Here is a 57,671-nt window from a genome sequence, read left to right as displayed (position 1 = left end):
CTATTGCTCCCTTTGCCGAACGGCAATCCGTGAAGATGGATGCAAAAAAGAGGGTCGCCCGGAAAGGGGCACAGCTGATTTCATCAGGGCAGGTGGTGATCGTTGACGGCGGCACGACAACTTCGGAGCTGATTACGTTTTTCCCTCCAGACCTGCGCATCACGGTGGTTACGCACAGCCCTAGCATCGCCCTGGGGCTCGTGGATCATCCGTCCATCGAGGTGATTCTGATCGGCGGTCGCTTGTATAAGCACTCCATTGTTGCGGTTGGCGCTGCAGCGATCGAAGGCATCGAAAATATTCATGCAGATCTTTTCTTTATGGGCGTGACCGGGATCCATCCTGAGGCGGGGCTGACAACCGGCGATTTCGAAGAAGCGTGCATCAAACGTGCATTTTCCGGCAGAGCTGCGGAGACGGTCGTCCTGGCTTCTCCGGAAAAGGTCAACACAGCGTCTTCGTTTGTGATTGGCGATGTGTCATCGGTGAACACCATCGTCGTTGAAGACAATACCGATCGGGACTGGATCCGCGCGGTATCGGAAAAGGGGGTATCCGTCGTGTTGACCTCAGAGAGTGACACTCTGTGATAGCCAGCCTGTGCTCACAGGCTGGCTGGCGGACTGCCTTAAGCCTCAGGAATATTCTCAAGTGCGGTATAAACCTTCAGGCCATATTTGCGGGCGACCTCAATGTCCATATCGGCACCTTTAGACGCACCGGCAATACGATAAATGGCATCACATTTAGCTATGAGCCGGTGAGCAACGGGGTACAGCATCGCTTCACTGATTTCATCACCAACCGCTTTCGATCCTACGGCTTTTGCCAACGGCAAAGCCATCCATTCGCCAATGACCGGGATGTGACCCCGCTGGTAAACGGCTAGTGCTGCGCTTTCGAGACGCGCCAGATTCTCATCAATGCGTGCCTGAACGCCTTCGGTTCCGCTGCGATAGGGGCCAGCAATTAAAATCAGCTGTTGTGTCATAGGTACCTCTGTCAGTGTTATTGCATGAAGTTGCACGTTTACTGCCGATACCATACGGGATTGTGGCCGCGTTATGAAATACTTTCGCGCATTATCGTGCAAAAAGATGCATTACAGATCATTTAATCGCTTCTGACAGAAGGGCTGAGCTACTGACTTTCCGGCGCATGGCACACCGCCTCAATATTGTGGCCATCGGGCGAGATGACAAACGCGGCATAGTAATTTTCACCGTATGACCTCAGCCCCGGCCCGCCGTTATCACGCCCACCGGCGCGCAGGGCGGCATGATAAAACGCATCGACCTGCTGGCGCGTGTTGGCCACAAACGCCAGATGCAAAAGGGCAGGTTTTTCTTTTGTCTGAAAAAGACAGAGCGAAACATCGCCTGAACTCATTTCGACACCGTAGTCTGGCGTGCCTTCATCGATGAGTTCTACACCAAGCGGCTTAAGCGCATGGAGGAAGAAGGTTTTACTTTTTTCATAATCACTGACGCCGAATTTCACATGATCGAACATGGTTCCTTCCTTTATGAGATGGAGAAATAACCAGTATAGAAGGAGAGGGGGGCGACCATACGAAAGAACGTGTCAATGTGACAGTCATCAATTTATGCAGTCTTTTCCGATGCCGAAGCGGACAAATGGCATATTTAAAACGTCAGGATTTGAGCTGGAAAAATAGACCAGTCCGGTTCTGTTGTCCCTTGGGTTGTATTTTTTCAGCATTTCAAGCTCAATGCCGGTGCTCATAAATGTTTTTCCGTTTTTATCAAACAGGAAGAAACACATCTTATTTTCTTTGCCCGGCTCAATACTTTTACCCGACGCGTTATCAAGCGTAACCTTGTAGCTAACCATATATTTTGCTTCGCCCGTTGTACTGTCCCATTGGCTTCCCTGAGACTCTTTTTGAGCGAAAATGGTTATCCCGTTGAGCTTGTCGTCATGGCTCTCTTTCTGAGCGGCCAGAGCCGTCCCGGCGGCGGACACCGCTAACGCAAGACTAATTCCTTTAGTCAGGAGACTTCGCATTTTTCTTCCTCTTTATTTTTACATTGATCTACTATAGCTATAACGCCTTACGTTTCCGTCCAACGAACGTCCAGCGCAGGTAGTCGTAAAGCCAGTTAAACAGCATCGTATAGGGCAGGAAAAACAGCACCAGACCAATCTCAACAAAAAATGCCTCAGCCACGGTCAGGTTCAGCATAACCATTGCCACAGGGATTAAGGAGATGATAAGTCCCGTTTCAAAACCAACAGCATGGATTGCGCGAACGAGAAATGTCCGTTGAAACTGATGTTTTTTCTGCAGGGAATCAAAGAGCTTATTAAAAATAAAATTCCAGACCGTTGCGGTAAGTGCAGATATCACGGACAACGAGCCTGACTGAAGTACCGACACGTTCATCAGCCAGGCGAGTGACAGCGCGATGATAACGTTGGCCGTCACTTCAAAAATGACAGCATGGAAAACTCTCTCTTTAATACTTTTATTTAATTCGATTTCCATTTGCTTACGACAGCGTTTTTCAAAAGCTGAAGTATATCAGACATTTTTCAACCCTTTCTAAACGTGCAGGTTATGTTAAATACAGCCCAGGCCCGCTAGTGTAGAACGCACGGCCTCGGTAAGAGGGGTCTGCGGTTCATGACCTAAAAAGGCGATCAGTTTTGAATTATCCATCTCTATTGAGTTCATCCCGCCGCGCCAGCAGAGCCGCAACGGTATCGGCGACATCCGGCAGATAAGCCCACTTATTGATGAGTTATTCACCCATACGCTTGTCGGTTTCGATAATTTAACGCCCTTTATTTTACAGGCACTTAAACAATACCCACAGCCAGGCCCAACGTGCCCATAAGAATCCATAAGAAGCCAGATTTCTTCTGAACCCACGCTGGTGCGCATAATGTATATTATGTTAAATACGATATGGACATCAGAGAATAAGCCATAAACCGTTCAGTCAAAACCCTCATAGTTGCCTTCCCTCTCACACCAATGCAGTGACCCAAAGGTCACTGCATTGGTTACTGAGGAAGTTATCTTTTATTCAGATATTTATTGAAGAATGCCGTGATGTTATCGAACGGGATCTTATCCATACGATCATATAAATCGACATGCGTGGCATCTTTAACAACCAGAAGCTCTTTTGGCTGATTTGCCGCTTCATAAGCCGTTCTGAAGAGGTAAAGCGAATGCGCTTTTTCGCCATGAATGAACAGGATTGGACGCGGAGAAATTTCCTTAATGTAAGTCATCAGCGGGAAATTCATGAAGGACATCGGAGTTGGTTATGGACATCGAAACTCAATGAAGGTGTATACAGACTACCATCCCGTCATCAACATGCTCCATCAAATGACCAATTTCGTTGATGAGATGTCTGGCACCATGCTCCGTTAACAATACTAGTTACGCTTGTTATGGCGTTTGGTGCCGGTGCGGCAGTGCCTTTTACCGCTGGCGGGTCCGGTGTGATTGCCGCGATTAGCCTGTCCGGTACGCTGGCAACTGGCGCACAATGCATGATTGGCGCGGGCCGTCTGCTGGCTATCCATAACGATCATGGTTCCGATGTTGCCTGGCTCGACAGCCAGGACTGGTATGTAGCTACCACGACGGTTCTGGATGTCATTTCGCTGGCTGCGGCAGGAACGGCGCTGCGAGGTACTTTAGAAACGTACAAGCTGATGAAAGCGGCATCCTCAAGTAAAGTTACCGCCTGGTTCCAAAGCCTGAGCCGTGCTGAGCGTAAGCGCATCACGGAAGAGATCATTAAAGCGCAGAATCCAGGTATTTCCAGCGCCGGCGTGAAGGCAGCGATCCGCGCAGGCGTCTACCCGAAACGTTTCCCCAGTGAATCATTACAAAAATCACTGCAACGTGAGCTGATGAGTGCCGTGAACAACGCATCGGCCTTTGTGGGCAGTTCACTCACGGGGACGATCCGCAATCCTCAAAACACCGTCCAGTCCGGGCGCTATGTAGTCGGTCTGTTGCAGTCATTTTCGCCTAACTAAACGCTGAGTATTCAAATGGTTAAAGTTTTTTTCCGCCGCCTGCAACACTGTAACGAGGTGGCTACCAGCATAAGCAATGCCTCCCCGACACAGCTGCAACAGCTAAAGACTCAGTTGGCTGTAGAAATGGGTAAACCTGTGGGTCTACACACCATGGGGATTCCGGCGGCGATCAGTACCCTCGGGGTGATTGTCAGTTTCGCTATTCCTCAGCTGTGGCTGGGGTATGGTGTACTCGCCGGACTCAACCAGCCGGCGGAACACGTATTCGTCTGGGTTGTCCTGATCGCCCTTCTGTTCGCTGGCCTTAACGGCGTGACGATGTTTATGATTGGCAAAGGCAGCATGCGCGCCGTGAGGTTACACCTTACGCTGGCGGTGATAAGCCTGGTATTAACGGCAGCCTATCTGCTGGTCGCGCTGAGCGGTAGCGCAGCTCCGGGCGTCAGTCTGACCGCGGCGCTAGTGAGTATCGGCATGCTACTGCTTAGCGGCAGCTGTATCCTTTCAACCGCCTTCTATAAGATGCTGCTGTTTACTCTGCATAATCGTGCCTGGCGCAAGCTTCTCAACCAGACGCGTGCTAAAACAGCGCGCTAAGGGTTCATCCCGTAAAAAACCCGCCAGCGATGGCGGGTTTTTTTATGGCTTTTTATGCCTGCGCAGCCAGATTAACTTGTACGCCGCAGGAATAATAAACAGCGATAACAGCGGTGCAGTGATCATCCCGCCAATCATCGGTGCCGCTATCCGGCTCATGACCTCTGACCCTGCCCCCGTTCCCCAAAGAATGGGCAGCAGACCGGCAATGATCACCGCGACAGTCATGGCCTTTGGCCGCACGCGCAGCACGGCGCCATGGTAAAGGGCGTCATCAAGCCCCTGTTCGGTGAACGTGTCCCGATGGGACAACGCCGGCTGAGCCTCAACGGCATGACGCAAATACATCAGCATGACTACGCCAAATTCTGCCGCCACCCCGGCCAGGGCGATAAAGCCGGTGCCGGTTGCCACAGACATATGGAAGCCCTGCCAGTAGAGGAACCATATTCCCCCGACCAGGGCGAACGGCAGGCTCATCAGGATCAGCAGCGCTTCATCCACGCGGCGGAACGCCAGATACAGCAGAATGAAGATAATCATCACCGTCATCGGCACCATCAGCTTCAGTTTCTTGTTGGCGTGCTCGAGGAGCTCAAACTGCCCGGAGAATGACACGCTGGTACCCGGCCTCAGCTTTACGTTCTGACTGATGGCCGTCTTAATGTCGTTCACCACCGACACCATATCCCTGCCGCGGGCATCAATATAAATCCAGCTCGCAGGCCTGGCATTCTCCGTTTTCAGCATCGTGGGGCCGGAAACCACGTTGATATCTGCCACATCGCCCAGCGTGATCTGCTGTTTCATCGGCGTCAGGATCGGCATCTGCTTCAACGCGTTCGGGCTGTTCCGGTAGTCCTGCGGATAGCGGATATTAATCGGGTACCGGGCGACGCCTTCCACCGTTTCCCCCACCGTCGCCCCGCCGATGGCCGAGGAGACGAACAGCTGCACATCGCCCACCGTCATCCCGTAGCGCGAGGCTTTTTCCCGGTTGATATCGACATCAATGTAGCGCCCGCCCTCCAGACGTTCAGCCAGGGCAGACACCACGCCCGGCACCGTTTTGGCTACCGCCTCGATGCTCTGCGCCGTGGCGTCGATATCCGACAGAACGGTACCCGACACCTTGATACCAATCGGGCTTTTGATCCCAGTTGAAAGCATATCGATGCGGTTACGAATCGGCGGAACCCAGAGGTTCGCCAGGCCGGGCAACCGAACGGTCTTGTCGAGTTCGTCAATAATCTTGTCAATCGTCATGCCGGGACGCCACTGATCCTCAGGTTTGAGCTGAATCGTGGTTTCCACCATTTCGAGCGGCGCGGAATCCGTTGCGGTCTCAGCCTTACCCGTTTTACCAAAAACGGAGGCCACTTCTGGCACGGTTTTGATTAACTTGTCCGTGGTCTGCAACAGTGCGGCCGCTTCTGCCGGAGAGACGCCCGGCAACGTTGACGGCATATACAGCAGATCGCCTTCGTTGATCTTCGGTAAAAACTCGCCGCCCACCTGGCTGAGAGGCCAGATCACCGTGAAGATGGACAAGGCCGCAACCAGCAGGGTTGTTTTTGGCCAGCGGAGCACCTTAATCAGTAGCGGATGGTAGGCTTTAATCAGCAGCCTGTTCAGTGGGTTACTGGTCTCAGCGGGAATCTTACCCCGGATCCAGAACCCCATCAGGATGGGGATAACGATTATAGCCAGCGCAGCCGCCCCCGCCATGGAGTACGTTTTGGTGAAGGCCAGCGGACCAAACAGCCGCCCTTCCTGCCCCTCAAGAGTAAAGATGGGAATGAAGGACAGGGTGATAATCAGCAGGCTGATAAACAGCGCGGGGCCAACCTCGACAGAGGCGTTGGTAATCACCTTCCAGCGCGTGGCGTTATCAATCTGTTCTCCCGGATGCTGGAGATCCCACTCTTCCAGCCGTTTGTGCGCGTTTTCAATCATGACGATGGCGGCATCCACCATCGCCCCGACGGCAATGGCAATGCCTCCCAGCGACATAATGTTGGCGTTCAGCCCCTGGAAATGCATGACGATAAAGGCAATACACAGGCCAAGCGGCAGAGAGATAATCGCGACCAGCGCAGAGCGGACGTGCCACAGGAACAGTGCGCAGACGATGGCCACCACGATAAACTCTTCGAGCAGCTTGGAACTCAGGTTGTAGATTGCCCGATCGATGAGCTGGCTGCGATCGTAGGTGGTCACAATCTCAACGCCTTCCGGCAGGCTGGCCTTCAGCGTCTCCAGCTTATCTTTCACCGCCGTGATGACTTCACGCGCATTTTTACCCGAACGCAGGATCACCACGCCACCCGCAACTTCCCCCTGCCCGTTTAATTCGGCAATGCCGCGGCGCATTTCCGGACCCGTTTGTACGCGGGCAACATCGCGAAGGTAAATCGGTACCCCGTTCTCGCCGGTTTTCAGGACGATGTTATTGAAATCGTCCATCGTCTGCAGATAGCCGCTGGCCCGGACCATATACTCCGCTTCCGCCATTTCAACTGACGATCCCCCCGCCTCCTGGTTAGACGACTCAAGGGCCTGCTTAACCTCCGGCAGGCTAATGCCGTACTGAGCCAGTTTTAACGGATTGACCTGGATCTGATACTGCTTCACCACGCCGCCGACGGAGGCCACTTCGGCCACGTTAGGAATCGTTTTCAGTTCAAATTTCAGGAACCAGTCCTGCAACGAGCGCAACTCTGCGAGATCGTGTTTTCCGCTGCGATCCACCAGCGCATACTCAAATATCCAGCCCACGCCGGTGGCATCAGGACCGATTTCTGAGCTCACGCCGGCAGGCAGCTTGCCCTGAACCTGGTTCAGATACTCCAGCACGCGCGAACGGGCCCAGTACAAATCGGTGCCGTCTTCAAAAATGACGTACACGTACGAATCGCCAAACTGCGAAAAACCGCGCACGGTCTTTGCGCCGGGAACCGACAGCATGGTGGTAGTCAGTGGATAGGTGACCTGGTTTTCAACAATCTGCGGGGCCTGGCCGGGATAGCTGGTTTTGATAATCACCTGAACGTCAGAGAGGTCGGGCAAGGCATCGACTGGCGTGTTAATAATCGTCCATGTGCCCCAGACGCTGAGGAACAGCGCCCCCATCATGACCAGGAAACGGTTGGCGACCGACCGCCGGATAATCCATTCAATCATCATCGTCTCCTTAATGGCCAGAATGCACGTCGTCAGCGGCTTCAGCGTGACGCATGCGCTCCAGCGCGCCGGTAATATTGGCCTCCGAGTCAATCAGGAACAGACCGCTGACCACTACCGACTCCCCTTCTTCCAGTCCGCTACCAATGCCGGACTGCTGCTGAGATTCATGCAGAACGTGGATCCTTTTCGGTACAAATTTCCCGTCCGCATCGACGGTAATCACGCGCTGTTCTTTACCGGTATCGATAACGGCCTGGGAAGGGATCAGCAGCATTTCCTGACTTTGAGTATTCAGCTTCAGGTACGCGTTCATGCCCGGTTTCAGCAGCTCATCCCTGTTAGAGACCTGCAGGCGCACCTGCAGCGTACGGGTGGTTGGATCCACGCTCGGCAGAAGACTCCATTTATCAACCGGGAATGATTTATCCGGATAAGCCGGTATCGAAACCGCAAACTGCGAGGTCTCTTTCAGCAGATAAGCAATGGATTCAGGCACTGCCGCGCCGATCCAGACCGGATCCATCCCCTGAATTTGCGCCACCACCTTATCTTTGGAAATATTCATGCCGGTACGCAGATCAAAGGCCGTGATCGCTCCGTCGATCGGCGCCCTGATGGTAAACCGGGTCTGAATAGTGCGGGTCGCACGCAGCCTCTGAATATCCTCATCCGGCATACCCGCCAGCCGAAGCCGTTCCAGAACCCCTTTGATTTGCGTCGGCGTTCCGCCGGTGCCGGATAACAGCAGAAACTCGCTCTGCGCCTCTACCCAGTCAGGAATGGTTATATCAACGAGCGGCGTGCCTTTCTTCACCTTATCGCCCGTCGTCAGCGGGTACACTTTTTCCACAAAGCCTTCCGCGCGCGCCTGCACAATGACAAACTGATAGTCGTTATAGCTGACGTTGGCCGGGATCGTCTGGGCATAATTCAGCGTTCCGCGCGTCACCTTTTGCGTTTTTAATCCCAGGTTCTGAACCTGCGTCGGGTCAATACGGATACCGGCACTGCTTTTATTGGCGTTTTCATCCGCATATTTCGGTACCAGATCCATATCCATAAACGGCGATTTGACGGGCTTATCGAATTTAACGTCGGGCTTCATCGGGTCATACCAGAAAAGCACCTTTCTTTCAGAGGCGCTATTTTCTGTTTTTTCAGATGAATGAAGCGCCTGCCATGCCGTCACCGATATCAGCCCTCCCGCAATAAGGCTGCTGACTATCACGGCGGCATATTTTATTTTTACTGAGGCCATGCCGCGTCTCGCTATTTAATGCTCTTGAGTAAAGAGAGATTGCCCTGCTGAACAAACGAGAAATTCACGTGGTTACCGATTTTTAAGGCATTAATACTCTCGTCAGCCTGAATAAAGGTAAAACGCATGGTCATCGCGGGCCAGCCAATTTCCGGGATCGCTTCATGGGAAATCGTGACTTTTTTATTCGTGAGATCAATGTCTTTCACGATGCCGGTTCCCGTGATGACCTGCTCTGAGGTCCCTTCGCTGGCAGCACTCATCATCTCGTGCTGATGAACTTCAGCCTGGAGGCCGGCAGAAAACACAATGGAGATTGCACCAAATACAACGGCCTTAAGTGAATTGCGCATGGTTATTTTCCTGTTTAATTAAATAAGATTATTCGACCCAACCGCCGCCGAGCGCGGTGAAGAGATTAATTTCATTAACCTGCCGGGCATAAATAAGGTCGAGAATATTTTGCTGGGTAGAGAAAAGAGAACGCTCCGCGTCAAGCACTTCGATATAGCTGACCGCGCCGCTGGAATATAACCCTCTGGCACGTTGAAGCGTGATGCGGAGCGAATCCAGATACCGCTGTTGTGCAGCAAGCTGCTGGTTAATGCTGTCCCGCAGCGCGAGCGCGTCGGCAACCTGTTTAAAGGCGGACTGAATTTTTTGTTCGTAATTAACCACCGACTGCTGCTGGCGAATTTCGGCCAGCTTCAGGTTGGCCTTATTTCTGCCCGCATTAAAAATAGGAATTTCTATTTTAGGAATAAAATTCCACATCCCGCTCCCGGACGTAAAGAGGCTGGACAACTCCGTGCTGCCGGTTGAAAGCCCGCTGGTCAGGGAAATAGACGGGAAAAAGGCGGCGCGCGCCGCACCGATATTCGCATCGGCCGCTTTAAGCTGATACTCCGCCTCCATAATATCCGGGCGTTGCAGCAGTATCGAGGAGGATAGATTAGGCGGCAGTTTGACCGGCGCAACGTCGCTGGCGTTCATGCCGCCGTCGCCCGGCAGCGCGCGATACGTGCCGAGGACCAGCTGCAGGGCATTATTGGCCTGAGCCAGCTCCCCCTCTCTTTTGGCAATCTCTGCCTGCGTGCTTTCGATCTGTCCCCGGGCCTGTTCCAGCGCCAGGACGTTCGTACTGCCCGTCACCAGCTGCTGCTCAACGAACGCATAAGACTGCCGGTAATTTTTCAGTGTATCCTGCGCGATACGCAGCTGTTTATACGCCAGCTGCTGGTTGAAGTAGCTCTGGGAAACGTTAGAGACGAGCAGGATATGCACCGCGCGACGGGCCTCTTCGCTCGCGAAAAAGTTTTGTCGGTCGGCCTCGCTCATGTTCTTCAGCTTGCCGAAGAAATCGAATTCATAGCTAAGCGTAAGGCCCGCGTCGTACTGCTGCGCGGTGGGTTTGTCACTTTTCAGCCCGCCGCTGTACGTGATGCCCGAGGAGGCATTCAGCTGAGGGTAGCGATCCGCATCCGTCACGTTGAACTGCGCCCGGGCCTCTTCGACCTTCAGGGCGGCCATTTTCAGATCGCGATTGTTCTTCAGGGCCTCCGTAATCAGCCCGGCAACCTGAGGGTCGACGAAAAAGTTGCGCCAGCCGGTGTCCTGATACCCTGCCGCCGCGGGCGTCAGGCCGTTACGGGAGAGCGAAAACTGCCGGGGGACAGGTGCCTCCGGCCGCTGGTACTCCGGGGCCAGCGAGACGCAGCCTGCCAGAATAAATACCGTACTGATGCTTAGTCGTTTTAACAGGAACATAACGGTTCAAATAAAGTCCAGAGTAGTTTTAGGGCTACTCTACGCAACGCATTCTGTTTGACGGGTGACAGGATAATGACAATGTTGTCATTTTTAGCGTAAGTCATTGTTAACGGCGGTACGCTCACTAGAATGTCATCAGCAGCCAGTCAGGGGAGCACGATGAAAATACTGATCGTCGAAGACGAAATGAAAACCGGTGAGTACCTGAGTAAGGGGCTGACTGAAGCAGGATTTGTGGTGGACCACGCGGATAATGGCCTGAACGGCTACCATCTCGCCATGACCGCTGAATACGATCTGCTGATTCTGGATATCATGCTGCCCGATGTGAACGGCTGGGACATTGTCCGCATGCTCCGCTCTGCGGGAAAAGGAATGCCCATCCTGTTACTCACGGCTCTCGGCACGATTGAACACCGGGTTAAAGGGCTTGAGCTGGGCGCGGATGACTATCTGATTAAGCCATTCGCTTTTGCCGAGCTGCTCGCCCGGGTGAGGACGCTGTTGAGACGCGGAAATACGGTGATCGCGGAAAGCCAGCTTCAGGTGGCGGACCTGACGGTTGACCTCGTGTCGAGAAAGGTAAGCCGGGCCGGAAGCCGCATCTCGTTAACCAGCAAAGAGTTCAGCCTGCTGGAGTTTTTCCTGCGGCATCAGGGAGAGGTGCTTCCCCGCGCCCTGATTGCCTCCCAGGTGTGGGACATGAATTTTGACAGCGACACAAACGCGATTGACGTGGCGGTAAAGCGGCTTCGCGCGAAAATCGATAACGATTTTGAACCGAAGCTAATCCAGACGGTGCGCGGCGTGGGCTATATGCTGGAGGTGCCGGATGCGCGTTAAGCTTCCCGGGCGCCCTTTTTCGCTTGCCCTGCGGCTGACCTTTTTTATCAGTCTCTCCACGATACTGGCCTTTTTCGCCTTTACCTGGTTTATGCTGCATTCCGTTGAAAAGCACTTCGCCGAGCAGGATGTCAGCGACCTGCAGCAAATCAGCACCGCGATGCACCGCATCCTGCAGTCTCCGGTCGATCCTGACCAAAAGAAAATCAGCAAGATCAAAGAGTCGATCGCCAGCTATCGCAACGTAGCCGTCCTGCTCCTGGATCCGCAGGGCAATACCCTGTTCAGCTCGGCGCAAGGGGCAACACTGCGCCCTGCGATGAACGCGGCGGACTTCAGCGAACACCGCCGCGCGCAGGATGTGTTTCTCTGGACGGTTGAAGACTCTGCCGCAAACATGCACGCCGGGTCCGACATGAAAATGGAAACGTACCGGATTATCGCCTCTTCAGGCACGGCGACGCTGCAGGGCAAAACGCAGGGCTACGTGATGCTGATCGGGCTCTCCATCAATTTTCATCTGCACTACCTTGAGGCGCTGAAAAAGAATCTTCTGGCGATTGCCGCGGCGATCAGCCTGCTGATTATTCTTGTCATTCGCATCGCGGTTCGTCAGGGACATTTGCCCCTGCGTAACGTCAGCAACGCCATTAAAAATATCACTTCAGAAAACCTCGACGCGCGGCTGGAGCCGTCCCGCGTGCCCGTTGAGCTGGAACAGCTGGTCATCTCCTTCAACCATATGATCGAAAAGATTGAAGATGTCTTTACCCGTCAGGCGAATTTTTCCGCCGATATCGCGCATGAAATCAGAACCCCCATCACCAACCTGGTGACGCAAACGGAAATCGCGCTGAGCCAGAACCGCTCGCAGAAAGAGCTGGAAGACGTTCTGTACTCCAGCCTTGAAGAGTTCAACCGGATGACCCGGATGGTCAGCGACATGCTTTTCCTGGCGCAGGCGGATAATAACCAGCTCGTCCCTGACCGGGTGGTGTTTGATTTAAGTGCGGAGGTCATGAAAGTCTTCGATTTCTTCGAAGCCTGGGCGGAAGAACGCAACGTTACGCTGAAATTTAACGGGATGCCCTGCCTGATAGAAGGCGATCCGCAGATGTTCCGAAGAGCAGTAAATAATCTGCTCTCCAATGCCCTGCGCTATACGCCAGCCGGGAAAGCGGTGACGGTCTCCATCAGAGAACAGGATAGCGACGTTGAACTGATGATAGAAAATCCCGGTAAGCCGATCCCGCAAGAGCACCTGCCAAAGCTGTTTGACCGTTTCTATCGCGTCGATCCGTCAAGGCAGCGCAAAGGCGAAGGCAGCGGGATCGGGCTTGCCATCGTGAAGTCCATCGTCTCGGCGCACCAGGGAAAAGTCCGCGTGGAATCGGATGCGGCATCGACGCGCTTCATCCTCATCGTGCCGGGAAAAGTGGCCTGAGCGTCAGCGCACGGCCCGACACACTTCCAGTACCTTTTCCCTGAGCCAGCGATGCCCCGGGTCCCTTTCCATGCGCGGATGCCACATCTGTGACACCGTAATGGTCCGGGTTTTAAACGGCAGTTCAAAGACGTGTACGCGCTCGTTCATCGGCTGATTGAGCAGGTACAGCGCCGGCACCATGGCAATCAGATCGGACGCCAGCGCCACGGATAGCGCCGTTGGAAATCCGGGCACCACGCTGGCGACCTTGCGCTTCATCCCCCGTTCCGCCAGCGCGTCATCGACAAACCCGTGTAGCGATCCGTCCGGCGAGGCCACCACGTGGCCCCACGCGACATAATCGTCAAGGCTGACGTCAGGCCGTAATGACAGCGGATGTCCCTTACGCACCGCGCCAACAAACCGATCCTGAAAGAGCCGTTGCAGCCGTATTTCCGGCCCCATATTGCTCTGCACGCCGATCTCCAGGTCGACCAGCCCTTCGCGCAAATAGCGCGACGTTTTTTCAGGTTTTGGCGAGAAGCGGATGCACACCCCGGGCGCAACGCTCGCCACCGCCGCAATCAGCAGTGGCCCAAACGCCACCACAAAACCGTCGTTGGCTCTGATGGTGAACAGCCGCTCGAGACTTTCAACCTTCAGCGCGTCGGTGGAGGGCTGTAGCACTGCCCTCGCCTCATGCACGGCAGTTCTGGCGCGGTCCCGCGTGGCTTCGGCCCAGGGCGTCAGCACCATATGACGACCGGCCCGCACCAGGATAGGATCGCCGGTCACCTCCCGCAGCCTGCTCAGGGTGCGGCTCATGGCGGAAGTGCTGAGGTTCAAACGTCGCGCCGCGCCCGCCACGCTGGCTTCGGCCAGCAGAACGTCGAGCGCAACCAGAAGGTTAAAGTCAGGATCGGACACGGTGACTCCTAAGAGAAGGCGTTATATGCAACGGTTAAGTGCAGCTGATGCGTCTTCCGCCCTGTATACCGCATGCTTATAGTTTCGTCATCACTATTCTTATGCGGAGTAACGACGATGACGCTATTTTCAAACCTGCCCGGCGATGAAGGCTTACCCGGTCATGAACGCGCCCGGGTCATGGCCGCCGTCATGACCACCACGCTGATGGGCGTCTTTGACGGCACCATGATCAACATCGCGCTGCCCTCCATGGCAAGGGCGATGCAGGTACCCGCGAACGTTGCGGTCTGGTTCGCCAACGGTTACCTGCTTTCAGCGGCAATGACGTTAGCCATCTTCGCGGCGCTGGCGGCGCGCGTGGGCTATCGCCCGGTGTTTCTTGCCGGGCTTGCCACCTTTACGCTCACCTCGCTCGGCTGCGCGCTGGCGGCCACGCCAGAAATGCTGATCGGCATGCGTATTTTACAAGGCATCGGCGGCGCGGCCACGCTGAGTATCGCCCCGGCGATCCTGCGCTCCGTTTTTCCGGGTCGACTGCTTGGCCGCATTCTGGGGCTGCACGCCCTGCTTATCGCCTCCAGCACGGCGATTGCCCCCGTGCTGGGCGGAACCATACTGGACGCGCTGAGCTGGCAGTGGCTGTTCGCCATTAACATTGTTCCGGGCAGCGTCGCCCTGCTGCTGGCGTGGCGGGCCTTGCCGCGGGAAACGGCCGTTGACCGCTCGCCCTTTGACGCGCCGGGCGCCGTGCTCTCCGCCGTGCTGTTAGGTTCAGCAATCATGCTGGCCGACAGCCTTCAGCACGTGACGCAAAACATCAACCAGACGGCCACAGGCTGGGGGCTGCTCGCGCTGGTCAGCGCCCTCGCCTTTATCTGGCGGATTCGGCGCGCGCGAAGCCCCATCCTGCCGCCCGTCATGTTTAAAAACGGACGCTTTACCCTCGCCGCCCTGACCTCGCTGGCCTCGTTTGTCAGTCAGGGCATCACCTTTGTCGCGCTGCCGTTTCTGTTTCAGAGCGTGTATGGCTACAGCCCGGTGGTCTCTGCGCTGCTGTTCACCCCGTGGCCGATTGGCATCGTGCTGATCGCGCCGCACGCGGGACGCTGGGCAGATACGATTTCCGCGCCGCTGATCTCGACAATCGGGCTGATGATTTTTGTCGGTGGGCTGGTCCTGCTAGCGACGTTGCCGGAAAATCCTTCCGCATGGGATATCAGCCTGCGCAGTCTGGTTTGCGGGATTGGGTTTGGCTGCTTCCAGAGCCCCAATAACCGGGAGATGCTCTCTAACGTGGCGCGGGAGTATGCCAGCTATGCCTCCGGCGTGTTGTCTATTGTGAGGACATTCGGCCAGTGTCTCGGCGCCGCCGTGGTGGGCGTACTGCTTGCGACGGCCGGATCAGACCATGACCGGGCCGTGCATTTTGCGCTGTGGATAGCCGTGATAGCCTCAACGGGATCGGTGTTGTTTAGCGTGAGTCGTCTGCGCCCTGCGGTTCGGGCATCAGCGTAAACTGTTGCAGCGCCTTCCGGCGCTGCTCGTTTATAACGCCTACGCTGTAAGGCGTTCATTCCACGCATCAGTGTATTGAATATTTCCGTCCAGGATTTTCCATGTGATTTTTGCGTATCGCAAAGATACATTTTCCAGGTGACCAGTACCGGGACAATCTCTTGTATCATGCATAACTGGAGTTATTGAAATGACTTTCACACCTTCCATAAGAATATTGAAGTATTCCACTTCCTGGCCAGCATCATTGATGTGATAGAACTTTAATTCAGCACTTTGAAGCGTTTGACCTGTAGCCACTGCTTTGTATAGATAGGGTGAAGATGAATCAATTGCTTTTGTTAAACTGAAAGCTGAGTGTTGCCTTGTACCTGTAAGTTTACCTGTTGCCTCATCTGTTGGAATGCTCAGGTTATGGATCAGATCTCTAAGCTCTATGCTTCCTTCACGGTCTGCAACATCAGAACCGCCACGGATCATTGCTCCACCATCGTCTTTCAAAAAGAGGTGTACTGGTACAGCCATTTCAAAACTCCTTATGCTAATTAATCTCTTATTCCATTTGCTATGAGGTTAATTACAGGCATGATCGCTACACCATCTGCATAGAACAGATCCGAATTAGTGAATGAATAAACCTTACCTGTGATTTTTATATTTACCGTGTTCCCATAAGCAGAAGCTGTAACATTGCTTGTATTGGCTTCAAGGAACGGCGATCGATCTTTAAGGGCCTTCATAATGTTCCCGCTTTTGTCTTTATCTAAATAGAAGCGGTAAATATCCGACACCGTAGCTCCTCCGTCATCATACTTTGTTATGTACAGTGTGACGGTATCAGATAGTTTCTGTTTGCTGACAAAGCTATCGTGAGGAGGTGCATTAAAATAATATTGATATGTCAGAAACCCGCAAACAACGATCAATAAAATCGTTGTGAGTAAACAATGAAGCCGTTTAATAACCGTGTTTCTTTGCATATTCAATCCCTTGACTTATCCAAAACTGATCGTGAGGATCATCCCCATATGGCGGTTTTTGATACCAGTGCCCCCATTTCTTTTTGGAGGTTTTAGCTCTTTCCTGCGCCCATCCTGCCCCCATCAATAACGTTTCTGATGGTATCCCGGCAGCATAGCCAGCCGAACCATAATTGAAGTTACCAAAGTTCGCTAACTCAGGGTGTCCCTGCTTGTAATCCCAAGGCCCCTTATTTCTTACTTTTTGATAAAACCAAAGATAGGTTGTAGGAATAGCCATATTTCTACTCATACCATGCGCTCTTGCAATCCTCATGTTTGCTAATGCAAGCGCGATTCCTTCTTTTGGTAACAAAGGTATAACAGCCATATTAACCATTCTTTTCACATGGATATATGACCACGTATCGTACACTTTTGCGATAGTAAAAAAGATATCTGTTTCGAGACAAATGACGGAAAAATAACCGATTAAGATATTAATCGCATTAAAAATCAAAGAAATTTAGGCTGCGCCCTGCGGTTCGGGCGTCAGCCTGATTCGCCCGGCGGCGCTACGCTTGCACGGGCCTACAAGGAAGCTTTGCACAATGCAGGCCGGGTAAGCGCAGCGCCACCCGGCAAGAAAGACGGCGCGTTCGTTTACTCCAGCGCCAGCAGCACAAAGCTCGCCAGCCAGTGTCCGCCGCTGTAGTGGCTGCCGACCACATGCTCAACGCTTGCCGTCAGGTGTTTCGCCACCGCCTCGCGCAGCGGCTGCTGTGCCGGATGGTTTGCGGGAAGCGCTTTAGCAATGTGCTTCATGCACCAGGCCCGGCTGAGGTTTAACCCGTCGAGATGGGCAATTTTCGGGTCGGTACGGTCGCTCACTTCCGCCGGGTTCATCAGTGCCGCAATGGTGTCCACCTCCGGGAGAAATGCGTCAAACCAGGCCGGGAAGTCCTCCAACACTTTGCTCATCAGCAGCGCTTCCGTCAGCGCGCCGGAAATGTAGTCATCACCGCCGGGTTCGTAGTGGGCAGGATAGCGCGTGTCGGCGAGATAAAACCGCTCCGCCGCCGTGACAATCGCCTGCGCAAGCGCGCTATCTTCTACTGCTCGGGCGTAGTCCAGCCCCAGCGCGAGGGCAAACGCCGTGTTGTAGTGCGTCCCGACGCGGATCGGATAGGTGAGCTTGCTGAGGTAATCCACCAGGCGGTTACGAATATCCTGGGTTAACGGCTCAAGCGTCCGGTACCAGCCTGCGGCCTGCGGCAGCGACGACTGCTTTAGCTCCTGGGCCAGCGCCAGCAGCCAGCCGTAGCCATACGGGCGCTCAAACGAGGCGCGGAACGGCGCGGTGAAATAGGCCAGCTCCTTAGCCACGTTCTCTTCCGTCAGGTGCTCGTCGAAAAGCGCGACGATCGCGTCCCGGCTCGGCAGCTCCGGGTAGAGGCGCACGCAGCGCAGCAGCAGCCAGTAGCCGTGAACCGCCGAGTGCCAGTCAAAACAGCCGTAGAAAATGGGGTGTAGTTCGCGCGGCGGCAGAACGTCGCCATCATCATTAAGCAGGTGCATGATGTGGTTCGGATATTCCTGGCGCAAATAGGTCAAAGGCATGCGGGCAAACGCGTCAGCCTGATGTTGCGTTAATTCCATAACAGCTCCTTAGCGAAACACGAGGAAATACATGAGGAACACGTTCACCACCAGCAGGGTTAACGCGGTCGGGATCTGGATCTTGATCACCTGGTATTTGTCTTTCAGCTCCAGCAGCGCGGCGGGAACGATGTTGAAGTTCGCGGCCATCGGCGTCATCAGCGTGCCGCAGTAGCCCGCGTACATGCCAATCGCCAGCAGCGGCGCCGGGTTGCCGTGATGCACGTTGATCAGAAACGGCAAGGCGATCCCCGCGCTCAGCACCGGGAAGGCCGCAAACGCATTCCCCATGATCATGGTAAACAGCGCCATCCCCACGCAGTAAATCACCACCAGCATAAAGCGGTTATCCGGGTTAACGAACAGGCTCACCACCTTCTGCACCGAGTCACCGGTATTGGCCGCCACGAACACGCCGCCGAGCATGGCCAGCATCTGCGGCAGGATCACCGCCCAGCCGATGGTATCGACAAGACGGCGAGACTGACGAATGGCGTGCAGCGGCGTGCCTTTGGTCAGCCACCATCCGGTGAGGATCGCCGCGAGGCAGGCCACGCACAGCGCCGCCAGGGTAAGCTGTTTCTGATCGAGCAGGAACACGCCGCCAACCGACACGCCCTTCAGGAACAGCGTCCCGATAACCGTCACCACCGGGATCATCAGCGCGGGCAAAAATAGCCAGTTTTTAAGGCGGTTTGACGACGCGAGACGTTCGTCTTCGGTGGACATTTTATAGTGCCCTTTTCCGACCAGACCAAAACCCGCCAGCAGCGCGATAGCGATGACGCCCCCGCCGATTATCCGGTACGCCAGCGATTTCCCCAGCTCCTGCACCATCAGGTCGCCGAACAGGAAGATCCCGCCGAATAAGAACCAGAACAGCGCGGTGGTAAAACGCTTCGGATTGGCGCGATCGCGCAGGGTCATCACAACCAGCAGCATCACGACGAAGCCGATCAGGTAGTACACGCGGTTTATGGTGATAAGCGTCATCATTGCGCGGCCTCCCGCGTGCTCTGCTCCGCGCGCCAGGCCATGACGTCGCGACGGATGCTGGCATCCAGGCGCAGAAGGCGCGTCATATGAATAACTAATGCCGCAATGGCGGTTGGGATGGCCCACAGGCCGATATGCAGCGGTTCGATGCCCGCAATACCGTTCTCTTTCAGGAACGCGTCGATCAGCAGCACCGCGCCAAAGGCAATAAAGATATCTTCCCCAAAGAAGACCGCGATGTTGTCACACGCGGCGGCATGGGCTTTGATTTTGTCGCGGATGTGCTGCGGCAGCTCGCCGTATTCGTTCAGCGCCGCCCCTTCGGCCATCGGCGCCAGCAGCGGACGCACCGTCTGGGCATGACCGCCCAGCGACATCAGCCCCAGCGCGGCGGTGCCTTCACGGGCGACAAAATAGAGCATCAGAATACGCGCCGAGGTCGCGCTGGCGATCTTCGCCACCCAGGCCTGGGCGCGCTCCTTGAGCCCGTAATATTCCAGCAGACCAATCACGGGCAGAATCAGAATGAAGGTCGCCAGGGATCGGCTATTCACGAACTTTTCGCCAAAGGTCTCCAGCAGCATCCCGAAATCCATCCCGACCAGCAGACCCGTCGCCAGCCCCGCCACCACGACCACCAGCAGCGGGTTGAAGCGCAGTGCAAAACCAATAACCACGATCGGTATCCCGATCAGCGGCAACAGCGTAGTACCGTCCATAACGTTTACCCTATCCAAAGTGAGCGTTGCGCGCCGACGGCTATTTTTTTATTTTGCGGCGAGCGATGTTGTGTTTTTCGACAGGTTTCGGAAAACCTGCGCTAAAAAGCTATATCTGAACCTCAAAAACATGTAAACAAATTATCAATAAAATGTTCTTATTTTATCGATGAGTTTACATTTCTGGCTAAGGAACGTTATGACCTCGGAAAAGAGTGCTACCCCCCCTCACGACGATATCAACGACGGCCGAATCGTCTCGTCCCGCCACCTGGTGTCCGAGCGCTGCGCGGAACTGTCAGAGCTGGAGTACGCGCTGATCATGACCAGCAACGCGTTCAATAAATGGATGGTGCGCTGCATGACCGCAGCCGGCGAGCCCGATATGGGCGCATTTGACGTCTCGCTGCTGCATCACGTAAACCACCGCGACCGCAAGAAAAAGCTGGCCGATATCTGTTTCGTTCTTAACGTGGAAGATACCCACGTGGTGACCTACGCCCTGAAAAAGCTGGTCAAAGCGGGCTACGTGACGAGCGAGAAAGCGGGCAAAGAGCTCTTTTTCTCGACTACCGAGGAAGGGAAAGCGTTGTGTATGAAGTACCGGGACGTGCGGGAGGCGTGTCTGATCGCAATCCACGCGGAGAGCGGCATTGCCGGGAAGTCGATTGGCGAAACCGCGCAGCTGTTACGCACGATCTCCTCCCTGTATGACACCGCCGCCCGCGCGGCGGCATCACTCTAGAGCTAAGGACGTCTGAAGAGAGTAATACTGCGTCCGGCCAGTTCGTACTCTACGGTTTCGGTGAACGCTGTCCCGGTGGCAGCGTCCTCTGCCGTAGACAGCTCCAGCACCCATCCCCCTTCGCCAAACTGCGGGATCTGGAACGGCACGGTCCCTTCAAACGGGTTGAACAGCATCAGCACGTCGTGCCAGATGCCGTCCTCCTGCCTGAGATCCGGCCTGCTGATGGAGACGCCGAGCGTCGAGCCTTCATCCCACTGCTCGGCCTGCTGCGGGCCGCCGCCGGCATTGAACCAGCGGATCTCCAGCCCGTCGCGCCAGCTTTCACGGCGCAGCAGCGGCTGTTGCGCGCGAAGGGCAATGAGCCGTCGGGTAAACTCGCGCAGCGCAGCGTCGTTTTCGGTTATTCCGTTCCAGTCGATCCACGAGATCTCGCTGTCCTGACAGTAGCCGTTGTTGTTGCCCTTCTGCGTGCGGCCAAACTCGTCCCCCGCCAGCAGCATCGGTGTGCCGTGCGAAAACAGCAGCGTGGTCAGGAAATTACGTTTCTGCCGTTCGCGGGTGGCAATAATATCCGGGTTCTCCGTCGGCCCTTCTTCGCCATAGTTGTACGAGCGATTATCGTTATGCCCGTCGTTATTGTCCTCGCCGTTGTCGGCGTTGTGCTTCTCGTTGTACGACACCAGGTCATTCAGCGTAAAGCCGTCGTGAGCGGTGATGAAGTTGACGCTGGCCCACGGGCGACGCCCGCGCAGGTCGTACAGATCCCCGGATCCCAGCAGCCGTGCGGCAAAGTCGTTGGAGACGTTATCGCCCTTCCAGTACTCGCGGACGGTATCGCGGTATTTGTCGTTCCACTCACCCCAGCCGGGCGGGAAACCGCCGACCTGATACCCGCCGGGACCGATGTCCCAGGGTTCACCAATCAGCTTAAGTCTTGATAACACCGGATCCTGAGTCATGGCGTCGAAGAAACCGCCGCGCGGGTCAAACCCTTCCGGCTCTCGGCCCAGTATCGTCCCCAGGTCGAAACGAAAACCGTCAATATGCATCGATTCCGCCCAGTAGCGCAGCGAATCCATCACCATCTGCAGCACGCGCGGGTGCGAGGTGTTGACCGTATTTCCCGTCCCGGTGTCGTTGATATAGTACCGGTGCTGGTCCGGCAAGGTGCGGTAATAGCTGTAGTTATCAATCCCCTTAAACGAGAGCGTGGGGCCAAGCTCGTTCCCTTCCGCCGTGTGGTTGTACACCACGTCCAGAATCACCTCGATGCCCGCATCGTGATACGCGCGTACCATGTCGCGGAAGCCCTGGATCCCCGCCGGGCCGTAGTAGCGCGACGCCGGAGCAAAAAAGCCGAGCGTGTTATAGCCCCAGAAGTTCTTCAGGCCGCGGTCAAGCAGGTGCTGGTCGTCCGGGAACCAGTGAACCGGCAGCAGCTCCACCGAGGTGATGCCAAGACTCTTGATGTAGTCGACCGAGGCTTTGTGTCCCATCCCCTCAAACGTGCCGCGCAGCTCCTGCGGGATGGCCGGGTTCATCTGGGTAAAGCCCTTCACGTGGCTCTCATAGACGACGGCATGCGGCCAGGGCACGTTTGGCCGGCTGTTGTCCTGCCAGTCAAAGGCGTTCGGGTCGATGACCTTGCACTTCGGCGTGAACGGCGCGCTGTCGCGCGTATCAAAACTTAAATCTAATTCGTCATGCCCCAGCTCATAGCCGAAATGGGCGTCGTTCCAGTCGATATCACCCACCAGTTCGCGGGCGTAGGGGTCGATAAGCAGCTTGTGCGGGTTAAAGCGGTGACCGTTTTCCGGATCGTAAGGGCCGTAGACGCGATAGCCGTACAGCGCGCCGGGCTTCAGGTCCGGCACATAGCCGTGCCAGACCTCATGGGTATATTCCGGCAGCTCCAGCCGGGCGATTTCGTTTTTCCCGGACGGATCAAACAGACAGAGCTCCACCCGCTCGGCGTGAGCGGAGAACAGCGCGAAGTTGACGCCCTTCCCGTCATAATTCGCCCCCAACTGCTGGCCATGACCGGCCCGAATTTCAAACGTAGTATCCTTTGCCATTTTCGTTCTCCACGATTATTCGCAGGTAAGCAGAACCAGTACACATCCCTTTTCTGACGTTAAATCCAGCGTCTCTTGCAGAATGCGGCTCTCACCGCTGAACAGATCCCGATAGCGTTTCCCCGTCAGCTCCTCGGGTATCGCCACCGTGGTATTGACCCACAGCTGATGATTATCAGTGACATCAAAAACCAGACGCGGCACGGCGACAATCAGCGCCTCCTCGTCCTTAACGCGGGCATAGACAATCAGGTTCTCCTCGCGCTCGCCGGAGACCTTAAGCGGCAGCCAGTCGCCGTAGCGGAATAGCGCGTCGTAATGCGGACGCAGCCGCAGCAGCGTGGCGGTGACGAACTGCTTAACGCGCCCGTCTCGCCAGCAGGCCGGGTTATCAAACACTGTGGCATCCGCCGCGCTGAGGTTGTGCACCAGCGCGTTGAAGTCCGGCTCCCGTCGGTTATCCGGGTCAACGAGGCTAAAGTTAAGCGCCTCGCTGCCCTGATAGATATCCGGCACGCCGGGAGCCGTCAGCTTGATTACCGTCTGGCTGAGGCTGTTCATCAACCCGGCGCGGATAAAGGGCTGCATCGCCTCGCTAAAATCCTGCAGGAACAGCGCGTTGTCCGGCGAAAGCAGATGCCGCGCGTAGCTCAGCACCACGCTCTCATAGCTCTCGTTGCTGTCGATCCAGTCGGTGCGCTGTTTTGCCTCGCGCAGCGCTTTCTCGAGGAAGCCGATGAATCGCGCGTCGAGTGCGTTAAGCCCTTCGGCGTCGTCCGGTGACTGCGTGGCGGGCCAGACGCCCGCCAGCGCCTGATAGATCATCCAGGTATCGGCAGCGTTCGGCGCGGTACCGTCATTGAGAAAACGCACCTGAGTCTGGTTCATCTGTCGCCAGCGGGCCAGATTTTCCCCCCAGCGTTCCGGCGCTTCCGTCAGGGTGTAGAGACGCGCCCGGGCGTCTTCCCCGCGCTTGGTATCGTGCGTGGAGGTGCCCAGCAGCGCGTCGGGCTGACGGGCCAGACGAATGCGCATCTCCTGGTGGAAGCGGGATAATGAAAACGCGCGCGGCGTCGGGTCGGCGCCCACTTCATTGAGCGCCAGCTCGAGGTTGTGGCGAAAGAACAGCGTGTCTTCAACGGACTTCGCCATCAGCGGCCCGGTAAGCTGCTGGAAGCGGGTTCTGAACAGCGCGGCGGACTCGCGGCAATCTTCCGGCAGGTCGCCGGTAAGAATGCGCACAATCAGGCTCAGCGCCGCTTCAGACGTCTCCACGCCGGCGACCACGCGGTTAAGCAGCGCCACGTCCGACGGGGTTAATCCCTCCCGGGTGCCGTAGGTGCGGTAGACCGGAAAGGCGATAAGCAGCTCGCGCAGCGCGTGGCGGATCTCCTCGCGCGGTAGCGCAACCTCATTGCGGCGGGCCAGATCGTCAGCAAGGTTAAGCAGCGTGGTGAATTCACCCTCAAAATTGCGATCGGTCATCAGGCCCTTGGCATCGCGCAGTTCCGCGTGGCGATCGACCGTTATCCCCAGCGTTTCGTCGTGGATGGTCTCCAGGCGCGACAGGTTATCGTCGTCGACCAGCACTTCCGCCAGCGAGGCGATAAACTCGTAGCCGGTGGTGCCGGATACCGGCCAGTCTGCGGGGAGCTGTTCTCCCTTCGCGAGAATTTTTTCAACCGTGATGTAGCAGTCGGGCCCGGTTTTCTCCCGCAGGCGCTGCAGATACCCCAGCGGATCGGCCAGGCCGTCGACGTGGTCGATTCGCAGGCCGTCCACCACGCCAGCGTGAACCAGCTCCAGGATCAGCCGGTGCGTATCGTCGAAGACCGCGTCGTCTTCAACCCGGACGCCCACCAGACCGGTGATCTCAAAGAAGCGCCGCCACGAGAGCTGCTTCGGCGCTTCCCGCCAGGACATCAGCCGCCAGCTTTGCGCTTCATGTAGCTCAGCGATGCTCTTATCCTCGCTGTATGTGCCCGGGTTGAGCGGATACGCCGTGTCGTAATAGACCAGAGAGGCCTTTCTAGTGACAGTGTCACGCCTCAGGGTGATGTCCCCCTTCTCCAGCTCCGCCTCAAAGGTGTCACCGAGGAACGGCAGCGTTAGCGGGCGCGATCCGTCGATATCGAAATAGCGGAAATAGCGGCTCTGCTGGCTGTATTCAATCACGTCCCGCCACCAGGCATTTTCCAGCGAGGTGGACATATGGTTCGGGACAATATCCAGAATCAGCCCCATGCCGGCCTGCTTAAGCGCCGCCGCCATGCGGTCGAAACCGTCTCGTCCGCCGATCGCGGGGTCAATTTCATTCGGGTTGGTCACGTCATAGCCGTGAGTGGAACCCGCTGTGGCGGTAAATACGGGCGATGCGTAGAGATGGCTGATGCCGAGATCTTTCAGGTAAGGCACCAGCGCCGCAACGCGGTCGAAGGTCATGCCATTACGGAACTGAATACGGTACGTGGCGGAAGGGATCATAACGATGCTTCTCCATCAGCAAAGCGAACGACAATACCGTTCGGCGGTAAAACGTCAGTGACTTCCGGCCAGGCAAAGCGCGTCTCACCCGCGAGATCGGGCAGCGCGACGGGCTTACTACCGATATTCAGCGCCAGAGAGAGCGTCCCCGACGGGAAATGCCAGCTCACCGCCACCATGCCGGGCGCGGTCTTGATTACTTTGCCCTCAACGGCGCCGCCATGACGCAGAAGCGGAACGATATGGCGATGACGCAGCGTCAGCAGGTGGCGCGTGAAGCGCAGCCACGTTTTGCCTTCGTCGGTGGCAATCTTATTCCAGTCGAGTTTTGAACGGATGAAGGTGTTCACGTCGTTCGGATCCGGGACGGTTTCATCGTGCCCGGCATGGCCCGTAAACTCTTTCGCGCGCCCTTCCCGCACCGCCTTTGCCAGATCGCCGTGAAAATCGGTGAAAAACAGGAACGGGTGCGTTTCCCCAAATTCCTCTCCCATAAACAGCAGCGGGATATGGGGGGAAAGCAGCAGCGCGGCAAGCAGCACCCGCGTCTTGTCGACACCGGCCAGGGTGATAAGACGCTCGCCCTGGGCGCGATTCCCGGTCTGATCGTGGTTCTGAATAAAATCGACGAAGAACTGCGGCGGCTGCGTCTGGCACTCCACCCCGCGGGATTCGCCGGTTTGCAGCGAAATCTCGCCCTGGTAGACAAAGCCTTCCGCCAGCGCCCGGGCGAACTTTTTCTCCGGCTCAAAGGCAAAATCCTGGTAGTACGCATGCGTCTCGCCGGTGGCAAACACGTGGGCGGCGTTGTGGAAGTCATCATTCCACTCGGCGGTGAACAGCGGCGTGTTGCCCTGTTCATCGCGCGGATGCAGGAAAATCACGTTGCGGCTGTCTTCCGTGGTCAGGTGAACGTGACGGTGCGGGATCGCCTCGCGGATTTTTGCGGCAATCTCCTCCAGAATGTGCGTCTCCGAGGTGTCTTTAATCTGGTCGATGGCATCGAAGCGCAGGCCGTCCAGACGGTACTCCGTCAGCCAGTAGAGCGGCGCATCGGTAATGTACTGCCTTACCGGCTCGCGTTCGTAAGCGATGCCGTTGCCCCACGGCGTCATCCGCTGTGCATCAAAAAACGCGGGCGACAGCAGGGGCAGATAGTTCCCCTCCGGGCCGAAGTGGTTGAGCACAATATCCAGCACCACGGAGAGTCCCAGCCCGTGCGCGGCGTCGATAAACGCGTGGAAATCCTCCGGCGTACCGTAGGCAGAGTGCGGGGCGTACAGCAGCACGCCGTCGTACCCCCAGCCGCGGGTTCCGCCAAACTGAGAGACGGGCATCACTTCAAGCTGGGTAATACCGAGCTCTGCCAGATACGGCAGCTTGTCGATGGCGGCCCGGAAGGTGCCCTCCGGGGTAAACGTGCCGATGTGCAGCTCGTAGATAACCGTGTCTTCCCACGGCCGCCCTGCCCAGTCCCGGTTGACCGGCTGATAGCGTTGGGGATCGATAACGATGGAGGGGCCGTTAACGTCGCCTCTTTGCGCGCGCGAGGCGGGGTCGGGCACCGTCATGCCGTCCTGCAGAACAAATTGATATTCTGCACCGTGCGTGACGCCGGATACGTCTGCCTGAAACCAGCCGTCGCCAGCTGCCGTCATCGGCACGTCGGCGGCGGCCAGACGTAGCGTTAGTTCTTTCTGTCCTTCTGCCCAGACGCGAAAACGTACAACGTCATCGGAAATAAACTCAGCACCCCACTGCTTTTGAAATGTCCTGAATTCCATTCATTGTCCTCGAATGACCCACATTTTACGCGGAACGAAGTACAAGCTTAGTTCAGGATTAAAAGTGTGTTAGGCCAGCGGATTTAACCGCTTCGTCTATTCTTTATGAAATAACTCACTACCGGGAAGACTATGCAGATTCGAAAAGGACTCAATACCGACCTCGCTCGCCTTGAATGCTGTGACTTTTCTTTCACCATTAGCCACATTGCGCGAGAGCCCTTTATCCACTGCGATTTGCATATCGAAGCCGTCGCTGAGCCCTGGATTAAAACCTACGAGCTCGATATCCAAACCCTTGAAAACCACTGCGTTAATCCGGACGCCATATTTCTTATTGCCGAAACGGATGACGGTGAAATTGCCGGATTTATTACCGCGTCAATCGGCTGGAATAAGTTTATCTCGGTGGATTACATTGCCGTGGAGCGCACGAAACGCAGAACCGGCGCCGCGCAAAAATTAATGGCCGCCGCGCACGTCTGGGCCCGCAGCGTAAACGCGCCGGGATTACGGCTTGAAACACAAAATGTGAACGTCTCTGCCTGTCTGTTTTACCGCAACTACGGGTTTACCCTGGGCGGATACGATCGTTATCTCTACAACGCCTTACCGGAAAAGGACGAAGTCGCCCTGTTCTGGTATTACATGCTGGTCTAACGGCGCGGCCTTCATATTTCTGTCATTGAATTTCATTACGCTTTCGGGATTTTAACCACGGTGTTGAGGAAAGAAGTGTGAATTCAATGGCTAAGGCATTACTGCTGGCATTACCTGTTTTGAGTGCAACGGCAGCGGCGACGGCCGCCGGGGGCGAGCTGTGTGAACCCAAAGCGTACGAAATGGCGCTGCGCTATCAGCAGAAATCGGCAGAGATCGTGGCTCTTCAGCTGCAGACGTATCGGTTTGCCACCGAGCGTTTCAACGAGAAGTTAAAAGAGCTGAAAACGCCTGAAAATTACGCCGTGGTAATGGACCTGGATGAAACGGTGCTGGATAACACCCCTCTGCTGGTGCGCGACACCGAGCAGTGTCACGACTATACAAAATGGGACACCTGGAGCGACTGGGAAAAACAGGGAAAACCCGGCTTAATTCCGGGCGCGAAGGCGTTTCTTGACCATGTGAATCAAAGCAAGGTCCGTATCTATTATGTTTCGGACCGTATGCAGGAAAATAAAGCCGATACGCTCAGGACGTTAAAAGCCCTGGGACTTCCGCAGGTGTCCGATGAAAGCGTGCTTCTGGACACGGTCAGCAAGGAAGAGCGTCGCCAGAGCATCCTCAAAAAGCAGCAGATCGTAATGCTGTTTGGCGACAGCCTGCCGGATTTCGCCGTGCAGTTTAAAAATAAAAAGCCGAGCGAGCAGCAGCGTGAGCTGGTTGAAGCCAGCGCGGAACACTTCGGAAACGACTGGATTGTGCTGCCTAATGCCGCTTATGGCTCCTGGTCCAAAGCCACGCCGGACAGCTGGAACGCGCCGCTGAAAAAATAACGTGTTACGAGCCGGGAAAGGCAGCATCGCCACCCGGCTTCTGCGCTGTGCTATCCACCGCGTTTATAGGTCCTATCATTTCTGGGCAGGTTCTTATAATTTTACGAAGAAGTAAGATGAGCGCTTTCAAAGGAGACTCGTATGCTTACCGTGAAAAAACTTGCTCTTTCTACGCTGATTTCCAGTTCATTGCTTTTCTACCCTGCGCTGCATGCCTCGGCAGAGACGCCCCAGCACGTCGTTAAACAACCGGCAGGCGGATACAGCGTTCAGGTCGGCGACGTTCTGGTCACCTCGTTTACGGACGGGACCGTCGCGCAGGATCTGCACAAGCTGCTGCGCCGGACAACGCCGCAAAAAATCGATGCGCTGCTCGCGAAAAATTTCCAGACCAACCCGCCTGAGGTATCCATCAACGCGTTCCTGATTGCGATGCCCGGACATAAAATTCTGGTGGATACGGGCTCAGGCCAGCTCTTTGGCCCCGGCAACGGCGGACGTCTGATTGAGAGCCTCGCCACCCAGGGGATTAAACCTGAGGACATTACTGAAGTCCTGCTGACCCACGCCCACTCCGATCACGCGGGCGGCCTGGTGAAAGACGGCAAGGTGGTGTTCAGCAACGCGCGCGTTTTCGTTGGCAAACCGGACGTCGACTTTTTCTTTAACGACGAGAATCAGAAAAAAACCGGCTACGGCAAGAACTATTTTGACGTCGCGCAGAAGACCTTAAAACCCTATCTTGACGCCGGTAAAGTGGTGCCGTTTAGCGGCACATCTGAGATTCTCCCGGGGCTGACCGGCACGGTTCATCCCGGCCATACGCCGGGTTCAGCCTTCTACACGCTGACGAGCAACGGCGAGAAGATCACCTTTGTCGGCGACATCATTCATGCCGCGGCGGTTCAGTTCCCGCAGCCTGACGTGACCATTACCCACGATGAAGATCAGAACAAAGCGGCAAGCGTGCGCGAACACGCGTTTGCGGACTTTGTGAAAAATAAAGACCTGGTTGCCGCGCCCCATCTGCCGTTCCCGGGTATCGGGTATGTCACCAAAGGCGAAAACGGCGGCTATGCCTGGGTCCCTGTGACCTATACCAACCGGGACGCCGGCAGCGCGAAATAAAATGACGCCCGTCTCTGACATGGACATCGACCTGATCCTGACCCTGGACGCCCTGCTTCTGGACAGGAATATCACCCATGCGGCCGCGCGGCTGGGCATCAGCCAGCCCGCGCTGTCCGCCCGTCTCGCGCGTCTGCGAACGCTGTTTGGCGAACCGCTGTTTATTCCCTCCCCACATGGACGTGGGGTGCTACCCACGCCGCGAGCGGAAGCGCTTAAGCCGCAGGTGGAGAGCGTGCTGCGCGGCATCAGCGCGCTATTTGCCCCCACCACGTTTGATGCGCAGACCAGTACCCGGACCTTTGTTATCGCCCTGCACGAAAACCCGGCGCTGATGCTGGGCACCGGGCTGCTTAACCAGGTGGGTACCGAAGCTCCAGGTATTCGCCTGCGCTTCGCCCTGCCACAGATGTCCGAACTGCCGCAGCAGCTTGAAAACGGTGATGTGGATATCTACATCGGCGTGAGCGCGGGTGCTCATGACGGCTGGGTGAGACGCAAACTGCTCGACGATACGTTTGCCACCGCCCAGCGTAAAGGCCATCCGCGCGGGACCGGAGCGTTAGACCTGGAAAGCTACTGCGCGCTTTCTCATCTGGTGGTGTCATCGGCGGGAGATCCGTTTACCGGCTTTGTCGATCAAACCCTGGCCGGGCTGGGCTACCAGCGGCACGTCGCGATGTCCACGCAGAGCTACGCCGTGGCGCCTGCGCTTGTTGCCGGTACCGACCTGGCGTGCACCCTGCCGGAACGGATGCTGAAACAGTTTGCCGGCACGCTGGATCTCTTTGCGCCGCCGCTGCCGCTCCAGCCGATTACCATCTACATGTACTGGCACCCGAAAAACAGCCAGGATCCGGCGAATGCCTGGCTGCGCGAGCAGCTGCTGCAGGCCGCCGGGCGTCAGGTATGATCGAGGGTAATCAGGAATTTTTTAAGCACTTCTGAGCGAATAATCCGGTGGCAAACCAGCGTCAGCTCGCTTTCCCGGAGCCGGTCGAGGATGTCCACGTACACCACATTCTCGACGCTCACCGCCTTTGCCGAGGCGGGCAGCAGCGCCAGCCCAAACCCCGCCGAGACCAGGCTTATCACCGTGGGCACGTCGGTCGCGTTTTGCACCACGTCCGGCTGAAAGCCCGCCCCGCTGCAGGCGTCATAAAAGTACTGTTCCAGCCCCATTCCCTCCGGGTCGCGCAGGGAGATCCATTTTTCGTCCTTCACTGACGAAAGCGTCAGCGCGGAAGATCCCGCCAGCGGATGCTGACGATACAGCGCAAGCACCGTTTTCTCTGACGTGAACGGGCGGCTTTGCAGATCGTCAGGCAGCGACGGCAGCGGCGCTCGGATAATGGCCACATCAAGCTGGTTGCTCTGCACGGCCGCGTAGAGCGTCTGCACGTTTCCCGTCACCAGCGACATGGTAATGGCCGGCCAGCGCGTATGCATCTGGCGCAGCGCGGCGGGCAGCCTGCCGTCGAACATCGCGCTCGACACGCACCCCAGGTTTAATACCCCCTGCTCGCCCCTTGCCGTTTGCCTGGCGTCGAGAACCGCCTGCTCGGTCAGGGAAATGGCGAGCCTGGCTTTCACCAGAAACGCTTCACCCGCGGGCGTCAGGGTTAAGCGGCGGTTCGCCCGGCTAAAGAGCGTGACGCCTAAACGTTCTTCCAGCGCCTTTATCTGCTGGCTCAGGGCCGGTTGCGCCATGTTCAGACGCTCAGCGGCCCGGTGCATGTGGAGCTCTTCGGCCACCACGATGAAATGGCGCATCTGACGAAACTGCACGGAACGCTTCCTTTTTTGATATGAATTTAATTATCAATTTAGCAGTAATGATGCAATTGATGCTATTGGTCATTGCCATAAAAATGGAGGTATTCAAACGAGGGAGGAAAATATGGAAAACCCGATCAACGATCTCCGCAGCGCCATCGCCCTGCTTCAGCGCCACGAAGGGCAGTATCTTGAAACCGATTATCCGGTCGATCCCAACGCGGAGCTGGCGGGAGTCTACCGCCATATCGGCGCGGGCGGCACGGTAAAACGTCCAACCCGTACGGGCCCGGCCATGATGTTCAACAGCGTGAAGGGCTATCCGGGCTCCCGCATCCTGGTGGGCATGCACGCCAGCCGCGAGCGTGCCGCGCTCCTTCTGGGCTGCGAGCCCTCTGAACTTGCAAAACACGTCGGCCAGGCGGTGAAAAAGCCGGTTGCGCCGGTTGTCGTTCCGGCCTCGCAGGCGCCCTGCCAGGAACAGGTTTTCTACGCAGACGACCCTGACTTCGACCTGCGCAAGCTTCTTCCGGCCCCCACAAACACGCCGATTGATGCGGGCCCGTTCTTCTGTCTGGGGCTGGTGCTGGCGAGCGATCCGGAAGACAGCTCGCTGACGGATGTCACCATCCACCGCCTCTGCGTTCAGGAGCGCGACGAGCTTTCCATGTTCCTTGCCGCCGGTCGGCATATCGAAGTCTTCCGCAAAAAGGCGGAAGAGGCCGGAAAACCGCTGCCGGTGACGATCAATATGGGGCTCGATCCTGCCATCTATATCGGCGCGTGCTTTGAGGCGCCCACCACGCCGTTTGGCTACAACGAGCTGGGCGTCGCCGGGGCGCTGCGCCAGCAGCCGGTCGAACTGGTGCAGGGCGTGGCGGTAAAAGAGAAAGCGATCGCGCGGGCGGAAATCATCATCGAGGGCGAACTGCTGCCGGGCGTGCGCGTAAGAGAAGATCAGCATACCAACACCGGCCACGCGATGCCGGAGTTCCCGGGCTACTGCGGCGAGGCGAACCCGTCCCTTCCCGTGATCAAAGTGAAAGCCGTGACCATGCGAAACCACGCGATCCTGCAAACGCTGGTGGGACCGGGAGAAGAGCATACCACCCTGGCCGGTTTGCCGACGGAGGCCAGCATCCGCAATGCCGTTGAAGAGGCGATTCCGGGCTTCCTGCAAAACGTCTATGCGCATACCGCGGGCGGCGGTAAGTTCCTCGGGATCCTGCAGGTGAAAAAACGCCAGCCGTCAGACGAAGGCCGTCAGGGACAGGCGGCGCTCATTGCCTTAGCCACCTATTCGGAGCTGAAGAACATCATTCTTGTCGACGAAGACGTGGATATTTTCGACAGCGACGACATCCTGTGGGCGATGACCACCCGCATGCAGGGCGATGTCAGCATCACCAATATTCCGGGGATCCGCGGCCACCAGCTGGATCCGTCCCAGTCGCCGGATTACAGCACCTCAATTCGCGCAAACGGCATCTCCTGCAAGACCATCTTCGACTGCACGGTGCCGTGGGCGCTGAAGGACCGCTTCGAGCGCGCGCCGTTTATGGAAGTGGATCCGCGTCCGTGGGCGCCGGAGCTGTTCGCTGATAAGAAATAGGGAAATTTCGGGCGTATGGCCCGCAGGTCATACGCTTATTTTCTTTTCAAGCGCGGCAATATTTTTTTTATCTGCCTTTCGCTCCACGGAGAAACGATCGACGCTCAGCAAAATGAGCATCAGCCCCCTGCCGCTCTCCAGTAACGGCGATATTTCACAGAAACGGTCTCGTCTGGCGGCCTCGAGCCGCTCCAGCGGGAACGCATCACCTGCGTCGGTAAAGACAACGCGGACATTATGGTCCCGGATGTCGAACTCTACGCTAAATGTACGTGAAGCATCCTCATGCAGCGCGTGCCGGATGATATTCGTCGCCACTTCACAGACGGCAAGGTCGAGCGCGAAACGCCACTCATCGTCAACGGCAAGCGCGCTCAGACGGTCTCCCAGCCAGCCGGCCAGCGGCATCAGGGAGCCGAGCTCCGCCGGAAATTCTGCATGCTCCGGCGTCGGCATCTACTGCCCCAGCTGCGCAAGCGCGCTGTTTTTATCCGGATAAATGCGGAATATGCGATCCATTCGGGTCAGGGTGAACATATTCATGATCCCGGGGTTCAGGGAGCACAGAGCCATTTCGCCTTTCCCGTTCATCAGCTTAAACAACGATACCAGCATCCCCAGCCCGCTGCTGTCGATAAAGTCCACTTTGCTAAAATCGACAATTAAGGCTTTGCGATCGCTGCCAATTTCTTCCGTGACGGTGGCCTTAAACGTCGCGGCAATGGACGCATCCAGCCGCCGGACCGCTGGCGTAAGAATGTTGGCATGCGGTAATCGTTCAGTGTTAATAATCATTCTGTTCTCCCTGACGCTCAATCACTAACAGTGAAACGTCATCGGTTAAGGCGGTCGGTTCATCACGATTTGCATTGCGCCAGCCGGTCAGGTGTTGTCCGAAACGCAGCAGGAGCTCGTCTACCGGCAGATGGGCATGTTCATGAAGCCAGCGTTCCAGACGTTGCGGGCCAAACTGCTCGCTCTCGCTGTTCTCACATTCCGTGATGCCGTCACTGAATAAGCATAAGCGATCCCCTGAATTGAGGGTAAAAGCGACGTCCTCCCAGCTGAGGTCGGGGATCAGCCCGACCGGCGGTCCACCCTCGCCAACGGAAGTGACGGCACTCTCTGCGTTCACAATCACGGGAGTAGGATGCCCCGCCTGACACAACGACCCCTGACCACTGACGGGGTCGATCACGCCGTAGATGATGGTGAAATAGCTGGTGATGTCGTTTTCTTCACTGCAAAAGCGGCTGTTCAGTATTCTGACGACCTCGGCAGGCGACTGAATTCCGCCCTCTGCGGTAAACAAAAAACGATCCACCACCCGGCCATGCAAGAACTGACGCGCCACGGCGAGGGACATCATTGCTGCCCCCACGCCGTGACCGGAGACATCAACGCAGTAGAACCCCAGATGAGAGTCCAGAGGAAAAATATTGAAGACATCACCCGATACCCAGGCAGACGGTAAGAAAAGCCAGTCGGAAAAGTAGTTCCCGAAGCGCAGGCGGTGTGAAGGCAGAACCGAGTGCTGAACGCGCGCCGCCAGCTCAAGATCCTGTTCAATCTGGCGTAACGCTTCACTCAGGCGCTTATTATGCGCCGCGAGGGTCGCTTCCAGCGTCAAAATACGTACCCCGGCATGGAGCCGCGCCCGTAACTCAGCCTGTTCGACGGGCTTGCTTAAAAAATCATCCGCCCCGGCATCAAAACCCTGCGTTAAATCTCCTGCATTCTCGCGGGCCGTGAGCAGAATGATATACACATAGTGGCCAAACTGACGGCTGCGGATCGTCTGACAGAGCGTAAGCCCGTCCATTTCCGGCATCTCCCAGTCGCTTATCACCATGCTGATCGGCTGGCTGGACAATATTTCCAGCGCGGCGACGCCATTTTCCGCCTCGCTCACGATATACCCCCACTGGGTGAGCATTCGGGAGAGTAACCGACGATAAATCAGCGAATCTTCAACGATTAACACGTGCAGCGCTGACATGTATCCCTCCTATAGCGGTAAGAACCATATAAGACTCACGGTCCCTTCCCTGAATTTTGCGTTACCGTTGCCGTGCCCCGGATAGCGCGTCCCCGCATAGTTCGCGTACTGGATGGAGAACGAACCTGGCGTATAGCCCGCATAGCCAAAGCTGTAGCTGTAATCGCCGTTCCAGGGCTGCTGCTGGCTGCTGTCCGGGAACCAGAACGCCGTTGCGCGAACGAAGAAATGTTGTTTGAAGGTATAGCCGCAGCCGCCGAGCATGACGTTTTTATTTTTGCGGATGTCATCGCTGCTGAGGTCGTAGTAGCGCGGAACCCAGCTGTACCCGACCTGGCAAATCATAGAGTCCCCTTTATTAATCAGGAGCGCGTTTTCAACCGGTTTCGGTAGCGAAAACTTATAGGCCAGCGTAAAGGCGCCCTGTTCGAAATAGGTGTGTCTCCGGCTACCCGACGTCCAGAAGTGGTTATCGCCGTAGTTGCCGTAAACCAGGCTGAACGTGTTGGCATGCCAGTCGTCATAGCCAAAGCTGTAGCGAAAATCCGCGGTGTAGCGGTTGGTATCCCTGACCGGCAGCCGGGAGGTAATGTTGGCAAACCAGAAGCTGTAGGGGGAATACTGCAGACTAAGATTCAGCGTCTGGTTAATTTTTTTCGCCTGCGCGGCGCTGTCCGAGCTGTTGGGCACGCTCACCATCTGCTCTTTCAGCCCAGAACTAAAGCTCAGAGCGCCTGAAAATTTCTTGTCATTGCCTGAGAACAGGCGCCCCCACCGGCTGGTAAAAACGCCTGCCTGAACGGGCTCGCCGTTTTTATCGCGCAACGTCTCTTTCTCGCTGCTTTGCGCCGCATCCGCCGCGGGTATTGCGGCGAGTAAGACGCCCGCCAGGAGCCATTTTTCACGCATAACCGCCATCCTTAGTTAGGTATCCAGCGTGCAGCGACGTTGTATTTTGCCATGAGCCACAAAATGCCCAGTGCCGCAGCATGCACTAACGTATTTTCTATCCAGGCATGACGCCACAAATCGAAGGTGATGAACTGACTCACCAGCAGCACCACGTACACATGCAAAATGAAGGTATAAAGCGAGTGCTGGCCTAACGGAATAAGAAACCATCCCAGCAGGCGGTTGAGCGGCGTCCAGCAGTATGTCAGCACCAGATAGACGGTAACCATCAGGGCGATATCGTTTAATACCCGCACCGGGCCCAGCCCATTTTTCGCCGCCCAGGTGTGATAAAAGGTGTTGAAGCCGTCAGGCGGAATCACGTGCATCAGCAGCGCGGGGGGCATAAACGGGTTGGTATGGTTCTGTGCTATGAACCCCAGAATGAGCGCCACTATCACCAGCGCAACCACCACCACTTTACCTGCAGGCGTGCGTGCGAAAGAGATCAGTTCGGCTTTATACCACCCGCTGGCCATGCCCAGCACAAAGATGAACTGCCAGGCCAGCAGCGGAAAGGCAAATTCGAATTCCGACGGCGTCAGCCGGAGCGGCCACCGCTGCCAAAGGCCGTACACTAGCAGAGACGCCCCCAGCAGCCACCAGACGTTACCCTTCTGTAGCATCCCCAAAAATAGCGGGCTGAGTAGCAGCAAAAAGATATACAGCCCCAGAATTTGCGTCTGATGGGGGCCAATCTGCAAATAGAGAATAATGTTGAACCAGGTCTCTTTTATTTGTGGCGTGACCGGATAAAGCGACCAGCTTTCACCCGAAAAGCGGTCGGTAAAATGAGTGACCTCGAAAAGATTAATATGCGGGATATAGGACAGGAGAATAAACGACACTATGATAATGATATTTACGCGATATATTTTCCACGCCCTGAGATAAAGCCCCCACGAAACCGTGAGTAATACGACTTTTTGCAGACGAGCGCGATTCAACATCCCCAACATAAATCCCGAGAGAATGACAAAGCCTTCTGCGCCGGTTGTTAACCCAAAACGCTCCCAGGAGAATATATTAATTACCGACATCACTTCCGTATGCGCCACGACCATCATGACGAGGGCAACCCCGCGCATAAAGTCAATTCTCAGGTCCCGGGCACCTGCAATGGCATACCGCCATGATCTTGATTTTACTATATCCGCTTGCGCGATCGGCGGCGCAATATGGCTCATAGGGTATCCTTTACCTGGAAACGAAAATTAACGTCTAAATAAAGTAGATAGCCTAAAGGAATAGTAACCGCAATTTATCGTGAACAGATTAGGCGAATTAAGCAGAATTTAACCTTAATTAACCACCACTAAATAATAGTAATGAACGTGGCTGGACACTTTTATTCGGCGTTCTACACTTACCTTAAATCTTGTTTATTCGCTATTTTCTTTGACCTTCTGGCAACTGCCTTTGCAGCAGAATGGGTCTGCATATTCACGGAATCAGGAACGCCGGAACTATGGATTTTTATTTTTCCCGTTTTGAACATCGTCGACCTCCGGAACCGTTGAAAACGCCGCGCTGGGTAATGATGACCTGGCAGGTGTTAGCGGTCGCGGCGCTTATTCTGGGCGCAAATTATATTTACTGGCGCTGGACCTCCTCCCTGAACACGGACGCGTTATGGTACGCCATACCGCTGGTCCTCGCCGAAACCCTGGCCTGGATCGGTACCGTGCTGTTTACCATCAACTTATGGAAAGAACAGGATCCTCCCCAGAGTCCGCCCCCGAGCGAGATTAACGACTGCCTGTCACCGGAGGAGGCAGTAGAGCCCCGTCCCGTTAAGGTGGATCTGTTCATTGCCACCTATTCCGAAGACACCGAGCTGGTGAGGCTGTCCATTCGCGACGCCCTGAATATGGATTACCCGTACCCGATTGACTACCGGATCCACGTCCTCGATGACGGCCGTCGCCCGGAGATGAAAGCCGTTTGCGATGAGGAAGGCGTCAATTACATCAGTCGCCAGACCAACATCGGATTTAAGGCCGGTAACCTGCGCAATGGTCTTGAGCAAACCGACGGCGATTTTCTTGTTATCTGCGACGCCGATACCCGTGTATTTCCCACCCTTCTCAGCCATACGCTGGGCTATTTCCGCAACCCTGACGTGGCCTGGGTGCAGACGCCGCAGTGGTTCTTCGATCTCCCGGAAGGAGAAAGTTTGTCGCGCTGGGGCCAGCGGAAAGCCGGAAAAATGGGCTATGGCCTGGGCTGGCTGATCCAAAAGTGTGTCGGCCCGGTCACGGTTGGCCGCGACCCGTTTTTTAACGATCCGCGCATGTTCTATGACGTCATCCTGCGGAGGCGCAACTGGGCCAACGCCGCATTCTGCTGCGGCGCGGCGTCCATCCACCGTCGCGAGGCGGTTATGCAGGCCGCGCTGAGAAGCTACGTCTGGTCCGTCGAAGAGGAGATCCATCGCCATACCCGCGACATACGCGATGACGAAACGCGGAGCGCGCTACAGGAGGCGATGCGCCCCCACGTGGCATTTGACACTGAGTTAACGCCCTACAAATTTCACGTCTCCGAAGATATTTACACCTCGGTGCTGCTGCACGGTGACGCCGCACGACGCTGGCGTTCGGTCATGCACCCGCGCGTTGAGTCGAAGATGCTCTCTCCGCAGGATATGCTGACCTGGATGATTCAACGCTTTAAATATGCCGCAGGTTCGCTGGATATTTTGTTCCATGACAATATCTTCAGCCGTCGTCGCTTCAGGCTTTCACTCCCCCAGACGCTGATGTACGCCACGACCTTCTGGTCCTATATGGCCTGCGTATGGAACACGGTGTTTTTGATTTCACCCATTATTTATCTGTTCACCGGTATTCCGACGGTATCGGCCTGGTCGACGCCGTTCTATCTCCATTTTCTCCCCTTTTTTATTTTCTCCGAACTGGCCTTTATGTTCGGGACATGGGGGATTTCGGCCTGGGACGGCAGGGCCTCCTACCTCTCCTTCTTTTCCATGAATCTGCGCGCGCTCGATACGGTGCTGCGGGGCGAGCAGATCAAATTTCACGTCACGCCAAAAGAGCGGCAGACGGGCCGTTTTCTCTATCTGGTGAAGCCGCAGATTGCCATCGTAGTGCTGACCCTCGCAGGGCTTATCTGGGGAGGGATTCAGGTTGCACGCGGCCAGGTCGACGACCCTTCCGGCTACGTCATCAATATTTTCTGGGGAGGGGTGAACATCGCCGCCATGCTGCCGCTGATATTCGCAGCCATGTGGACCCCCGCCGAAGAGGATGAGGTCACCCAATGAGAATACGTGATGCCCTGCTTTCCGCGCGCAGTTATCTCACTATTCTGCTGGGGTTCCTGCTCGGCTTTGCCATTGTGGTATGGGTTGAGAAACAAATGCCTTCGCGCGTGGAGAGCAGCGGCGGCATCGCGCTCAGTAAAGATTTCCCTCCGCTGCCCGCGAAACGCGAGCTGACCTATGACGAGGCCATCTGGGCGCGGGTAGCCTGGCAATACTACGTGAATAATACCCAGCCAAACGGCCTGGCGAACGCCAGCGACGGTGAGCCCTGGCTGAGCCTCTGGAGCGTGGGAAGCTACCTGTTTGCGGCCGCTGCCGCAGAGCAGCTCAATATCATTTCCACCGATGAGTTTGACGAGAGGGTCAGCGCGGCCCTGTTTACGCTGGGGCAGTTGCCGCTTAATGAGAAAGGCCTCCCTGCCGCGTATTACCATGCGGACACCCTCAAAATTCTGGGAAAACCTGACGCATCCGCAATAGGCCTGAGCCGCCTGCTGACGGCGCTTCAGACTCTCCTTTGGCGCTATCCTCAGCACGCGGCGGCTATCCGCGATCTGTTTAGCGTCTGGAGCACCGGCACGCTGATTGAAAGCAGCACTCAAAGCCAGGCGGCGGTACCGCTCCATCACTGGACTCTGACCAATGACGAACAGCGGGACAGCTTTGGCTATCGGCTCTATGCCAGCCATACGCTGCGCTTAATTGACAGTGCGGCGGGCCTCGCGGTCACCAATCCGCCCGAAGGGCAAAAGATGATCGACCTGGACGGGATCATGGTTCCTGATGAAGGCCTGCGCACGCCCTGGGGCAAGCAGACCTCCCTGATCAGTCTGCCCTATCTGCTAACCGGACTCGAACTGGGTTTTGACGCGCAGAGCGCTGAAATTGCGTGGCGGATTATGCAGATCCAGCAGCGGCGCCACGGCCTGCGCTCACCAAAACCTCCTATCAGCACGGATTATGCCGAACCGGCACCGGATTACGTTACCGATCTGCCAAACAGGCAGCCGGTACAGGCGCGCGCCCTGCGTGACGAAGTGCCGGAGAAAGTCGCGATCGCCTCCACCCGCACCGCGTTTGCCTGGTATGCCCTGTTCCGCAACAGCTGGAGCGAGGCGCTGCGCCAGCAGGTTCTGCCGCTTCTGGTGCCGGGTAAAGGCTGGCAGCGCGGTTTCAATCTTAATAACAGCGTTAATAGCGTCGTGGACGCCGACACCAACGCCATCGTGCTGGAAAGTCTGTCGTATATCGCGCACGGCCAGATGCTCTGTCTGGCCTGCTTTAACACGGCCCCTCATTCATCCACTCCCGTAGGAGCAACGCCATGAAGCCAAGATCCCCGATCCTTTTCCACCTGCTCACGGGAATAACGATCTGCTGGCTGGCGCTCTCGACCGCGCGCGCGGAAACCGGGTTGCCTGCATCTGGTTACTCCCCTCGCAGCGGCGAGCTGACGGCCCGAGAGATGACCATTGCGAAAAACGCCTGGCAGTATTTCGTCTCAAACTATCAGCCCACGACGGGGCTGGTGAATGCGGTTAATAAATATCCTTCCACCACCATGTGGGACAGCGCCTCCTATCTGGCCGCACTGACGGCGGCGCGCGAGCTGGGGATCATTGATAAAGCAGAGTTCGATCGCCGGATGCTGAAATTTCTCGCCACGCTAAACACCCTGGTGCTGTTCCGCAACGAGCTGCCCAACAAAGCCTATAACACCATCAGCGGCCAGAAAGTGGACTATACCAACAAGCCCGGCGAAATTGGCTTCTCGGCTCTGGATATCGGGCGAATGCTGGTCTGGCTGAAAATCATCAAAGAACGTTACCCGGAATACGGCAACAGCGTTGATAACGTGGTGCTCGGCTGGGATTTCAGCCATGCGATCGACCCCTGCGGCACGCTATACGGAGCCTATCTGGAGAACGGCCAGCCGAAGTATGTTCAGGAAGGCCGGCTGGGCTATGAAGAGTACGGCGCGGCGGGCTACCAGCTGTGGGGGTTCAATACCTGTAAAGCCAGCCGTCCGCAGCCGTACGAGCTGGCCGAAATCTACTGCGTGCTGGTTCCGTATGATTCACGCGACCCGCGCAACACGTCTCAGCATAACTATGTGGTGACGGAATCCTACCTGCTCTACGGTCTGGAGTTCGGCTTCGATAAACCGACCGATCGGGATAACGCTCCGCGCGACTACTCCCTGACGTGGATGAAAAACTTTGCCGATCGCGTTTATCAGGCTCAGGAGAACCGCTACACCATCACCGGCGTCCTCACCGCGCGCTCTGAGCACCAGCTCGATAAAGCGCCATACTTCGTCTATGACACCGTCTTCAGCGACGGGTACAACTGGAACACCATTACCGACAAAGGACAATTCGTCCCTAACGCTGCCGCAATTTCACTGAAGGCGGCGCTGGGAATGTGGGTCCTGTGGAACTCGCCTTATACCGATCGCCTGCTGAACACCATTGAGAATGCCAACGAAGAGGGAAAAGGCTACTACGAAGGGCTGTATGAAAACGGCGACGGGCCTATCAAGGAGTTCACCGCGAACAATAACGGCATCATGCTGGAGGCCCTGTTGTTCAAAAAAGAGGGGAAACTGCTGGCCTTCAACACCGATAACCCGAAGAGCAAGGATTTTGCGCCGTCGCTGTGGGATCAAAAGCTGCTCGATCAGTTTGAAGAGAACAACGCCCTGCGCAGCCGTCCGTTCCTTGCCAGCACGCCGGCCGTAAAAAGCTGGTGCGACCGGACCGGCGTCACGCAGCGCACCAAACCCGCCTGCCAGGCCTGTCAGTGCGCGTCATGCAGCGCGGACGAGCCGGTTAAACTGCCTCCGGTGACTGCGCAATGCTTAAAACCTTAGCCAGAGGGCTCGCGGGATTACTCCTCGCAGGTGTGGTCATCTTTGCTCTGTTTGGCCATCAGGGGGCTGGCTGGCGCTGGCTAATCAATGGCGGCTGGCACTCCAGCGCGCGTATCGCTGCCCTGACGCCGGAAGAACAGAAATGGGCGGCGATCGCCTGGCGCTATTTCGTCAACAATACCCAGCCGCAAACCGGACTGGTCAACGGAAGCGACAAACAGCCCCGCGTCACGCTCTGGCAAATGGGCGATACGCTTATCGCCCTGCTGGCGGCAAAAGAGCTGGGGCTGATTGATGAGGCCGAGTATGACGCCCGCCTGACGCGGCTGATGGGCACTCTCAACCGCCTGATGCTGACCGAGACCCGGACGCCAGGACGGCTCTATTCCAGCCAGACGGCAGCGACGATCGACTTTAGCGGCAAGCCCGCTAAAAATGGCTGGTCCGCGCGCGACATGGCTCGTCTGATGCTCGCCTTGCGCCTCACCGCTGAGTGGGAGCCGCAGTACAGCGAGTATCTGGATAAAATCATTCTGCGCTGGAACTTCTGCCCGGTCATCGATGGTGAAGGCGAACTGTGGTCCTCTTCCCTGCAAAACGGCCAGCCGGTGGTCCGTGAGGAGCTGCGCCTGGGCGAAAGCGAATATGCCGCGACGGCGTTTCATCTGTGGGGATTTTCCCCGGATAAAGCGTTTACGCCCCCGGCGCACCACGTCATCATCGCCCAGCGGCGCCTTGCTGTGGATGCCCGCGATCCGCGTACCACGTGGCAGCCCTCCCTGATAACTACCCTTCCCTATATGCTGCCGGGCCTGGAGTTTGGCTGGGAGCCAGAGGGCGTTGCGGCCGATCGGCAAAAGCGCCTGCGCAAGCAGGCCGAAAACGTCTGGCTCAGCCAGAAAACGCGCTGGGAGACCGAGAAGATCCTGACGGCAAGGGCAGATTTTGCGCTCCCTCAGGCGCCCTGGCATATACAGGATACCGTCTGGGGAAATGGCTATGCCTGGAACTCTGTTGGCGACGATGGCCGGGATTACACCCGCTTCGCACAGGTGTCGACAAAAGCGGTCTTTGCGCTGTGGGCCTTGTGGGACTCCCCTTATACCGACGTGCTGATGTCGGTCACCGAGCACCTTAACGATCCGCAGAAAGGCTGGTACGAAGGCCGCCTTGAAGCCACGGGCGATACCAACGCCTCCCTGACCCTTTCTACCAATGCCACGGTTCTGGAAGCCCTTTTCTTTAAGCACAACGCCGGGCCGCTGTTTGACGCCCGCCGGTCTAAGAAAGAGAGCTACTTTACGCGCCGTGTGGCAGAGGAATATACGCCAGTCGGGCACTGTCTGCCGGGCGAAAACGCCGCAAGGAGGACGCCGTGAAGTTTTACCGCGATCTGTTTGAATCCAGTCTGAACCGCGTTTTTCCGAATAATGACAAAACAGCGTTTTTTCAGACGTTCTATGACGCCTTCGTCCATATGTCACCCGAGACGCAGCAACATTTTTCTCGCCTGCCGGATCGAGAGGGTCAGCAAACCCTGTTTAAAAGTTTCTTCGCCATGCTTGCGGTGGACGGCGCCCTGATCGTCCCTGATTTTCTCGAGCGTCTGGCGCGGGAGCAAAGCGACGACGGCCTGCACCTCCCCCCACGATTTTTCGCGCTCTGGCGAGAAGCGATGTTGAGCGCGGTCAGCGAGCGCGACCCGCAGTGCGACGATGAGATCCTGACGGCCTGGGCGATGGCGATAGCGCCCGGGCTGGAATACCTGCGCCGACAGGCCGAACTGCACTACCGCGCGTAGGGAGGATCACGATGAGCGCATTTACATACGATCTTAACGCGCTGCCAGCTGCCGTCATGATTTATGACCGCGATGAACGCCTGCAGGCCTGGAATTACAACGTGGCCCTTTTTTATCCGGTCATCACCCCGTGGCTGAAGGCGGGCACAACGCTTGAAGCGCTGGCGGAACGCTTTATCGACGCCGTTTATAACGTCGACCCCGGCCTTCGTCAGACGCTGCGCGAGTCGGTTATTCGCAACTGTCGGCAGGATAAACACTGTGAGGTTCGGCAGGCGGGCCAGCGGCGGATCTTCGTCCAGCATCAGCGCCTGGCGGACGGCGGTATTGTCAGCCTGCACAGCGATATTACAGAGCTGGATGAAGCGCAGCGCGCGCGTCACCAGCTGCACGACGATTTTCTGCTGACGGCGGAATCCATTCATATTGGGATCTGGGACTGGCAGGTTTCTGGCGACGCGTTACAGGTTAACGACACCCTGCTTGCCATGCTGGGCCAGTCGCGCACCCAGTGGCGATATCCGGTGCGTTTTCTGCTCAATCAGGTCCACGAGAACGATCGCGCTGCGCTGCGCAAGGCGCTGCACGCTTCGAAGCAGGATCATCGTCCGGTCTTTGAATGTGAAATTCGCGTGCATCACCCTACCGAAGGACTGCGCTGGATGCTGCTCTCCGGCCAGGTGGTCACGCTCTCTATTGAGGGAAACGCCGAGCGCGTGATTGGCACGCTGCAGGATATTACGCGGCGCAAGGAGGCTGAAATACAGGCGTTCACCTCGGCCATTGAGGCACAAAAAGCCAATGAGGCTAAAAGTGCATTTCTGGCAAACATGAGTCATGAAATCCGCACCCCGATGAACGGCATTATTGGCATGACCCAGCTGTGCCTTGACACAACTCTCAACGCCGATCAGCGCGATTACCTGACGCTGGTGATGAGTTCGGCCCAGTCTTTGCTGCATATCATCAACGATATTCTCGACTTTTCCCGTATTGAAGCTGGCAAAGTGGAGCTGGAGGCGGAACCTGTCCCTGTCCGCCCCTTTATCCAGTCGCTTATTCGCCCGCATATGCCGGGCGCGAGCGAAAAAGGCATTGAGCTTCTGGTTGATATTGCCCCAGACGTCCCCGACGTGCTGATGGTCGACGGCGCGCGGCTGCGCCAGATCCTGACCAATCTGCTGGGCAACGCGCTGAAATTTACGCACCAGGGGGAAGTCATCCTGGTTGTTGAGCCCGGCGATAGCGAGGACTACTGGCGTTTTCGGGTGCGCGACAGCGGTATTGGCATCCCGGCTGAAAAGCAGAAGGCCATTTTTGAAGCCTTCAGCCAGGCGGATAACTCAACCACCCGCCGCTACGGCGGCACGGGGCTCGGATTAACCATCTCGGCGCGGCTGGTTGCGGCCATGGGCGGCGAGTTAACGGTCACCAGCGAGCCGGGGAAAGGCAGCGAATTTTCGTTCGCCCTGCCGCTTGCAACGCAGTTTCTTGCCCCGGAGGAACGCCCGCGTAGCCAGCGCTTTAGCGGTGAACCCGTGCTGGTGGTGGATGATAACGAAACTAACCTCCGGCTGCTGGCCGCCATGCTGAGCCAGATGGGGCTGAAACCCACCTGCGTTAACAACGCCAGTGAGGCCATCAACCGGGTTAAAACCGGAACGGCATGGCCGCTGATCCTGCTGGACGCGCAGATGCCGGATATGGACGGCGTGTCGCTGGCCCTTGAGCTTTCGGTGCTGCCGCAGATTTCTGAAAGCCATATCATCATGCTGAGCTCCATGAGCCGACATTTTGATATCAATATGCTGAAGCGGATCGGCATCAAAAACTATCTGCATAAGCCTATCGCTCAGGACGAGCTGCATCAGGCGATTGCCTCGGCGTTTGAACGTGCGCCGAAGACCGTGGGGGAAACCGCCCCCGCCCCCGTCGCCGCCCCGGGCGCTACGGGGCTGCGGATCCTGCTGGCTGAAGATAATCTGGTCAATCAGAAGGTCGCCGCGCGCCTGCTGGAACGCCTCGGCCATGCCTGTCAGATCGTCGATAACGGCGTCACGCTGCTTGAGCGCTGGCGCGCGGGCGTCTGGGACGTTCTGCTTATCGATCTCCAGATGCCAGAGATGGACGGTGAAACCGCCATTCGCCTGCTTCGCGAGGAGGAACGCTCCCGGCCCGGACCGGCTCAGCCTGCCGTCGCCATGACCGCACACGCTATGCAGGGGGATAAAGAGCGCTGTCTTAACATGGGCTTCGACGGCTATATTGCCAAGCCCATCAGCCAGGAGCGTCTCGCTGAGGAGATTGCTCGCGTGCTCGAGCGTCATGATGATTCCCCCGTTTTTCCTGACGAAGCGCGCCTGCTGAAACAGTGCGCTGACGACCCTGTCCTGGTACAGGAGCTGCTGGCCCTGTTTGGCGAAGGGCTGGAGGAGGCCATGAGAGCGATCGCCCGGGCTATCGACAACGATGACCGCGAAGCGCTGCGCCGCGCGGCCCACAAGCTGCGCGGAGAAGCCGTCACGCTGGATTTCGGGCTGCTCGCCCGTCAGCTGCAGGCGCTGGAGAACGAGGCGCACACGCAGGACAGGCAACAGCTTGCGATGCTAAACCGGCGTCTTCAAATGGAATCGCAGCGCCTGATGGCGTGGCTCAACGCGCGAGGGGTAAACGAACCATGACCCGTAGCTGCGCGCTGCTCTTTGCGCTGTTTATTCCACCGCTGGCGGCGAACCCGACACCGGTCAGCTGGTCACTGGCTGGCACCTGGCGGGTTCAGGACGCCAACGACGGCACGCCTCCTCCCGCGTCAGGCTGGCGCGGGCTGAAAGTCCCTGCCAACTGGTACAGCGCGGGGTACGATCATCAGGGCGCGCTGTGGTATAAGCACGCATTTACGCTCCCCCTTCAACCGCCCGACGTGATGAGCACCCTGGTGTTTGACGGCGTCGATTATCTTGCCGATGTGACGCTAAACGGCCAGCCGCTGGGCAAGCACGAGGGCTATTTTCAGCGCTTTTCGCTGGACGCCAGCGCTGCGTTACAACGTCACAACCAGTTGGTGGTTCGGGTGGATAGCCCTTACGAAGATCCGCATAAGGTCTGGCCGCTGCATAAAACGGTCATGAAGGGGATTCTTAATCAGCATGACACGCGTCCCGGCGGCGCCTGGTCGCCGGAAGGACAGGACGCCAACTCTGGCGGCATTTGGGCACCGGTCAGGCTGCATCTGAGCCGGGGCGCCACCCTGGATGAAATCATCCTGCGGCCTGACTGGTCGCAGGGGCTGAAAAGCCCTGCACTGAAGGCTGAGATTCGCTATCGCGCGCTCGGTCAGGGCCCGGCAACCGTGCGGCTCACCGCCACACCCGCTAATTTCAGCGGCAAACGCTTCCAGGAAGACTTTCCGGTTAACCTGGAAAGCGGCGCCAATTCCGCGCGTGTTACGCTGCCCATGCCTGCGGCAAAACTGTGGTGGCCGGTCGGCACCGGGAAACCCCATCTGTACGCGGTTCGCGTCTCATTACGGGATGAAAAAGGGTTAATGGATACGGCAGTCACCCGTACCGGGCTGCGCAAGATCGTAGAGCAGCCAGACAACAAAGGCTGGCTCATTAACGACAGGCGCCTTTTTGTTAAGGGCAGCAATTACATTGGCTCTCCCTGGCTCGGCACCATGACGCGAGAAAAATATCGTCGCGATCTTCGTCTGGCAGAAGCCATGAACGCCAACGCCATTCGCGTGCACGGACACGTTGCCGGGCGCGCGCTGTATGACGTTGCCGATGAGATGGGCATGATGATCTGGCAGGATGTTCCGCTGCAGTGGGGCTACGACAGCAGCGACGCCTTTACCAAAAATGCGGTTCGACAGACGCGGGAGATGATCGAACAGTTTGGCAACTCACCCGCCATCATCGTCTGGGGCGGCCATAACGAACCGCCCTGGAATTCGCCGTGGATGGAAAAACGCTTCCCGGACTGGAACAAAAACCTCAACCGCGAGCTCACGCAGCGGGTGGCGGACACGCTTGCCGAAGATAGCTCCCGCATCGTGCACCGCTTCTCCGCCGTTGAGGAGCACTACTGGGCGGGCTGGTACTTCGGTACCGTGCGTGACCTGTTGGCGCCAGCTAAAACGGGGATCATTACCGAGTTTGGCGCGCAGGCGCTGCCCCGCTTGTCCACGCTAAAAACCATCATCCCGGCTGCGCATCTCTGGCCAAAAACCACCGCCGCCGACGATCCCGGCTGGAGCGTCTGGAAATACCATAACTTTCAGCCCTTCCAGACGTTTAAATTTGCCGGTATCCCGCGCGGAAACAACATTCAGGAAATGATCCGCAATACCCAGGCGTATCAGGCGCGGCTGGTGGCCACGGCGGCCGAGAGCTACCGCCGACAGCGCTACCAGCCGGTGACGGCCCTGTTTCACTTTATGTTTGTCGAGACCTGGCCCTCCATCAACTGGGGCGTGGTGGACTATCTCCGTAAGCCTAAAGCCGGTTTTTACGCGTTAAAACGCGCCTACCAGCCTGTTCTGCCTTCAATTGAACCGGTCACCCCGCAGTGGAAATCCGGCACGGCGGCGACCGTGCGTCTCTGGGCCATCAACGACACCTGGAAACCGTGCAGCGAGTGTCGTCTTTCGTGGCGCATCACCCAGCGCGCTAAGTTGCTGGCAAAGGGGACGATGACGATGACGATCCCCGCTGATTCGGGAACAATGGTCAAAACGCTAACGGTCACGCCCGTGGGTCAGGATGAGGTGTCGATCGGGTTTACGATTGAAAACAAGGCGGGAAAAAGGGTTGGTGAAAATCAGCGCACGGAGCCCGTCATAAAATGAGCGAGGGAAAAGGAAAATTGCCGCTTCCCCTGCTTTCTTGTACCCTTTCACCGGAAACCCTGCCCCCACAAACATTGAGACATCCGGACACCTATGACTGCACATATTTCCAAAGATCCTTTGCATGGCGTAACGCTGGAGATGATGGTCAATGCCCTGGTGGCAAAATACGGCTGGAGCGAGCTGGGCGACCGAATCAAAATTAACTGTTTCAGAAAAGATCCCAGCGTTAAATCGAGCCTGAAATTTCTGCGCCGCACCCCGTGGGCGCGCGCGGAAGTGGAAGCCCTGTATCTGGACTCCCTCAACGATGAGGTAAGCACAGAACAGGCGGCGCCCGCCTTTAATCCCTGGGCCAACAGTCGGATTATCAAGAGCTAATACGCAAATGACGCGACACGTAAAACGGATTGGTGCGCTGGCTGCCTGCGCGCTTTTACTTGTGAGCTGCTCCTCCAAACCGCCGAAATCACTGGTTACCCCTCTTCCCACCGCGAGCAAACCGACGCAGCAGGCAAACGAGCCGATGCGCGGGATCTGGCTGGCGACCGTCTCGCGTCTCGACTGGCCGCCGGTGGCCTCGGTGAATGGCCGCAGCGCGGACCAGCGCATCGCGATGCAGAAGCAGGCGCTGACAAGCAAGCTCGACAACCTTAAGCGCCTCGGCATTAACACGGTGTTTTTCCAGGTGAAGCCGGACAGCACGGCCCTCTGGTCATCCAAAATTTTGCCGTGGTCGGATATGCTGACGGGCAACATCGGCGAGTATCCGGGATACGATCCGCTGCAGTTTATGCTGGATGAAGCGCACAAGCGCGGCATGAAAGTGCATGCCTGGTTCAACCCGTACCGCGTGTCGACCAACACCAAACCGTCCACCATCGCCGCCCTGAACCGGACCGCCTATCAGACCCCGTCCAGCGTCTATGTCCAGCACCCTGAGTGGGTGCGCATCTCGGGCGATCGCTTTGTGCTCGACCCCGGCATTCCGGAAGTGCGCGACTGGATAACCAAAGTGGTGACCGAAGTGGTGGCGAACTACGCGGTAGACGGCGTGCAGTTCGATGATTACTTTTACGCCGAATCGCCGGGGTCCGCGCTCAATGATTCGCAGACCTGGCGGCAGTACGGCCAGGGATTTGCCTCAAAGGCTAACTGGCGTAGACACAACACGCAGCAGCTGATCGTCCAGGTTTCCCGTGCGATTAAACAGACCAGGCCCGACGTTGAGTTTGGCGTCAGCCCGGCGGGCGTGTGGCGCAACCGCTCCTTTGACCCGGCGGGTTCGGACACCCGTGGCGCTGCGGCCTACGATGAGTCCTACGCCGATACGCGGCAGTGGGTTCAGCAGGGCCTGCTGGACTACATCGCTCCGCAGATTTACTGGCCCTTCTCACGGGATGCCGCGCGCTACGACGTGCTGACCAAATGGTGGGCCGACGTCGTGAAGCCAACCCACACTCGCCTGTATATCGGCATTGCGTTCTACAAGGTGGGCGAGCCGTCGAGAAACGAGCCGGACTGGACGGTTCAGGGCGGCGTGCCGGAGCTGAAAAAGCAGCTCGATCTCAACGATTCGCTGCCCAACGTGAACGGCACCATCCTGTTCCGGGAAGATTACCTGAACCAGCCGCAGACCCAGCAGGCGGTGAACTACCTGAAAGGACGCTGGGGAAGCTAAATGCCATCAGGCAGAAACGCCCCGTTTCTGCCTGTTTTTTTACGGCTTCGGCCCGAACATCGCCTCAAGCTGCTGCGCATCCGGCATACCGACCACCTGCTGCAGCTCATTTTCCGCATTCAGATAGTAAATGGCCGGCGTGGCGTTAGCGCCCAGGCTGTCCATCAGCGTCTGGTGCTTCTGCAGGATCGCTACCGTTTCGCGGGAAGCCTCGCCCTCTGGCTTCGGTAATTTTTTGCCACCTGAAAGCTCGTATTCGCGCCAGGCCGAAACCGGATCTTTCGCATTCAGAATCGCTGAGGCGTTGCGTCCGCTGTTGGGGTTGAGAAACGCCACCAGCAGCGTGTTGAGCTGCACCTTGCCCGCCTTCACCCACGGCTGCGCTTCGGCCCAGAACTGCTTGCAGTACGGACAGAACGGATCGGCGAAGACAAAGACCTTACGCGGGGCGTTATCCGCCCCTTCCTTCAGGGGATGCGCCGCGTTGAGGCTCTTCCACATCTCGCGTCCCATCGGGGCGTAGATCTCTTTCTGGAAATAGCCCTCGCTGAGGTTTTTTCCTTTGTCATCGTACAGATAGCCTGAGATGACGTGCTTGCCGTCCGGCGTTAAAAACAGCGTCACGCCCATGTCCTGATACTGCCCCAGCCAGGCCGGTGCGCCGCCGGGCGCATCCAGCTTCTTGATAATTTTAATGTTCTGCTGCTCGCTGAAGTGCTTCACCACGTCCGGTATGGCTTCAGCCGCCTGCGCCAGCCCTGACGCCGTCAGCGCTGAAAGTAACAGTAATTTTTTCATTTCCCTCTCCGGTTTGTCGGGGGCATTCCGCCCCCTTCAGGTTAGCGGTTTTTCAGTGCGTCACTGACCATTTCGTCGAACTGTTCAAACGGCACCCAGCCGGGCAGCAGTCCCTCGCCGATGAGCGTGGCGGGCGTGCCCTGGATCCCCATTTTTTCCGCGACAATCAGGCTGCGCTTGATCGTCATCAGGCTCTCCTCATCCGGCGTCGTGAGGCTCACGCCCGCCCGCTTCTGCGCCTCCTGAATGCTGGCGTCATCGTGGTAGCCCTTCTTCGCCATCAGAGTGTGGTTAAGCTTCATAAACTGCCCGGGCTCCTGACGCCAGAGCGTTAACGCATCGCGCGCGGCGGTTAGCGAACTTTCCGAGCGGAAAGGTAAAAACTTAAAGACCACCGCCACGTCCGGGTGTTTTTCGACGATCTTCTCCAGGTACGGATCGAATTTTTTACAGTACGGACAGTTGTAGTCGGTAAACACCACCAGGGTGAGCTTTGGGTTTTTCGCGCCGATGCGCGGGGAGTTTGGATCGTTAAACAGAAAATCATACACCATCTTCTGCGCACGCTGCTCCTGGTCCTGCGTCAGCGGCTGGGCAGCGAACACCTGAACCGGCGCCAGCAGGAACAGAAGCGTAATAAGGAGTTTTTTCATAATGCGTTTAGCCTTTTGCGTTATTCAGGGTGGCGATCAGAGTGCGCTTGTCCAGCAGCGGCGAGAGGATTTCGCCCTCAGGCAGACCGGGGCCATACGCTGCGTTAAACGGAATAGCGTAACGGTTTCGCTTCGCCAGAAAATCCGCGATAAACGCGGACGGCTGGCTCCAGTCTCCGCGCAGGGCCACCACGTCCGGCTGACGCAGCGCGGCAATAACGTCCGGCTGATTGAGCACCCGATGCTCGTTAACTTTGCAGGTCACGCACCAGTCCGCCGAGATATCCACAAACACCCGTTTCCCCTGTGCCAGCGCCTGCTGGATGGCCTCCTCGCTGAGCGGCTGCCACGGGATAGTCTGCGCAGCATTTTGTGCCGGAGCGGCAGGCGGCGCGTTAAGCAGCCCGCGCGCCTGATACCCGCCAAACGCCGACAGCGCGATAACCACGAGCCAGAACAGCGGTGAGGATTTTTGCCCCTTCAGCGCGAACAGCGCCAGCGCGACGGCGGTCAGCACCAGCATCACAATCTGGCTGACCGCCTCGCCCAGATGCACGCTCAACAATGTTGCCAGCCAGAGGCTGGAGGCGAGCATCATCAGGCCCAGAACGACTTTTAGCGTGTTCATCCAGCGGCCGGGTTTCGGCAGCAGCATGGCCGTTTTCGGCACCAGGGCGACAAACAGCCACGGCAGGCTCATGCCCACGCCGAGCATCAGGAAGATCAGCCACAGGGAGTGCAGCGGCGCGCCAAGGGCAAAGGCGACCGCGGTACCGAGGAACGGCGCGGAGCACGGCGTGGCAAGCAGCGTGGCGAACATCCCTTCGCAAAAGCTGCCGCCAATCCCCGATCCCCCTGCCGTCGCCAGCCGTCCCGTGGCGGCGGAAGGCAGCAGCATCTCAAACACGCCAAACAGGTTCAGCGCAAACAGGAAGGTGACGGCGACCATCAGGCCGATAAACCACGGGTTCTGGAACTGAATGCCCCACCCCAGCGACGCCCCGGCCAGCTTCAGCGCGGTCACCATCCCCGCCAGCAGCATAAAGGAGGTGAGGATCCCGGCGCTGGTGGCCAGAAAGCGCAGCCTGATCGCGCGCCTGTCCGAACCCGCCTGCAGGATGCTGTTAAGCTTCATGCCCATGACCGGCAGCACGCAGGGCATCAGGTTGAGGATAAGCCCGCCCAGCAGCGCAAAAAGCACCATTTTTCCCGTTCCTTCAGGCGCGGAGGACGCTGCGGGCGTCGCGCCAACGGTCATGGTGGTTTGCTGCGCATTGCCGCCACTGGTCAGCACAAACGACAGCCTCTTGCCTTCCAGCGAGGCGGGCTTGTCTCCCCATTCGTCGGTCACGGGTACCGTCACCCGAAGCGTATTGCCGTCGTGTTTGATGACCGGCTCGCCGGGAAGAATGTCACCTTCCAGCGGGTCAAAGTAGATCCCCGGATAATCCCACTTCCCGTCCGTCGTACCGGTAATCACCAGCTTGTCGCCAGAGAGCCACGCGGAGAGATCCCTGGATACGCCTGACGTACCGGGCACGGCACGCATCGCCTGCTCGAACTCGCTACGGAAGCCCTCATCTACCGGCTGGGTAAAATCGAGGTGCAAAGGGTAGTCCGTCAGCAGACAGACGTTACTGCACGTGGAAAGCGTGAGCGTCCCGTCGAGCGTGTCGCCCTTCACTCCGTTGAGCGTAATTGGGATCGTGACCTTATCGTGATAGCCCTGCGTCGTCATGCCGGAGATATCGAAGCGCGACGGGACCGGCCAGGACCAGCTATCCGTCACGCCTTCCGGCCAGCTGATTTTTGGCGCGACGCCGCCCTCGCCCGGCGATCGCCAGTAGGTTTTCCAGCCGGGCTTCAGCTCAACGGTGAGCAGGCCTTTAACGTGCGTTTGCTCCCTCTCCGCCTGAAAGCGGATGCGGGCGTGATCGTTTTGGGGGGAAACCAGCCAGCGTGTGTCCGCCGCATGGGCAATGCCGATGCAGGACAGCCACAGGAAGACGAATCCCCTGAAGAGGTTAACCATGTTTTACTCCGTGAACAGTGAAAATTATCGTGAGAGGACGATGATTTTCATTCACGGAAAACGCAGTTTTTAAGGTGTATTCGGGGAGGCGGTGCCTGAACGGGCTGTTCCGCGGGAGCCAATACCCGCCCCTGCGTAAGCAGCTGCAGCAGCGCGAAGAAGATGATAATGGCCGGTAGCGCGCCGTCGAAGAACAGCGGCTGCGCACAAAGCAGCGAGTGTGCGCCCAGCTGACAGGGCGACGGGCCGGGCTGTTCAGTGTTGCTGCTTTGAGCCGGGGCATCTGCACTCAGAGAAATTTGCGGATCCAGTCCCTGTAAAAAATGGTTGAGCATCACCGCACGCTGCACGAGGCAAAGCGCCATCGCGAGACAGGTGACGATCAAAAGCCATTTTCCGAGGAGCTGACGGTTGCGCATAACGTTCCAGAGTAACAAGACGCCCCGATCATAAACGATAGTGATGAATCTACAAGTGTCGGAAGTGTAAGGTTTTGTCTGTCGCCGCTATTCGCCCGTCAGCGCGTCGTAGACGTCGCGCAGCCGCGTGCGCAGAAACAGCACCGCCTTGTGCTTGCGGGATAACAAAGCCTGTTCGCTGGCGCCGGTCTCCTCTGCCAGCATTTTAATGCTGTAGCCGTGCAGTTCGATCTTTTCAAACACCTCGCGCTGCGGCGGTGGCAGTTCAGACAGCGCCTGCCCCAGCTCTTCCCACAGCAGCGTTTTAAGGTACTCCTCTTCCGGCGTGTGCGGCACGCCGAACAGGGTTTCGGCCAGCTCGTCTTCCGGAAAACCCTCTTCGTCTTCGCCCGTAAAGTAGCCGGAAAGTGAGACCTCGCGCTTTTTACGCGCCCGGTCGGTCATCTCGTTACGCGCCGCGCGGAACAGCCAGGCGGCGACGTTTTCGACCGGCTGCTCCACTTTCATCAGCTGATAGGTCACTTCCTGCAAAATGTCGTCGGCATCATCGCGAACGGACGTCCGTCCGCGAATGAAGGCTGTCAGCCGGGCGCGGCAGGCATTAAGCGCCGACATCAGCATGGATCCGCCCGCCTCCCCGGCTTTCATTTCGCTCACTCTGCTTCCGGCGCTTTTGGCGTGGCGTCATCGCGCTTATCGTCACGATGACCGTGCCAGCCGCAGTGGCCGCGACCGTGGCGACCGAACCCTTCGCGACGCTGCTTAATAAACGCCTCGCGCTGTTCGGGCGTCATGTTCATCCAGCGCTCGTGCATCCGGCGGTGCGCGCCAAACATCCCCGGACGGAAACCCAGCCCGCCAAACAGAATGCGGCTCAGCACCAGAATGCCCAGCGCCTGCCAGAAGCCAATGGCCTTAACGCCGAGAACGGCCGGGAGCAAGGCGTTCCACAGGGTCATCACCAGCAGGCCGAGCACGATGAAAATCACCGCGCCGATGACTAAGCCCTTGCCCATACGGTGACGACCGAATCCGCGCCCGTGACCTCTGTCGTGCATATCAAAATCTCTCATGGTGTTTACCTCGTTTACAGTAACTGATTATGGCTTGTGATGAGGTAGACGGATGAGGGAGGGAAATATTGCTGGGGTGAATGAAAAAGTTTGCGGGGGCCATTATCACACACCACACCGCCAAAGAAAGCAATTTTAGGTGTCAGTGATAATTTGACTCGCTTAATCAGAGGCTATCAAGACAGCCTTCTATAGACCAGTGGAAACGTAGAGCTGAAGGAAGGACCATGAAGATTCCCACAAGTGTTTTTAAGCGCTTCAATTTAATGAAATTAAAAATTTATTTCATATTGCATCCATACATTGAACGCATCGATAGAGAACCTCACATTTTGCGGGCTTTAGTTTTTAATTTCATAATTAGTAAAAAACATTTTATCACTCATATTACTTGTGATTTTTAGTACCTATAAACGAGAAAGAGCGTCCTTGCTCTCCGGTTACTCGATCAGCATCAAGATAAACGCATCCCCTCCGAATAATACGAATTAAGCATGTATAACCATGCAAGGTAAACTACCTGCAAAGGGCTTAATCAGGATCTAATGGCCAGTCTTTAGCATTACTCAGATACTTTTCTACATAAGTTACTGCCAGTGCGCCCCCGCCTTTTAGAGTGGCTCGCGGTTTATACCACCCCTTTTTCATCCATTCCAGCACTGAAGGATGAAATGTTTGTCTGTCAGAGATTTCACGAACTGACACCCCCCCTTTAAGCGCAGCAAGAACTATTCTCACCCCCTTATAAAATTCTCTGTAAGAATCCCGAATTTCGTCATCAGGTATGCAAGCTTCTTTTGGATATTCATCAACCGTCTCTAGTCGGCCTCTAAATCCTGTTGCCTCAGCGAGTTCTCGAATCATCCAGATATAAGAAATATTCGAAAGGCCAGCAATTTGATAGCCTCCACCGATATTACTGTGAACACCACAAAACCAAACTTCTTTCACAATTTGTCCATACTCATTTAAGTTGTTCCAATACATAGGGGCAAAGTGCGGTCTGACTTCATCGAGTGCCAATGCATGGCGAACATGCTTTATCCCTTTCGGTGATGTCTGGTGGAAGTTGTTAAACGAGTCCTGGAATGCCAAAGCGCCTACAGTATCCCAAAGACCAAGAAACTCAATCCCCACAGAATTTCTTCCTGACAAAGAAGATGCTAACCCGCCTTGGTAAGGTTTATTTTCGCGATATGCTTCCCAGAGTGATGGTAATTCCTTATCGGGTATTATTCTGCGACCAACGGGCATTCCTAAATGGCGAACAAAACCAGCAAGGCTCCTAGCTGAAAAAGCTCCCCTGCTAAATCCAAAAAGATAAATTCTATCCCCAGGTTTATAGCGCTCAGCAAGAAAACGGTAGGCATCGATAATTCGGGAGCTTGTCCCAATTCCCATCGCTCCCTCAATGTTCATTTTCTCTTTATCCCCCTGTGAACCAACACCATTTATATATAGGGCCTCGCCTGGATAGTCACCTTCAAGCTTTAGAGAAGAAACCAACCCATAATATTTGTATTCGTTACTGCTAATGAGATCCTCTGGGTGGTATTTTTCTTCATTCCCTGTCAACTCACACCATATTTTTAGAACATTACTTTCAACACTACTTTGAGTTAAGCCATGAATGACTGTGTATTCAAGATCAGCCTGTACAGGACTGTTTCCTGTTCCATCAAGACACACGAAAAGATGTTGCATATGAAAACCTCACAATTCGACAGGAGGATATGAGTATAGCTATTTGATTAATAGCTCAAGAAAGAGGAGTTCGCAATAGGTCTGAAGTTTACAGAATGATGACTAGACTATTGGAAAGAAATAGGCTATGGCAAATTTTATTCTTTGTTAATATCAGGATTGATCAGTTAGAGCTACTACCTTAGTTATCAAAAAAAGGGAGGTACAGGTTTTTGGTAGTCATATTGAATGAGTGAATCGCCACGGATAATCTAGACACTTCCGAGCCGTTGATAATACTGGTTTTCATATTCTGTCGGTGACATCTGTTCGCTAGAACCATGCCGACGCTTACTGTTATAAAACATTTCGATGTAATCAAAAATATCACTGCGGGCTTCTTCCCGCGTTCCGTAGATCTTTTTCTTTATCCGTTCACGTTTCAACAACTGGAAAAAACTTTCTGCAACCGCATTATCATGGCAGTTACCGCGACGGCTCATGCTACCCTCCAGGCCGTGTGATTTCAGGAACGACTGCCACTCATGGCTTGTGTACTGACTGCCCTGATCCGAATGAACCAG

Annotated in this window: 53 protein-coding genes and 1 pseudogene (1 of these 54 running past the window's edge); 21 read left to right on the top strand and 33 right to left on the bottom strand. The window is 56.5% G+C overall.

All coding sequences use genetic code 11. From position 1 onward, the window contains the following. Nucleotides 1-590: the 3' portion of a DeoR/GlpR family DNA-binding transcription regulator gene (locus tag QMN93_RS07475; RefSeq protein WP_182383975.1), read on the top strand. The gene continues 184 nt to the left of window position 1, outside the view; the window shows 590 of its 774 coding nt (coding positions 185-774); its start codon lies off the left edge, out of view; the stop codon is at nt 588-590. Nucleotides 591-628: 38 nt separating this feature from the next. On the opposite strand, the gene QMN93_RS07470 is transcribed toward QMN93_RS07475, so the two are convergent. The 5 genes and pseudogenes from QMN93_RS07470 to QMN93_RS07450 form a co-directional block, all read right to left on the bottom strand. Continuing rightward, nucleotides 629-991, bottom strand: coding sequence for a DUF4406 domain-containing protein (locus tag QMN93_RS07470; protein ID WP_193139283.1), 363 nt, complete (start codon nt 989-991; stop codon nt 629-631). Between the two features lie 149 nt (nt 992-1,140). Next, a complete protein-coding gene (locus QMN93_RS07465) occupies nt 1,141-1,512 on the bottom strand; it encodes a VOC family protein (RefSeq protein ID WP_064672511.1) in 372 nt (123 codons plus the stop codon). A gap of 87 nt (nt 1,513-1,599) precedes the next feature. Continuing rightward, nucleotides 1,600-2,028, bottom strand: coding sequence for a DUF4354 family protein (locus QMN93_RS07460; RefSeq protein WP_064672512.1), 429 nt, complete (start codon nt 2,026-2,028; stop codon nt 1,600-1,602). Nucleotides 2,029-2,065: 37 nt separating this feature from the next. After that, nucleotides 2,066-2,509: a PACE efflux transporter gene (locus QMN93_RS07455; RefSeq protein ID WP_182383567.1), complete on the bottom strand. Its 444-nt coding sequence runs from the start codon at nt 2,507-2,509 to the stop codon at nt 2,066-2,068. 533 nt (nt 2,510-3,042) lie between these two features. Then, nucleotides 3,043-3,304, bottom strand: a pseudogene (locus tag QMN93_RS07450) (alpha/beta hydrolase); the annotation flags it as partial. Nucleotides 3,305-3,453: 149 nt separating this feature from the next. Here QMN93_RS07450 and QMN93_RS07445 point away from each other — a divergent pair. Next, nucleotides 3,454-4,026 carry a hypothetical protein gene (locus QMN93_RS07445; RefSeq protein ID WP_249421944.1) on the top strand — a complete coding sequence of 191 codons (573 nt, stop codon included), beginning with the start codon at nt 3,454-3,456 and terminating at the stop codon, nt 4,024-4,026. Between the two features lie 138 nt (nt 4,027-4,164). Further along, nucleotides 4,165-4,626, top strand: coding sequence for a hypothetical protein (locus QMN93_RS07440; protein WP_249421945.1), 462 nt, complete (start codon nt 4,165-4,167; stop codon nt 4,624-4,626). Nucleotides 4,627-4,668: 42 nt separating this feature from the next. Here the strand turns inward: QMN93_RS07440 and silA are convergent, their stop codons facing one another. Genes silA through QMN93_RS07420 form a run of 4 tightly spaced genes read right to left on the bottom strand, consistent with a single transcriptional unit; the run spans nt 4,669 to nt 10,837 of the window. After that, the gene (gene silA / locus QMN93_RS07435; RefSeq protein ID WP_193139979.1) at nt 4,669-7,809 is read right to left on the bottom strand and encodes a Cu(+)/Ag(+) efflux RND transporter permease subunit SilA; all 3,141 of its coding nucleotides are present in this window, start codon (nt 7,807-7,809) and stop codon (nt 4,669-4,671) included. Between the two features lie 10 nt (nt 7,810-7,819). Beyond that, on the bottom strand, nt 7,820-9,070 hold the full coding sequence (locus QMN93_RS07430) for an efflux RND transporter periplasmic adaptor subunit (protein WP_193139286.1): 1,251 nt from the start codon (nt 9,068-9,070) through the stop codon (nt 7,820-7,822). 11 nt (nt 9,071-9,081) lie between these two features. Beyond that, on the bottom strand, nt 9,082-9,423 hold the full coding sequence (gene cusF / locus QMN93_RS07425; RefSeq protein ID WP_182383572.1) for a cation efflux system protein CusF: 342 nt from the start codon (nt 9,421-9,423) through the stop codon (nt 9,082-9,084). Nucleotides 9,424-9,451: 28 nt separating this feature from the next. Beyond that, entirely contained in the window at nt 9,452-10,837 is a 1,386-nt protein-coding gene (locus QMN93_RS07420; RefSeq protein ID WP_182383573.1) for an efflux transporter outer membrane subunit, read from the bottom strand. Between the two features lie 162 nt (nt 10,838-10,999). Here QMN93_RS07420 and QMN93_RS07415 point away from each other — a divergent pair, with 162 nt between their 5' ends. Together QMN93_RS07415 and QMN93_RS07410 are read left to right on the top strand one after the other, a co-directional pair. Further along, nucleotides 11,000-11,683 carry a copper/silver response regulator transcription factor gene (locus QMN93_RS07415; protein WP_087822596.1) on the top strand — a complete coding sequence of 228 codons (684 nt, stop codon included), beginning with the start codon at nt 11,000-11,002 and terminating at the stop codon, nt 11,681-11,683. Then, nucleotides 11,673-13,127 carry a Cu(+)/Ag(+) sensor histidine kinase gene (locus QMN93_RS07410; protein ID WP_182383574.1) on the top strand — a complete coding sequence of 485 codons (1,455 nt, stop codon included), beginning with the start codon at nt 11,673-11,675 and terminating at the stop codon, nt 13,125-13,127. The genes QMN93_RS07415 and QMN93_RS07410 overlap by 11 nt, the downstream gene beginning before the upstream one ends. A 3-nt stretch (nt 13,128-13,130) precedes the next feature. Here QMN93_RS07410 and QMN93_RS07405 read toward each other — a convergent pair whose 3' ends face one another. Continuing rightward, the gene (locus QMN93_RS07405; RefSeq protein ID WP_048974778.1) at nt 13,131-14,036 is read right to left on the bottom strand and encodes a LysR family transcriptional regulator; all 906 of its coding nucleotides are present in this window, start codon (nt 14,034-14,036) and stop codon (nt 13,131-13,133) included. Between the two features lie 117 nt (nt 14,037-14,153). Here QMN93_RS07405 and QMN93_RS07400 point away from each other — a divergent pair, with 117 nt between their 5' ends. After that, nucleotides 14,154-15,554, top strand: a complete 1,401-nt coding sequence (locus QMN93_RS07400; protein ID WP_193139288.1) for an MFS transporter — start codon at nt 14,154-14,156, stop codon at nt 15,552-15,554. 39 nt (nt 15,555-15,593) lie between these two features. Here QMN93_RS07400 and QMN93_RS07395 read toward each other — a convergent pair whose 3' ends face one another. The 6 genes from QMN93_RS07395 to QMN93_RS07370 all read right to left on the bottom strand — a co-directional run bounded on the left by QMN93_RS07395 (nt 15,594) and on the right by QMN93_RS07370 (nt 19,887). Beyond that, entirely contained in the window at nt 15,594-16,079 is a 486-nt protein-coding gene (locus QMN93_RS07395; protein ID WP_023311839.1) for a type VI secretion system tube protein TssD, read from the bottom strand. 20 nt (nt 16,080-16,099) lie between these two features. Beyond that, a complete protein-coding gene (locus QMN93_RS07390) occupies nt 16,100-16,534 on the bottom strand; it encodes a hypothetical protein (protein ID WP_193139290.1) in 435 nt (144 codons plus the stop codon). Then, the gene (locus tag QMN93_RS07385; protein ID WP_032668456.1) at nt 16,512-16,904 is read right to left on the bottom strand and encodes a polymorphic toxin type 44 domain-containing protein; all 393 of its coding nucleotides are present in this window, start codon (nt 16,902-16,904) and stop codon (nt 16,512-16,514) included. Before QMN93_RS07385 ends, QMN93_RS07390 begins: the two co-directional genes overlap by 23 nt. 272 nt (nt 16,905-17,176) lie before the next feature. Next, complete coding sequence (locus QMN93_RS07380; RefSeq protein ID WP_193139291.1) at nt 17,177-18,172, bottom strand: DUF2891 domain-containing protein; 996 nt, start codon at nt 18,170-18,172, stop codon at nt 17,177-17,179. Nucleotides 18,173-18,181: 9 nt separating this feature from the next. Next, nucleotides 18,182-19,168 (bottom strand): DUF979 domain-containing protein, encoded by a 987-nt coding sequence (locus tag QMN93_RS07375; protein ID WP_064672550.1) that lies wholly within the window; start codon nt 19,166-19,168, stop codon nt 18,182-18,184. Beyond that, on the bottom strand, nt 19,165-19,887 hold the full coding sequence (locus QMN93_RS07370) for a DUF969 domain-containing protein (protein ID WP_064672551.1): 723 nt from the start codon (nt 19,885-19,887) through the stop codon (nt 19,165-19,167). The genes QMN93_RS07375 and QMN93_RS07370 overlap by 4 nt, the downstream gene beginning before the upstream one ends. Nucleotides 19,888-20,086: 199 nt before the next feature. On the opposite strand from QMN93_RS07370, the gene QMN93_RS07365 reads away from it, so the two are divergent. Beyond that, nucleotides 20,087-20,632, top strand: a complete 546-nt coding sequence (locus QMN93_RS07365) for a winged helix DNA-binding protein (RefSeq protein WP_039262429.1) — start codon at nt 20,087-20,089, stop codon at nt 20,630-20,632. A 2-nt stretch (nt 20,633-20,634) separates the two neighbouring features. Here the strand turns inward: QMN93_RS07365 and glgX are convergent, their stop codons facing one another. Genes glgX through treZ form a run of 3 tightly spaced genes read right to left on the bottom strand, consistent with a single transcriptional unit; the run spans nt 20,635 to nt 26,978 of the window. After that, the gene (glgX, locus tag QMN93_RS07360; RefSeq protein WP_182383576.1) at nt 20,635-22,710 is read right to left on the bottom strand and encodes a glycogen debranching protein GlgX; all 2,076 of its coding nucleotides are present in this window, start codon (nt 22,708-22,710) and stop codon (nt 20,635-20,637) included. 15 nt (nt 22,711-22,725) lie between these two features. After that, nucleotides 22,726-25,194 (bottom strand): malto-oligosyltrehalose synthase, encoded by a 2,469-nt coding sequence (gene treY / locus QMN93_RS07355; RefSeq protein ID WP_182383577.1) that lies wholly within the window; start codon nt 25,192-25,194, stop codon nt 22,726-22,728. Then, nucleotides 25,191-26,978, bottom strand: coding sequence for a malto-oligosyltrehalose trehalohydrolase (gene treZ, locus QMN93_RS07350; protein ID WP_182383578.1), 1,788 nt, complete (start codon nt 26,976-26,978; stop codon nt 25,191-25,193). The genes treY and treZ overlap by 4 nt, the downstream gene beginning before the upstream one ends. A gap of 132 nt (nt 26,979-27,110) precedes the next feature. Here treZ and QMN93_RS07345 point away from each other — a divergent pair, with 132 nt between their 5' ends. The 4 genes from QMN93_RS07345 (at nt 27,111) to QMN93_RS07330 (ending at nt 30,515) form a co-directional block, all read left to right on the top strand. Then, nucleotides 27,111-27,638: a GNAT family N-acetyltransferase gene (locus QMN93_RS07345; RefSeq protein ID WP_039262423.1), complete on the top strand. Its 528-nt coding sequence runs from the start codon at nt 27,111-27,113 to the stop codon at nt 27,636-27,638. 77 nt (nt 27,639-27,715) lie between these two features. Further along, nucleotides 27,716-28,474: a 5'-nucleotidase, lipoprotein e(P4) family gene (locus QMN93_RS07340; protein WP_039262422.1), complete on the top strand. Its 759-nt coding sequence runs from the start codon at nt 27,716-27,718 to the stop codon at nt 28,472-28,474. A 141-nt stretch (nt 28,475-28,615) separates the two neighbouring features. After that, entirely contained in the window at nt 28,616-29,602 is a 987-nt protein-coding gene (locus QMN93_RS07335) for an MBL fold metallo-hydrolase (RefSeq protein ID WP_193139294.1), read from the top strand. A 1-nt stretch (nt 29,603) separates the two neighbouring features. After that, nucleotides 29,604-30,515 carry a LysR family transcriptional regulator gene (locus QMN93_RS07330; protein ID WP_213787329.1) on the top strand — a complete coding sequence of 304 codons (912 nt, stop codon included), beginning with the start codon at nt 29,604-29,606 and terminating at the stop codon, nt 30,513-30,515. Here QMN93_RS07330 and QMN93_RS07325 read toward each other — a convergent pair. Beyond that, complete coding sequence (locus QMN93_RS07325; RefSeq protein WP_033145589.1) at nt 30,506-31,390, bottom strand: LysR substrate-binding domain-containing protein; 885 nt, start codon at nt 31,388-31,390, stop codon at nt 30,506-30,508. The genes QMN93_RS07330 and QMN93_RS07325 overlap by 10 nt on opposite strands. A gap of 112 nt (nt 31,391-31,502) precedes the next feature. On the opposite strand from QMN93_RS07325, the gene QMN93_RS07320 reads away from it, so the two are divergent. Beyond that, nucleotides 31,503-32,990 carry a UbiD family decarboxylase gene (locus QMN93_RS07320; RefSeq protein WP_047060908.1) on the top strand — a complete coding sequence of 496 codons (1,488 nt, stop codon included), beginning with the start codon at nt 31,503-31,505 and terminating at the stop codon, nt 32,988-32,990. 27 nt (nt 32,991-33,017) lie between these two features. On the opposite strand, the gene QMN93_RS07315 is transcribed toward QMN93_RS07320, so the two are convergent. From QMN93_RS07315 to opgC, 5 genes are read right to left on the bottom strand one after another with little or no spacing between them, the layout of a single operon-like run. After that, a complete protein-coding gene (locus tag QMN93_RS07315; protein ID WP_064672560.1) occupies nt 33,018-33,446 on the bottom strand; it encodes an ATP-binding protein in 429 nt (142 codons plus the stop codon). Then, on the bottom strand, nt 33,447-33,785 hold the full coding sequence (locus QMN93_RS07310; RefSeq protein WP_048974795.1) for an STAS domain-containing protein: 339 nt from the start codon (nt 33,783-33,785) through the stop codon (nt 33,447-33,449). Beyond that, complete coding sequence (locus tag QMN93_RS07305) at nt 33,775-34,989, bottom strand: PP2C family protein-serine/threonine phosphatase (RefSeq protein WP_033145593.1); 1,215 nt, start codon at nt 34,987-34,989, stop codon at nt 33,775-33,777. Before QMN93_RS07305 ends, QMN93_RS07310 begins: the two co-directional genes overlap by 11 nt. A 9-nt stretch (nt 34,990-34,998) precedes the next feature. Next, entirely contained in the window at nt 34,999-35,898 is a 900-nt protein-coding gene (locus tag QMN93_RS07300) for a hypothetical protein (RefSeq protein ID WP_182383582.1), read from the bottom strand. Nucleotides 35,899-35,909: 11 nt separating this feature from the next. Next, entirely contained in the window at nt 35,910-37,127 is a 1,218-nt protein-coding gene (gene opgC / locus QMN93_RS07295; RefSeq protein WP_182383583.1) for an OpgC domain-containing protein, read from the bottom strand. Between the two features lie 281 nt (nt 37,128-37,408). On the opposite strand from opgC, the gene QMN93_RS07290 reads away from it, so the two are divergent. From QMN93_RS07290 to QMN93_RS07250, 9 genes are all read left to right on the top strand, one after another. Continuing rightward, nucleotides 37,409-39,226 carry a glycosyltransferase gene (locus QMN93_RS07290; RefSeq protein WP_193139298.1) on the top strand — a complete coding sequence of 606 codons (1,818 nt, stop codon included), beginning with the start codon at nt 37,409-37,411 and terminating at the stop codon, nt 39,224-39,226. Then, nucleotides 39,223-40,554, top strand: coding sequence for a DUF3131 domain-containing protein (locus tag QMN93_RS07285; protein WP_193139300.1), 1,332 nt, complete (start codon nt 39,223-39,225; stop codon nt 40,552-40,554). The genes QMN93_RS07290 and QMN93_RS07285 overlap by 4 nt, the downstream gene beginning before the upstream one ends. Next, complete coding sequence (locus QMN93_RS07280; RefSeq protein ID WP_069302853.1) at nt 40,551-42,098, top strand: DUF3131 domain-containing protein; 1,548 nt, start codon at nt 40,551-40,553, stop codon at nt 42,096-42,098. Before QMN93_RS07285 ends, QMN93_RS07280 begins: the two co-directional genes overlap by 4 nt. Continuing rightward, nucleotides 42,083-43,477, top strand: coding sequence for a DUF3131 domain-containing protein (locus tag QMN93_RS07275; RefSeq protein WP_193139302.1), 1,395 nt, complete (start codon nt 42,083-42,085; stop codon nt 43,475-43,477). The genes QMN93_RS07280 and QMN93_RS07275 overlap by 16 nt, the downstream gene beginning before the upstream one ends. Then, nucleotides 43,474-43,899, top strand: a complete 426-nt coding sequence (locus QMN93_RS07270) for a globin (protein WP_033145600.1) — start codon at nt 43,474-43,476, stop codon at nt 43,897-43,899. Before QMN93_RS07275 ends, QMN93_RS07270 begins: the two co-directional genes overlap by 4 nt. 11 nt (nt 43,900-43,910) lie before the next feature. Next, nucleotides 43,911-46,580: a response regulator gene (locus QMN93_RS07265; RefSeq protein WP_182383586.1), complete on the top strand. Its 2,670-nt coding sequence runs from the start codon at nt 43,911-43,913 to the stop codon at nt 46,578-46,580. Further along, the gene (locus tag QMN93_RS07260; protein ID WP_182383587.1) at nt 46,577-48,748 is read left to right on the top strand and encodes a glycoside hydrolase family 2 TIM barrel-domain containing protein; all 2,172 of its coding nucleotides are present in this window, start codon (nt 46,577-46,579) and stop codon (nt 48,746-48,748) included. Before QMN93_RS07265 ends, QMN93_RS07260 begins: the two co-directional genes overlap by 4 nt. 93 nt (nt 48,749-48,841) lie before the next feature. After that, entirely contained in the window at nt 48,842-49,129 is a 288-nt protein-coding gene (locus tag QMN93_RS07255) for a VF530 family DNA-binding protein (protein ID WP_033145603.1), read from the top strand. A 7-nt stretch (nt 49,130-49,136) separates the two neighbouring features. Then, on the top strand, nt 49,137-50,429 hold the full coding sequence (locus QMN93_RS07250; RefSeq protein ID WP_193139304.1) for a glycoside hydrolase family 10 protein: 1,293 nt from the start codon (nt 49,137-49,139) through the stop codon (nt 50,427-50,429). 39 nt (nt 50,430-50,468) lie between these two features. On the opposite strand, the gene dsbG is transcribed toward QMN93_RS07250, so the two are convergent. The 8 genes from dsbG to QMN93_RS07210 form a co-directional block, all read right to left on the bottom strand. After that, entirely contained in the window at nt 50,469-51,227 is a 759-nt protein-coding gene (gene dsbG / locus QMN93_RS07245; RefSeq protein WP_193139306.1) for a thiol:disulfide interchange protein DsbG, read from the bottom strand. 41 nt (nt 51,228-51,268) lie between these two features. Beyond that, a complete protein-coding gene (locus QMN93_RS07240) occupies nt 51,269-51,880 on the bottom strand; it encodes a DsbA family protein (protein WP_193139308.1) in 612 nt (203 codons plus the stop codon). A 7-nt stretch (nt 51,881-51,887) separates the two neighbouring features. Then, nucleotides 51,888-53,912 (bottom strand): protein-disulfide reductase DsbD, encoded by a 2,025-nt coding sequence (locus QMN93_RS07235; protein WP_193139310.1) that lies wholly within the window; start codon nt 53,910-53,912, stop codon nt 51,888-51,890. A 47-nt stretch (nt 53,913-53,959) separates the two neighbouring features. Next, nucleotides 53,960-54,331, bottom strand: a complete 372-nt coding sequence (locus QMN93_RS07230; RefSeq protein WP_087822620.1) for a hypothetical protein — start codon at nt 54,329-54,331, stop codon at nt 53,960-53,962. Nucleotides 54,332-54,418: 87 nt separating this feature from the next. Next, a complete protein-coding gene (locus tag QMN93_RS07225; protein ID WP_193139981.1) occupies nt 54,419-54,979 on the bottom strand; it encodes an RNA polymerase sigma factor in 561 nt (186 codons plus the stop codon). Between the two features lie 5 nt (nt 54,980-54,984). After that, nucleotides 54,985-55,404 carry a hypothetical protein gene (locus QMN93_RS07220; protein WP_193139312.1) on the bottom strand — a complete coding sequence of 140 codons (420 nt, stop codon included), beginning with the start codon at nt 55,402-55,404 and terminating at the stop codon, nt 54,985-54,987. A 531-nt stretch (nt 55,405-55,935) separates the two neighbouring features. After that, on the bottom strand, nt 55,936-57,108 hold the full coding sequence (locus tag QMN93_RS07215; RefSeq protein ID WP_193139314.1) for a DUF2235 domain-containing protein: 1,173 nt from the start codon (nt 57,106-57,108) through the stop codon (nt 55,936-55,938). A gap of 251 nt (nt 57,109-57,359) precedes the next feature. Further along, on the bottom strand, nt 57,360-57,671 hold a 312-nt coding region (locus tag QMN93_RS07210; RefSeq protein ID WP_048242280.1), incomplete at its 5' end, for an IS3 family transposase.

The organism is Enterobacter sp. R-1.6.2, from assembly GCF_035064085.1.
Classification (GTDB): Bacteria; Pseudomonadota; Gammaproteobacteria; order Enterobacterales; family Enterobacteriaceae; genus Enterobacter; species Enterobacter asburiae_B.
Note: the sequence above shows the minus strand (reverse complement) of the source record. Positions and strands in the feature narration are given on the sequence as shown.

Excerpts from the sequence above, each read along its gene's own strand:
- QMN93_RS07470 (WP_193139283.1), bottom strand. The coding sequence starts at position 991 with ATGACACAACAGCTGATTTTAATTGCTGGCCCCTATCGCAGCGGAACC.
- QMN93_RS07465 (WP_064672511.1), bottom strand. The coding sequence starts at position 1,512 with ATGTTCGATCATGTGAAATTCGGCGTCAGTGATTATGAAAAAAGTAAA.
- QMN93_RS07460 (WP_064672512.1), bottom strand. The coding sequence starts at position 2,028 with ATGCGAAGTCTCCTGACTAAAGGAATTAGTCTTGCGTTAGCGGTGTCC.
- QMN93_RS07455 (WP_182383567.1), bottom strand. The coding sequence starts at position 2,509 with ATGGAAATCGAATTAAATAAAAGTATTAAAGAGAGAGTTTTCCATGCT.
- silA (WP_193139979.1), bottom strand. The coding sequence starts at position 7,809 with ATGATTGAATGGATTATCCGGCGGTCGGTCGCCAACCGTTTCCTGGTC.
- QMN93_RS07430 (WP_193139286.1), bottom strand. The coding sequence starts at position 9,070 with ATGGCCTCAGTAAAAATAAAATATGCCGCCGTGATAGTCAGCAGCCTT.
- cusF (WP_182383572.1), bottom strand. The coding sequence starts at position 9,423 with ATGCGCAATTCACTTAAGGCCGTTGTATTTGGTGCAATCTCCATTGTG.
- QMN93_RS07420 (WP_182383573.1), bottom strand. The coding sequence starts at position 10,837 with ATGTTCCTGTTAAAACGACTAAGCATCAGTACGGTATTTATTCTGGCA.
- QMN93_RS07415 (WP_087822596.1), top strand. The coding sequence starts at position 11,000 with ATGAAAATACTGATCGTCGAAGACGAAATGAAAACCGGTGAGTACCTG.
- QMN93_RS07410 (WP_182383574.1), top strand. The coding sequence starts at position 11,673 with ATGCGCGTTAAGCTTCCCGGGCGCCCTTTTTCGCTTGCCCTGCGGCTG.
- QMN93_RS07400 (WP_193139288.1), top strand. The coding sequence starts at position 14,154 with ATGACGCTATTTTCAAACCTGCCCGGCGATGAAGGCTTACCCGGTCAT.
- QMN93_RS07395 (WP_023311839.1), bottom strand. The coding sequence starts at position 16,079 with ATGGCTGTACCAGTACACCTCTTTTTGAAAGACGATGGTGGAGCAATG.
- QMN93_RS07390 (WP_193139290.1), bottom strand. The coding sequence starts at position 16,534 with ATGCAAAGAAACACGGTTATTAAACGGCTTCATTGTTTACTCACAACG.
- QMN93_RS07385 (WP_032668456.1), bottom strand. The coding sequence starts at position 16,904 with ATGGCTGTTATACCTTTGTTACCAAAAGAAGGAATCGCGCTTGCATTA.
- QMN93_RS07380 (WP_193139291.1), bottom strand. The coding sequence starts at position 18,172 with ATGGAATTAACGCAACATCAGGCTGACGCGTTTGCCCGCATGCCTTTG.
- QMN93_RS07375 (WP_064672550.1), bottom strand. The coding sequence starts at position 19,168 with ATGATGACGCTTATCACCATAAACCGCGTGTACTACCTGATCGGCTTC.
- QMN93_RS07370 (WP_064672551.1), bottom strand. The coding sequence starts at position 19,887 with ATGGACGGTACTACGCTGTTGCCGCTGATCGGGATACCGATCGTGGTT.
- QMN93_RS07365 (WP_039262429.1), top strand. The coding sequence starts at position 20,087 with ATGACCTCGGAAAAGAGTGCTACCCCCCCTCACGACGATATCAACGAC.
- glgX (WP_182383576.1), bottom strand. The coding sequence starts at position 22,710 with ATGGCAAAGGATACTACGTTTGAAATTCGGGCCGGTCATGGCCAGCAG.
- treY (WP_182383577.1), bottom strand. The coding sequence starts at position 25,194 with ATGATCCCTTCCGCCACGTACCGTATTCAGTTCCGTAATGGCATGACC.
- treZ (WP_182383578.1), bottom strand. The coding sequence starts at position 26,978 with ATGGAATTCAGGACATTTCAAAAGCAGTGGGGTGCTGAGTTTATTTCC.
- QMN93_RS07345 (WP_039262423.1), top strand. The coding sequence starts at position 27,111 with ATGCAGATTCGAAAAGGACTCAATACCGACCTCGCTCGCCTTGAATGC.
- QMN93_RS07335 (WP_193139294.1), top strand. The coding sequence starts at position 28,616 with ATGCTTACCGTGAAAAAACTTGCTCTTTCTACGCTGATTTCCAGTTCA.
- QMN93_RS07330 (WP_213787329.1), top strand. The coding sequence starts at position 29,604 with ATGACGCCCGTCTCTGACATGGACATCGACCTGATCCTGACCCTGGAC.
- QMN93_RS07320 (WP_047060908.1), top strand. The coding sequence starts at position 31,503 with ATGGAAAACCCGATCAACGATCTCCGCAGCGCCATCGCCCTGCTTCAG.
- QMN93_RS07315 (WP_064672560.1), bottom strand. The coding sequence starts at position 33,446 with ATGCCGACGCCGGAGCATGCAGAATTTCCGGCGGAGCTCGGCTCCCTG.
- QMN93_RS07310 (WP_048974795.1), bottom strand. The coding sequence starts at position 33,785 with ATGATTATTAACACTGAACGATTACCGCATGCCAACATTCTTACGCCA.
- QMN93_RS07305 (WP_033145593.1), bottom strand. The coding sequence starts at position 34,989 with ATGTCAGCGCTGCACGTGTTAATCGTTGAAGATTCGCTGATTTATCGT.
- QMN93_RS07300 (WP_182383582.1), bottom strand. The coding sequence starts at position 35,898 with ATGCGTGAAAAATGGCTCCTGGCGGGCGTCTTACTCGCCGCAATACCC.
- opgC (WP_182383583.1), bottom strand. The coding sequence starts at position 37,127 with ATGAGCCATATTGCGCCGCCGATCGCGCAAGCGGATATAGTAAAATCA.
- QMN93_RS07290 (WP_193139298.1), top strand. The coding sequence starts at position 37,409 with ATGGATTTTTATTTTTCCCGTTTTGAACATCGTCGACCTCCGGAACCG.
- QMN93_RS07285 (WP_193139300.1), top strand. The coding sequence starts at position 39,223 with ATGAGAATACGTGATGCCCTGCTTTCCGCGCGCAGTTATCTCACTATT.
- QMN93_RS07280 (WP_069302853.1), top strand. The coding sequence starts at position 40,551 with ATGAAGCCAAGATCCCCGATCCTTTTCCACCTGCTCACGGGAATAACG.
- QMN93_RS07275 (WP_193139302.1), top strand. The coding sequence starts at position 42,083 with ATGCTTAAAACCTTAGCCAGAGGGCTCGCGGGATTACTCCTCGCAGGT.
- QMN93_RS07265 (WP_182383586.1), top strand. The coding sequence starts at position 43,911 with ATGAGCGCATTTACATACGATCTTAACGCGCTGCCAGCTGCCGTCATG.
- QMN93_RS07260 (WP_182383587.1), top strand. The coding sequence starts at position 46,577 with ATGACCCGTAGCTGCGCGCTGCTCTTTGCGCTGTTTATTCCACCGCTG.
- QMN93_RS07255 (WP_033145603.1), top strand. The coding sequence starts at position 48,842 with ATGACTGCACATATTTCCAAAGATCCTTTGCATGGCGTAACGCTGGAG.
- QMN93_RS07250 (WP_193139304.1), top strand. The coding sequence starts at position 49,137 with ATGACGCGACACGTAAAACGGATTGGTGCGCTGGCTGCCTGCGCGCTT.
- dsbG (WP_193139306.1), bottom strand. The coding sequence starts at position 51,227 with ATGAAAAAATTACTGTTACTTTCAGCGCTGACGGCGTCAGGGCTGGCG.
- QMN93_RS07240 (WP_193139308.1), bottom strand. The coding sequence starts at position 51,880 with ATGAAAAAACTCCTTATTACGCTTCTGTTCCTGCTGGCGCCGGTTCAG.
- QMN93_RS07235 (WP_193139310.1), bottom strand. The coding sequence starts at position 53,912 with ATGGTTAACCTCTTCAGGGGATTCGTCTTCCTGTGGCTGTCCTGCATC.
- QMN93_RS07230 (WP_087822620.1), bottom strand. The coding sequence starts at position 54,331 with ATGCGCAACCGTCAGCTCCTCGGAAAATGGCTTTTGATCGTCACCTGT.
- QMN93_RS07225 (WP_193139981.1), bottom strand. The coding sequence starts at position 54,979 with ATGAAAGCCGGGGAGGCGGGCGGATCCATGCTGATGTCGGCGCTTAAT.
- QMN93_RS07220 (WP_193139312.1), bottom strand. The coding sequence starts at position 55,404 with ATGAGAGATTTTGATATGCACGACAGAGGTCACGGGCGCGGATTCGGT.
- QMN93_RS07215 (WP_193139314.1), bottom strand. The coding sequence starts at position 57,108 with ATGCAACATCTTTTCGTGTGTCTTGATGGAACAGGAAACAGTCCTGTA.